Here is a 57,671-nt window from a genome sequence, read left to right as displayed (position 1 = left end):
TCGTTTTGAAGTGACGCTTTCAGCATACGAATTACAGAGAGTTTGTCCTTTTCCTTGTTCCTCATCGCTTGTTTCATATCATTATTTAAACGCTCGAGAAGACTCATATTTCCACCTACTCTTAGAATTTACGTTTTCTAGCAGCTTCAGACTTTTTCTTACGCTTTACGCTTGGCTTTTCATAAAATTCACGCTTCCTAGCTTCCTGAAGCGATCCTGCTTTAGATACAGTACGTTTGAAACGACGAAGAGCATCTTCAAGCGATTCGTTTTTACGAACGACGGTTTTAGACATCTCTTTCCCTCCCTCCGAAAACAACACACTAACTCTTAGTGCTACATGATTTCACATGTACTTAGCCATTATAATATATGCACTATTTAAGGTCAACTATCTATCGAAATTTGTCCCGCAACCATATTAAAATATTTATGGTTATGGATTTTTACACAAGAAGCATGTATCTCATACTCTGCCCATAGAATGGAACAGAGGTGAAGCATATGTACGAGCTTTTATTATTCTCATTATTCATTGCTGTATTTATGGGCGGAATGTCCTTTCTGCGGATAGGGCTATTTAATTTATCCGGCAAAAAGCTAAAAGATGTGCTTGCAAAGGTAATCGGCTCCCCTTGGAAGGGTTTTATTGCCGGCATAGGCATAACGGGACTTCTGCAGAGCAGCTCCGCTGTCATGGTTATGACGATTGGGTTTGTTTCCGCAAGGGTCATTTCTTTTCCGCAATCAATAGGCGTCATTTTAGGCTCTAATATAGGAACAACATTTACAGCGGAATTTATGACTTTTTCAGTGGACAAGTATATTATTCCCGGCTTAATCGTCGGGGCGGTACTTTGCAGTATTCCAAAAGTAGTATCCAGGAGCATCGGTACATCCCTAATAGGCTTGTGCGCCATATTTGCGGCCATGGCGGGTTTCAAATCGCTTGCTGTACCTCTCGCGGGATATCCGTTCGTTCAGGGTGTTCTAGGGAATATGGACAGCAATACGATCCTTGCCCTGCTCACTGGCATTATAATTACTGCCATCATTCACTCAAGCAGTGCAATGGTTGGGATTGCGATGAGCTTTCTTGCAAGTGGTGAACTTTCTATTTCAGCTGCTATTGCGGTTATGCTGGGGGCAAATATTGGGACATGCATTACAGGCTATCTGGCAAGTATCGGATCTGGAGCTGAAGCCCGCTTTACCGCATACGCCCATATTTGGCTCAACATTGCCGGCGTTGCACTGTTTTACCCTTTTATCGATGATCTTGCCCAAGTTGCCGGAATGCTTACCGGGGAGCCTGACGTACAGCTTGCACATGCCAGCGTTCTGTTTAATGTAATCACCTCGCTTGCAGTTTTGCCATTTGCAGGCGCATTTGCCCGATTTATTATGCATGTCCACAGGCGAAAGAATTAGCAGAAACATTAAATGAAAAACCCTGCTCAAAAATTCGTCAGGGTTTTCACTGTTATTTAGTAATCTGAATCTGAAGTCAGCCCCTTGATAATCGCCACGCCGGCACTTGCGCCAATACGTGTTGCTCCAGCATTGATAATCTTTACGGCATCCTCCGTATTCCGGACTCCTCCTGAAGCTTTAACGCCAATATTCGGGCCAACAGTCCTTCTCATTAACTGAACATCCTCAACTGTGGCGCCTCCTGTTGAAAAACCAGTGGATGTTTTGACAAAGTCAGTACCAGCCTTCACTGAAAGCTGAGAAGCCCTCTCTTTTTCCTCATCCGTCAATAAAGAAGTTTCAATAATGACCTTTGTCAGCGCCTTTCCCTTGGCAGCTTCCACTACTGCGCGAATGTCTTTTTCCACAAGTTCATTATTCTTTTCTTTTAAGGCACCAATATTGATAACCATATCAACTTCCTGTGCTCCATTTTCAATCGCATTTCTTGTCTCAAATGCTTTTGTTTCAGGTGTATTCGCCCCTAAAGGGAATCCAATGACGGTACACACCTTTACATCAGAGCCTTGCAATAGTTCAGCCGCCAATTTCACCCAAGTAGGATTTACGCAAACCGATGCGAAATGATGCTCCTTCGCTTCCACACAAAGCGTTCTGATCTGAGCGCTGGTCGCATCAGCCTTTAATAATGTATGATCGATGATTCCTGCTACATTTTGTACCATCGTTACATCTCCTTCAATACAATTTAAAGTTGTCCGTACCTCTGTATCTTAGCATTTTCAGTACTGATTTACGAGCAACTTATCAATTAAACGTAAAACTCGATTGCAATTATAGAGATTAGTATCTCTTTTTGCATAAGATTTATTATTTAGCTGATGCGGGTCAACAAAATTCCTTGTGAATAAACATAAATTTCATTTGATAGGACCTTTACTGCCTGCATGAAATTAATTCGTCAATTTAACTTTTTTCTGTAAAAAATCAATTAATTAAAAATCCTGCATGTCAAACAAGGCTTCCTTGTCGTATAACAGACATGGGAGTCAACCTCATTTCTATTCCTGTCTTTGTTTGTTTGGTCACTTACATTATACAAGAATTTGGGGAGGTACTACTTTTTTCATGTCTTGAACCACATGGGCGACAAGGGATTGAAATTATGAAATTCATTCAATTAATTACGCGAAAAGTAATTGAATCCGTGAAATGAATTAAATTCCGTAATAAGTGGATTACTTCCGTAAAATTAAGTTTTTTCCTGTGAAAGTGGAAATAATCCCCTGACAGCCTTCCGTCTTTATGTGATCCGACTTTCACTTTACCCAAAACAAAAAAAGCAATCTGCTGAAAAAACGCAGATTGCTTGTTATTAAATAGCTTGTGCCTCAAGAGGAGAATCTTCGACAACGCGAACGAATTGCCCTTCGTTATACGGATAGCCTGCTTTCGTAATTTTAACTTTTACAATCTTTCCAATCATATCTTCTGATAAAGGGAAAACAACTTTTAAATAGTTGTCCGTATATCCGACATATAAATTGCTTTCTTCATCCTCATTGAAGCGTTCTTCTGGAATCACTTCCAGAATCTCATTTTCAAATCGTGATGCGTATTCCTTTGCAAGCTGGTCAGATAGGCTGATCAGGCGATGAACTCGGTTATTCTTGACTTCCTCATCAATCTGGTCTTCCATTCTGGCAGCAGGCGTGCCTGTACGCTTAGAATATGGGAAAACATGAAGCTCAGAAAATTGGTGCTCTTTAATGAAATTGTAGGTTTCCATGAATTCTTCTTCCGTTTCGCCTGGAAACCCTACGATCACGTCAGATGTTACAGCCAATCCTGGCAAAGCCAGCTTTAACTTTTGCAGGCGCTCAGCAAAGAATTCCATTGTATATTTCCGTCTCATACGTTTAAGAACTGAATTGGAGCCAGATTGAAGCGGAATGTGAAGATGCCTTACAATCTTATCGGAATCGTTCAGAACCTGAATTACTTCATCAGTAATCTGGCTCGCTTCAATAGAAGAAATTCGGATTCTTTTCAGTCCGACAACCTTTTCATCAAGCTCACGAAGAAGCATGGCAAGGTTGTAATCCTTCATATCCTCCCCGTATCCTCCAGTGTGAATACCTGTTAGGACGATCTCCTTATACCCGGCATCAACAAGCTGCTGAGCCTGGCGGATAACCTCCTGAGGGTCTCGTGAACGCATAAGCCCGCGTGCCCACGGAATAATACAGAAAGTACAGAAATTATTGCAGCCTTCCTGAATTTTAAGAGAAGCTCGGGTACGGTCAGTGAAAGCTGGCACATCAAGCTCTTCATACACACGAGTTTTCATTATATTTCCAACGCCATTGATTGGCTGGCGTTCTTCTTTAAATTGTTCAATAAACCCTAGCATCTTTGTACGATCCTGTGTGCCAACAACTATGTCAACTCCAGGGATGGCCATAATTTCAGCCGGGGAAGTTTGGGCGTAGCAGCCAGTAACCGCAATAACTGCATCCGGGTTTTTGCGAACGGCACGGCGGATTACCTGGCGGCTTTTCTTATCACCTGTATTTGTAACTGTACAAGTATTAATTACATAAACATCTGCAGCCGCTTCGAAATCAGTACGTTCATAGCCATCCGCTTTAAAAAGCTGCCAAATGGCTTCTGTTTCGTAATGATTTACTTTACAGCCTAACGTATGGAACGCTACAGTTGCCATTATCATCACCTCGATAGTTCTAATTGGTAGGAAACAGCCGCAAGTGCATAAAGCGGAGCAGTTTCCGTCCTTAATATTCTAGGTCCTAACCCGCAAGGAGTAAATTCCGCTTGAATAAGCAGGTCCAATTCCTCTGGAGCAAGCCCGCCTTCAGGTCCGAAAACAAATAAGATTGACTGCCCTGGTTCGGCATTTTTAAGGACTGCAGCAAGAACGGCAGATTCCCCCTGTTTTGCCGATTCTTCAAAAGCAGCAAGTTTATGATCATAAGCAGCCGAGGCAGCGATTAATTCTTTCAGTGGCATCGGTTCTTTAACGGATGGGAGCATTGTACGGTGTGATTGTTCAGCCGCCTCCTTGGCAATTTTCTGGAGGCGCTCCGTCTTTTTCGAAGACTTTTTGCTATCCCATTTCACTACTGAACGAGCCGCAATAAAAGGGATAAACTCATGGGCACCAAGCTCTGTGCCTTTTTGAATGATATACTCTAATTTATCCCCTTTAGGCAGCCCGCTCGCGATTGTCACTTTAACAGGCAATTCTTTTTCTTCAAGATACCATTCTATAACGGTTCCCGTTACCATTTCATTGGAAACTTCTGTGATTTCGGCAAGTGCCGATCTTCCATCCCTGGTAACACAGATTATACGGTCCCCTTCACCCATTCGCATAACTCGGACAATATGATGAAAGTCTTCACCTGATACCTTGACCTCTGTGCCATTTATACCATCATCTGATAAAAAGTAACGCTGCACATTGACACCTGCTTACTAGTTTTTTAGGAAAAATGGCGCCGGCCACTTTGCTTTATTAACTTGATTTGTGACTTATCGGCGCCTGATTTTTTTAAAGGTTTCTTTTCGCAATGATTGCTGCCCAGTCTTCCATTAACAACGTTTCCTCAATGGTGAAACCGGATACCTCAATGGCTTCTTTAACATCCTGCTTTTTCTGCTGGATAATTCCGGAGGCAATGAAATAACCTCCTGGCTTTACAGCTTTGGCAACATCATCGGTAAATCTTATGATTACTTCTGCAAGTATATTGGCAACCGCTACGTCTACCGTTTCACTAACCCCATCAAGAAGGTTATTTTGTGTAACCGAGACCACATTCTGTACTTTATTCAGCTTCACGTTTAACTTTGCTGATGCCACTGCAACTTCATCCAGATCAAGCGCATGTACTTTTTCCGCCTGCAAAAGGGCAGCAGCGATACTCAGAACACCCGAACCAGTTCCGATATCAACAACTGAATCGCCTTGCTTCACAGTTCTTTCCAAAGCCTGGATACACATAACTGTAGTTGGATGAGTACCGGTTCCGAATGCCATGCCTGGATCAAGCTCAATAATCAGTTCATCACTGCTGACCGGTTCGTAATTTTCCCATGTGGGAACGATTGTAAATCTTTCAGAAATCTTAACAGGATTATAGTATTTTTTCCAGGCAGTAGCCCATTCTTCCTCATGCACTTCACTTATAGACACTGCATTTCGCCCAAGGTCGATATCATAGATAAGCAGTGTGTTGATAGCTTCCTTAATGCCTTCAACCGTTTCGCCCAGGAAGCTATTCACTGGTAAATATGCCTTAATAATAACGCCTTCGTCAGGATAATCAGCAGGATTAAGATTATAAATCTCACCAAAAACATTTTCCCGTTCTTTAATTAAATCGTTTGGATCCTCGATGACAACACCGCTGGCCCCTGCCTCATGGAGGATGTTAGATACCGGTTCAACTGCCTCGTTTGTCGTATGGATGGCAATTTCAGACCATTTCATTGCTGACAGCTCCTTTTAGTCACCTTTAAAAGCACGTTTTACTTTAGAGAAAAAGCTTTCTTCCTGCTCATTTGGCACAACCTGACCGCTTATGTCGGCAAATTCCCTTAGAAGCTGCTTTTGTTTTTCTGAGATATTCGTTGGCGTTACGACCAGAATCACAATATGCTGATCTCCCTGGCCATAGCCGCGGACGTTCGGAACTCCTTTTCCTTTCAGGCGGAAGCGGGTCCCTGTTTGAGTGCCTGCCGGAACCTTCAGCTTTACTTTGCCATGAAGAGTTGGAACCTCAATTTCATCACCAAGCGCCGCCTGGGCGAATGTAACCGGCATCTCGCAATAGATATCGTCACCTTCGCGCTCGAAAAATTCGTGCTCGCGTACTCGGAATACGACATATAAATCACCAGATGGGCCTCCGTTTATACCTGGTTCTCCCTGTCCTGATACTCGAAGCTGCTGCCCGTCATCGATACCGGCTGGTATTTTAACGGAGATCTTGCGCCGCTTCTTAACCTTGCCTGATCCTCCACAAGTTGAACATTTGTTAGGAATGTATTTTCCTGTTCCATTACAATGATTACAAACTCGTCGGTTAACGATTCTTCCAAACGGTGTGTTTTGTTCGACATTCAGCTGGCCTGAACCATGACAGTGTGAGCAAGTTTCAGTTTTTGTTCCTGGCTTGGCTCCTGATCCATCGCAGTTATCACAATTTTCTTCACGAGGTATTTCAATTTCAGTTTCTTTCCCGAAAACCGCTTCCTCAAATTTCAAAGTCATCGTATATTGAAGATCTGCTCCCTGGCGCGGTGCGTTTGGATCTCTCCTCCTTCCGCCACCTCCCCCTCCGAAGAAGGTACTGAATATATCTTCAAAGCCGCCAAAGCCGCCAAAATCTCCTGCACCGCCAAAGCCCTGGTTCGGATCCGTATGACCAAACTGGTCGTAGTGCGCTTTCTTCTGATCATCACTTAACACTTCATAAGCTTCTTTAATTTCCTTAAATTTATCTGCTGCATCTGGCGCTTTGTTGATATCAGGGTGGTACTGCTTCGAGAGCTTTCTATATGCCTTCTTAATCTCATCTTTTGAGGCAGTTTTCGCTACTCCAAGCACTTCATAATAATCGCGTTTACTCATAGTTTCTTCACTCCCGATCCGTTTCACATAAAGACAATTTTAACACTTTTACAAGTCGCAGCGCAATACGAAAAACGCAAGCACCTGACAATGAACGTCGACTAAGGTCTGGCACGTCCTGTGCGTCGGGGCTGAGCGCTGGAGCTAGACATCAACACTTGTTAACAGGGAAATGCTTTCTTATCTAAGATTAAAAGCATTCACAGCCGGCATCCGCACTTGCCATTCCTAATTTATCTGCAGATCTGCCAGACTATGATACAGAATGCTTTAAAAGCTTGTTACCGGAAAGAGCAGATAGCTATTAATAAATATTTTTCCTATTGCTTAAAAAAAGCCAAAGCCAAGAAACCCTGGCTTTGACTCCTTTTTAGATAAACGGAAAGCATTAGTGATTCCGGGTTATCTGCATGCTTTATATTTTATTTATCGTCATCATTTACTTCAGTAAACTCTGCATCAACAACATTATCATCTTTCTTTTCAGCAGAACCTTCTGCACCGCCCTGTGCTGCCTGCTGTGCTTTTTGAGCTTCTTCGTAAAGTTTCATTGTCAGGTTAGTAACGATTTCCTGAAGCGCATCTTTCTTTACGCGGATTTCATCAAGCTCGTTTTTCTCAATGGCATCCTTTAAAGCATCTTTCGCTTCATTTGCTTTTGTCACTTCTGCTTCATCTACTTTACCTTCAAGGTCTTTAAGCGTTTTTTCAGTAGAGAACACAAGCTGATCAGCTTCGTTGCGAAGTTCTACTTCTTCTTTGCGCTTCTTGTCAGCTTCAGCATTTTCTTCTGCTTCGCGAACCATGCGTTCTACTTCTTCATCAGATAGACCTGAAGAAGATTTAATAGTAATTGCCTGTTCTTTGTTTGTGCCAAGATCTTTGGCACGTACGCTTACGATACCATTTTTATCGATATCGAAGGAAACTTCAATTTGCGGAATTCCGCGTGGTGCTGGCGGGATATCTGTAAGCTGGAAGCGTCCAAGTGTTTTGTTGTCTGCTGCCATTGGGCGTTCCCCTTGAAGAACATGGATATCCACCGCTGTTTGACTGTCAGCAGCCGTTGAGAATACTTGAGATTTGCTTGTTGGAATTGTTGTATTGCGGTCGATCAGCTTTGTGAACACACCGCCCATTGTTTCAATACCTAATGATAATGGAGTAACGTCCAGAAGAACCACATCTTTAACGTCTCCAGTTAAAACTCCGCCCTGGATAGCTGCACCCATTGCAACTACTTCATCAGGGTTAACACCTTTATGAGGCTCCTGGCCAATCTCCCTGCGGATTGCTTCCTGAACAGCAGGAATACGAGTAGATCCGCCGACTAAGATTATTTTATCAATCTCAGAAGGAGAAAGACCTGCATCTTTTAACGCCTGGCGAGTAGGACCCATTGTACGCTCTACTAGGCCAGCAGAAATCTCATCAAATTTCGCCCGTGTTAGCGTTACATCAAGGTGAAGCGGACCAGCTTCGCCAGCTGTGATAAACGGTAAAGAAATCTGTGTAGAAGTTACACCTGAAAGGTCTTTTTTCGCCTTCTCAGCCGCATCCTTCAAACGCTGAAGTGCCATTTTATCTTTTGAAAGGTCGATGCTGTTTTCTTTTTTGAATTCAGATACTAGATAGTCAATGATAACTTGGTCAAAATCGTCTCCGCCGAGTCTATTGTCACCGGCAGTGGCTTTTACTTCAAAAACACCGTCTCCAAGTTCCATGATCGATACGTCAAATGTACCGCCGCCAAGATCAAATACAAGGATCGTTTGGTCTTCGTCTGTTTTATCAAGACCATATGCAAGAGCTGCAGCTGTCGGTTCGTTGATGATACGTTCAACTTCTAAACCGGCAATTTGTCCAGCGTCCTTTGTAGCCTGGCGTTCAGCATCATTAAAGTACGCTGGTACTGTAATTACCGCTTTCGTAACTTTTTCGCCAAGATACTCTTCAGCATATGATTTTAAGTGCTGAAGGATAATTGCTGAAACTTCTTGAGGGGAATATTCTTTGCCTTCCACCTCTACCTTATGGCTCGTACCCATGTGGCGTTTGATTGAAATAATAGTGTTAGGATTTGTGATGGCCTGACGCTTTGCCACTTCCCCAACCTGGCGTTCACCATTTTTAAATGCTACAACAGAAGGAGTCGTACGGTTGCCTTCCGGATTTGGAATTACCTTAGGCTCTCCGCCTTCAAGAATAGATACACAAGAGTTTGTTGTTCCCAAGTCGATACCAATAAGCTTGCTCATAGTATGATTTCCCTCCTAATTATATGTAGGTGCTCACTGATTCACTTTTACCATCGCCGGGCGAAGGACTCTGTCTTTCAGCATATAACCTTTTTGGAATTCTTCCACTACCGAATTGGAAGCGAAGTTCTCATCCTCAACCTGCATAACTGCCTGATGCAAATGCGGGTCGAATTCTTTCCCAACCGCTTCAATCGGTTCCACGCCTTCCTTTTTCAGCGCTTCTAAAATACTTTTATAAACCATGTCCATGCCTTGCAGCAAGGTTTTCGTTTGCTCATTGTCAGCCTCTATCTTTGTAGCTCTTTCAAAGTTGTCGAGTGCCTGCAGCAAATCGCCGGCAAGGCCTTGGGCTCTATATTTTTGCGCCGCTTCCAAATCTAATCGAGCACGGCGTCTGGAATTTTCAAAGTCAGCATGTAAACGAAGGTAGCGATTTTCCATCTCAGCTAATTTAGCTTCCAATTCTGCGATCTTTTCGACAGTATCTTCAGCTGCATCCTGAAATTGTTCCACAGATTCGCCTTCCCCGCTGACTGGAGTTTCTTCAGCAAAAGTTGCTTCCACATTCGCTTCTGTTTCCTCAGCCTGCATGCTTTCATTTCTTTCGTTATTTTGTTCTTCTGTCACCATTTTCACCTCCCTATAAGAAATGCGTAAGCGCCCTCGTAAGCCATAAAGCCAGACTTACATGATAAAAAATTTGAATTGAACTATACCAATGAATGGCCAATCAGGGATAAACAAAGATACAGCCCAAAAATATAAAACTAATTATAAACACCGGAATTGCCATGAAAAGAGGATGGAAAGCAGCGCTTCCATCACCCTACCAATATTGCCAGTGCTAATTATTTTGATACAGCCTCGTGAGAAGTGCTGTTAAATCATGTGAGAACATATCAAGCAGCGAAATGACTCTTGAATATTCCATTCTTGTTGGTCCAAGAACCGCGATAGTTCCAACCTGATCTTTGCCAATGGAATATGTGGCAGTAATGAAGCTGCAATTTTCCAGTGCGGAATTATTATTCTCCCTGCCAATTTTAACAGTGATCCCAGCAGGGTTCTGCCTCATCATTTTGTACATATCCGGTTCATGTTCGATAACCGAGAGCAGTGACCGAACCTTGTCAACATCATGGAATTCAGGCTGGCTTAGCATGTTTGTCTTACCGCCGTAAAACAGCTTTTCATTTTTTGATACATTGTTTAATGATTCTGCCAGCAACGCAGATATTACATCATAATTGCGGATATGCTGCCCTAAAAGTGTAACAACTTCTTTATATATTTTGTCTTTTAGATCTGTCAAAGGAACACCAACAAGCCGGTCATTCAATATATTAGCCATTTTTTCCAGCTCGTTTATGTCAAAAGAAGGCGGAAGCTGAATCATCTTATTTTGAACGTAGCCAGTATCGGTAACAATGATTGCAATTGCCGTCTCGTTGTTTAAAGGAACTATCTGGATCTTGCGCAATTTATTGTCCTTTACCTTAGGACCCAGCGCAATGGCGGTATAATTTGTCAGTTCTGAAAGAATCTTCGCTGACTTTTGCACAAGTTTTTCCAGTTCATAAATCCTTTCAGCAAAAATGGATTTTACAAGCTGTAAATCGTCCTTTTTCAGCGTCTGAGGAGACAGCAAATGGTCGACATAGTACCTGTATCCTTTTTCAGAGGGAACCCTTCCCGAAGATGTATGAGTTTTTTCAATAAAGCCCAGTTCTTCCAGGTCCGCCATTTCATTGCGTATCGTAGCAGAGCTGAAGGTGATTTCATCTTTTTTCGACAGGCTTCTCGAACCAACCGGCTGTGCAAATCTAATAAAGTCATCAATAATGACCTGCAATATTAGTAATTGACGCTCAGTTAACATGTAGTATCACCCCTGTTAGCACTCTTAGTTATTGAGTGCTAATACTAATAATAAATTAACAAATGCGGCCAATGATGTCAAAGGTTTAATTCCAAAAGGCAGAGTGTTTTAAACAGCAATAAATGATTGGAAGACTTCATTCCCGAGCAGTTTGCCGCTATAGGTAAGCCGATATGTTCCTGCCGACTCTTCAAGCAGTCCCTTTTCCTTAAGTTCCGTTAGCTGTTGTCCAAAAATGTCGGAAATCGGAGTTCCGAATTTTTCTTCAAAGCTTTGTGCATTCACGCCTTCCATTTTTCTTAAGCCTAAGAACATTTCCTCTTCCATTTTTTCTTGCTTTGATACTTCATGTGTTTCTATTAATGGCAAGCGACCCTCCTGAAGAGGAGTGATGTATTTTTTCAGCGGACCGTAATTGGCTGTTCGCTTTCCTTCTACATATCCATGAGCACCCGCCCCAAATCCGAAGTATTCTTCGTTGTTCCAATACGTCAAATTATGCTTACTTTCATAGCCTTGCTTTGCATAATTGCTGATTTCATATTGAATATAGCCATGCTTTGCCATCTCTTCCATCACACACTCATACATCCGTGCTTCGATCTCCTGAGGTGGCAGCGAAAGCCGTCCTTTTTGCATCAGGTTATAAAAAACCGTTTTTGGCTCAACGATTAAAGAATAACTGGAATAATGCTCCATTTTCAATTCCAGCGCTTTCTTCAGAGTATCCTCAAAATCCTCCATTGTCTGGCCCGGCAGCCCGTAAATTAAGTCAATGCTGATGTTATCGAACCCTACCTTGTTTGCCTTTTCAATAGAATCATAAACATCTGCTATCTTGTGTGTCCGGCCAATTTTCCTCAATAATTCCTCATTAAAGCTCTGAACGCCAAAGCTAAGCCGATTTACCCCAGCTTCATGGAGAATGGCCAATTTCCCCTCTGAAAGGTCTCCCGGGTTTGCTTCAAAAGTAAACTCTACAGAATTACGGTCATATGGCAATTCTTCCCGGATGGAACTAACCAAAAAAGAAAGCTGCTTTTCATTCAGCGAAGTGGGTGTCCCGCCACCGACAAAAATAGTAGTAAGGCTTTCAACGGGATATTCCATTACAGACATTTGAAATTCCTTTTTTAACATGGACAGATACTCATCCACTGGCTGCCCTTGAAGGTATACCTTATTAAAATCACAATAGTGGCAAATATGTTCACAAAAGGGAATATGAATATAGGCGCTTTTAATCATACAATCACGTCCTTTAACGTATAGAAAAAGAGGCTAGATTGGGATTTGAATCCTTCTAACCTCTTTGAAAAGTTATTTTTTAGGAGTAGTGTCATCCATTTTTAGTACAGCCATGAATGCTTCCTGTGGAACTTCAACGGAGCCGACCTGCTTCATGCGCTTTTTGCCTTCTTTTTGTTTCTCAAGAAGCTTTCGTTTACGGGAGATGTCGCCGCCGTAACATTTTGCAAGAACGTTTTTACGCATAGCACTGATCGTGGAACGGGCAATGATTTTCTGGCCGATTGCTGCCTGGATTGGCACCTCAAACTGCTGGCGCGGGATTAATTTCTTCAGTTTTTCTACGATTACCTTTCCACGTTCATAAGCGAAATCACGGTGGACGATGAAACTTAGAGCATCAACCGTTTCAGCGTTAAGGAGGATATCCATCTTAACAAGCTTGGATTCCTTATAGCCAATCAGCTCGTAATCGAAAGAGGCATAGCCCTTTGTATTGGATTTTAATTGGTCAAAGAAATCATATACGATTTCGGACAGCGGAATTTCATAAACAATACTTACCCGCGTTTCGTCCATATACTGCATATCAATAAAGATACCTCGTTTATCCTGGCAAAGCTCCATAATCGCCCCAACGAACTCGTTTGGAGCCATCATTGTAGCTTTTACATATGGCTCTTCAATTCTGTCAATCTTTTGCGGGTCAGGCATGTTTGACGGGTTGTCCACCTTTATGGAAGAGCCATCTGTTAAGATCACATCGTAAATAACACTTGGAGCCGTAGTGATGAGGTCGATTTTAAATTCACGTTCAATCCGTTCCTGAATAATTTCCATATGTAGCAAGCCAAGGAATCCGCAGCGGAATCCAAATCCAAGGGCCTGGGAAGTTTCAGGTTCGAACTGAAGCGCAGAATCATTTAGCTCCAGCTTTTCAAGTGCATCCCGAAGATCGTTAAACTTAGATGCATCGATTGGGTATAAACCGCAATAAACCATCGGGTTAAGCTTACGGTAACCCGGGAGTGCTTCTGCCGCTCCACTTTTTGCGTTTGTTATTGTATCACCAACACGTGTATCGCCTACATTTTTTATTGCGGCTGTAAGGAAACCTACATCTCCGACGGTCAATTCATCGCACAGTACCGTTTTAGGGTTAAAAACACCGACTTCGATTACTTCGAATTCCTTACCGGTGGCCATCATCCTTATCTTATCTCCAGGCTTGACTGAACCTTCAACTACACGGATATATGCAACCACACCACGGTATGCATCATAAAGCGAGTCAAAAATAAGCGCCTTTAGTGGAGCATCAGGGTCGCCCTCAGGTGGAGGGACCAATTCGACCACCTGTTCAAGGATCTCTTCGATTCCGATTCCCGCTTTCGCAGATGCCAGTACAGCTTCCGATGCATCAAGTCCGATCACTTCTTCAATTTCGTTTCTGACTCTCTCCGGATCCGCGCTTGGCAAATCAATCTTGTTGATTACCGGAATGATTTCAAGGTTATTATCAAGCGCAAGATAGACGTTTGCTAACGTTTGGGCCTCAATCCCCTGTGCCGCATCGACTACTAGGACTGCACCTTCACATGCAGCAAGGCTTCGGGAGACTTCATACGTGAAATCGACATGTCCCGGTGTATCAATCAGATGGAAAATATACTCTTCTCCATCTTTTGCGTTATATTTCAATTGAACAGCATTTAACTTAATCGTAATACCCCGTTCACGCTCCAAATCCATGGAATCCAGCAGCTGGCTCTTCATTTCACGTTGGGCCAGGGCGTTCGTTTTTTCAAGGATACGATCCGCCAGCGTAGATTTTCCATGGTCTATATGAGCGATAATGGAAAAGTTACGAATTCTTGACTGCCTATTCAGTTTCTCTTCTCTATTCATAACGTTCACTCCTACTAGTCCACAAATACACTATTTTTGATTATATCAGTACAGAATGCAAGATTCAATTAAAATCCCGGTTTCAACCCCTGCCAAAACAAAAACCTTTGCTCCCATAAGAGGCAAAGGCTGGCATAACAAATATTTTTATCTTTCAGGCCTCTATCATATCCAGCATTTTTTTAATTCCACCGGAAATGGTGCCTGATAGTTTTTTTCCTAAATGAGATAAAAAATTGTAAGCTTTCATTTCTTCAAGTGTTTTCTTCTTTTCTTCAATATCGTGTGAAGTCACCTTCTGGCCGAGAATAGAGGCCTCCACCCCACCTTTGCCGTATTCCTCCACAGTGAAGGCGCCGTATAAAGAAGGATCATCATACCCTTTCATTTTTTTCATCCCCTGATTTGCATGCTGCATTCCGAAAATTACAACGAAAAACAGCACACCCAATAATAAAAAGCACTTTAAATAGAAACGAATCATGATTGGGTACTCTCCTTCCTTACTTAGCCTCTTTTCCCGCTGCCGGGGCTGACACTGCCTCAGCATCCCAATAATATTCACTGAACACTTCAGCAAAGGCATCCAAAGTTACATTCATTTCTTCAAACGTATTATCTACGCCGCCAACTTCTACGAGCATTGCTTTTTCGGATAAATCCTGGTTATACACGCTATTATTTGTTGCACTATTATGTTTAATGATACCTCTCGAAAGTCCGGGATATTTCTTTTCAATAGCAGTATGAAGCTTCTTTGCAAGGGCAAAATTCTTCTGAAACTGCGCATTTTTGCCGCCAATGACAAAGGCTATTTTCGCATAGGTTTTCCCATTTATTTTCATGGTTGTTTTATCCTTGCGGTGGGAATCACGATGGATGTCGATAAAGTATTCGAGGTCCTTATTGGAAGCCATTGCTGCCTGCACAAGTCCCCGCGATTCTTGATAGGATTTTGGGTACTTTAATCCCTTTTTGATTAAGTTCCCCTGAATGTCTGTTTTGTCAACAGAAGCACCGATACCCCTTTCGTGAAGAGCCGCTGCGAGCTTATCACCAAGCCGGGTAATATTAACTTTTGAATGGGATGCACGGTTCGGATCATTTACTCCCTTCAAATAAGGCAAAAAGGACTCTCTATTGTGCGTATGGTAAATATGGACAACCTTTCTTCCATTCGTTGAATTGGCTGGTGCAGGCGCCGGCTGTTCGGGCTTTTGAGGCTCTTCAATTTGTTCAAGATTTTGCAGGGCCGCCTCCCTCTCAGCTTTCAGCACATCTACAGGAGGTGCAGACTCGTACGGCATATTTGTATAGTTTGTCCCTTCCCCAGCGACAAGAATTTGACTATCAAAAATGGAAAACCCAGGAAGCTCCCTGCCAAGCAGACTCCGCGGATCATCAAGCGAAATATTTGCTGAAAGCTTCAGCATTTGCCCAGAAATATCAGGTGTATTTTTCCCCTCCGGCAGCGCCTGGAAAAAATGGTGATTTTCATTCGCCAGCAATGAAAATAAAACCTTGCCTGAAAACTGGTTTGCCACCGTATTAACTGACTGGGAAGCAATCCTGTATTCCGGCTTCAAAGAGGTCATAATGCCACTCACAGAAAAGATAAAGAGAAGGAGTACAAATATTGACAGCATTCCTTTTATGATAGTAGAGCCACGGACCACAGCAACGATTCCAGCATTTCGGTTTCTCTTCAAGTTTTCCACCCTTTCCTAAGCTCGTCTATTAATTCCTATGACTTTGCTAGAAAAAGTAGAACGTGAAGTTCAAATCTATCTGGTATAGTAGCCGGTATTATCCTGATTAATTGCTTCGTGTAACGCAGCATTCAATCCATTGGCAATCAAGTTGGCCATATCTTCGATAAATACATCGACTTCCTTTGGAGTCACCATTAGGTTGTGGCCTAGCGGAGAAAGTACCTCATGGATCAGCTGCCGTTTATCATCTTCAGGCAGCGTGCCGACAATCCCGAGAAAGGTCTGGCGGTGCTCCTGCTCCGGCAAATCCTCTTCTGTCAGCTTTTTCTTTTTGCCAAAATTAAAACCGGCCGGAGCAAGCGCGCGGGACGGCCTGTTTCCTTCTCTCATTTCTTTTCCGAAATGCTTCAGGATAAAGTCGATTGTATCGCTCGTAATAGACACAGCGTCTACAACTGTAGGAACTCCAATTGCAATTACAGGAATACCTAGTGTCGCTTCACTCAGTTCTTTTCTTTTATTGCCTACTCCGGAACCTGGATGGATACCGGTATCTGAAATCTGTATCGTAGAGTTGACTCGTTCTATCGATCTAGCTGCAAGAGCATCAATTGCGATAACAAAATCCGGTTTTGTTTGATTAATTATCCCCATAATGGTATCGCTAGTCTCAATTCCGGTTATGCCCATTACACCTGGAGCGATGGCACTAACAGGACGATATCCTTCATCGACGCTCTCAGGCTGAAGTTCGAATAAATGACGGGTGACAACCAGATTTTCTACCACACCCGGCCCTAATGCATCTGGAGTTACATTCCAGTTGCCCAGCCCAACTACAAGGCAGCTTGCTGATTTTGATATTTTTAGCTTCTGAAAATAATAGGACAATTCATTTGCAAATATTTTTTCTGTTTTCCTTTGTGTTTCTGTATCTTGCTGTCTGATTCCCTGGACCTCAATGGTTAGGTAACTGCCCGGTTTTTTTCCGATAGCCTCGGAACCTTTCCCGGTCACCTCTACCAGTGAGACCTTAACATCATCTACTTCTTTTTCCTTTATAATTACTCCCTCGATTTGGGAAATGTTTTTTCCTGAAGAGACACTTTTTTCCGCCAATGCCATTTCGCTTGCTTCAATGGCAAGATCTGTTCGGATTGAATAGCTGCTTAAATCCAGTTTTTTGTTCATAGTATCCTCCAGTTGATTCTATATTTTTGCGATAGAAAAATAAAAATGTCTGTTGTAATTCCACATTGCAGAAAACAGACTAGATGCAACAAAACATGAGAACACACCTGTTTTGTTCCTCCTCGGGCTGCACTCACTACCGCCAGCCTTGCCTCTATCGGACTCGCCAATTAACTAGGCAAGAAATCCTTAATTATCATTCTGGTGATTTTTCTTTTTTCTTATTCATGAATTTGATACAATATCATGTAATGGCATATAAAAATTGATAGTTTACTGATTCTCATTTCAAGTATTGCTTTCTTTGATACAGTCTGATAAAATATCCTATGTTGCCATTTGGAATTGAAAATCGAGTTATATAATCTCGATTTCTTGGTAGGAGGTGAACGGCATGCCAAACATTAAATCTGCTATTAAACGCGTTAAAACAAGCGACGAGCACCGCGCTCACAACGCAACTGTTAAGTCTTCAATGCGTACTGCTGTGAAAAACGTTGAAGCTACACTAGCTAGCAACGACGCAACTGCTGCAAAAGAAGCTCTTTTAACAGCTGCTAAAAAGTTAGACAAAGCTGCATCTAAAGGATTAATCCACAAAAATGCGGCAGCCCGTAAAAAATCACGTTTAACGAAACAGCTTAACTCTTTAAACGCTTAATGACTCAACGATCCTTTTAGGGTCGTTTTTTCGTTTTTAAAGGCGTTTCTAACTTGACAGTTCTCGGAATCTTGCGGACGGCATGGTGGATGTGCAGAAAACCTTCAATTTAGCGGAACACAGGTCAATCATGTTTTAAGCGATTATACAGGCAATCAAGCGATGATTTCTTAAAACACGAAACTTCTTATTAGAATACAATAAGTAACCCCCTGCCGGGATTTGGCAGGGGGTTTTCAATTATTGAGCACGATTAAACTTTAACAGCAGCAGTTCCAGGGTTAGCACTTTGTCAGCCTGCCCGGTTTTCATGCGATAATCAGCTTCAGCAAACTGATGGATTAATTCCAGTAATTCCTGTTCATTAAATTTGCCCGCTTTTTCATTAGCCAGTTTTACACGGTATGGGTGAATTTTTAAGGCCGCCGCAATTTTTTGCTGTCCATAGCCCAGTCTCGTAAATTCCTTTACCTGATATAATGTCCGAACCTGGCTTGCCATCAGTCCTAGAATTTTTATTGGCTCCTCATTTTGCCTTAGCAGCTCATGATAGATCCTGATCGCCTCTGCAACATTTCTTTGCAGTACCTTGTCAACCAGTGTAAATACATTTTGTTCAAACGATTTGGCCACCAGCTTTTCGATGATTTCTGCCGTTATCCTCTTACTGTCTTCTGCATACAGCGCAATTTTATCGATCTCATTTGTTAGAAGCATTAAGTTAGTCCCAGCCATGCCAATCATCAAATCAATAGCATCCTCATCGATTTGCACCAGCGAGGAAGCAGCACGTTCTCTGACCCATACCTTTAGTTCCTGATCCGTCAGTTTTTTGGCTTCCACTACAACAGCTTTCCGTTTTAATTCCTTTGTGATTTTTTTTCGCTCATCCAGTTTTTCATATGGAGCAGTTATGACAATTATTGAATACGGTGCGGGATTCGCCAAATAATCCTCGAGTTTTTTAACATTGTGGTCAATCTTTTGTTTAGGTTTTTCCGCGGTAAGAAAAGAAGCATTTTGCAAAAAAACCAATCGTTTTTCTCCCATAAAGGGGAGGGTTTCTACTTCTTCTAAAGCGATATCTATAGGCGTTTCTTCCAGGTCAATGGCAGAAAGGTTAAAATCAAGTTCCTCCTCATTAAGCACATGCTCGAGCAGGAGCTGCTTTGTTTCATTTATTAAAAAAGCTTCCGTTCCGTATAATAAGTATACCGGTGCAAATTGCTTTTTGCGTATACTTTTCCAGACATCCAATACCACTCTATTCGCCTCAATCTTATGTATTTCATTCTTTAATGGTATAGTTGCCTGGACTATTTGACAAGTTATAAAAGGGAACTGGCAAGTATTTTGCCAATTCCCGATCTATATGAACGCTGTCAAAGCAAGGCCCGGGTTACTTACTTCGCAGCGGGGAGTGCGGTTGTGGGTACCGCCTCTTTGTACATATATTTTGCTCTGGCAAATCCAAAGTATTTGTGACAACTCTTGTCAGTATAGGAAAACGAAAATAGGAAGCGTAAAGTCCTAAGTGACCATGTTTTATGTCAACGCCTTTTGTTTCGTGCATTTTGGCTGTCGAAGAGTTCCTCATCCTTTTCTTTGGACATAACGCTTTAGGCTGCTGAACAGCTGTAAATGTTCAAAAAACTTTACCTTTCCATTCTCTTGGATGGACGCGAACTATAGATTTTTTTAATGTAATCGCTTATACTATTAAAGAAATAGGAGGGGTAGAAGTGAACGATTTTGAAAAATCCGTACAATACAAAGGTAATGACGCTATTGACTCAGCAGTAGGATTTATTGTTTCTTTTGGCTTCTTTGCAACGATGTTTATCATTGCTACCGTCATCCAATTCGTTGGGTCCTGATCAAGAGCCATACATAGGCTTACAAGCGCAGTATTCGCAAGACTAGATCGGCACACTGGCTGCCAACCAAAAAGACTGCCCTCTGGGGCGGTTTTTTTTGCCCTAATTTAATATCCTATCATGTACCGTAAGTTGAGAGATAAAGAAAGAAAGCGATTACTCGTCAATTCTGCAGCATGCAGCATCAATGGTATAATTTACAAAAGACCTTCCTCATCCCCTGTTATGCTAACATACTATGGCAGAACGGTTGAAAAGGTTCCCATTCCTTTTTCCGTAAACCTGTACTTTATTGCCCCTTTCTTATCGGTCCTCATGATCACGGTACCTTCTAAATGAAGTCTATCTAATACCTCCTTGTGCGGGTGGCCATATCGGTTATCCTTTCCAGAAGAGATAATCGCTGCTTTCGGGTTAACTGTCTTAATAAACTCTTCCGAGGATGATGTTTTACTGCCATGATGCCCTGCTTTGATAACATCCGCTTTCAAGCCCGGAAAAACCTCAATAAGTTCTTTTTCCGCTTCCTCCCCGGCATCCCCCATAAAAAGCCATTTAAGCGAACCTGCTTTTGTCAGTATTACAATGGAAGAATCATTTGTATTACTTAACTGTCTATCAGGGTTAAGAACATAAAATGCCAATTTGTCCGCTTTCCAGCTATCTCCCCTTTTAACAGAAAAGACAGGAATACTTTTTTTCACGGCCTCATCCAGGAACCCTTTTTCCATAAAATCTTTTTCACTTCCTTCTCCTATCAGAATCTGTTTAACCTTAAGCCCTTTAATGATGCCTGCTGCACCTGCTGCATGGTCTGCATCAGGATGGGTTATGATCAGCTTATCCAATTGACGGATTCCTTTACTTTTTAATAACGGCACAACAATATCATTTCCAGTATCAAAAATCTTCCGCCGCTTCTTCCAGTCTTCCTGCTGAAACGAAATTTGCCCTCCTGTATCTATGAGGTAATCGCCTCTTCCATAAGGCAGGCTGATAAGGATCGAATCCCCCTGTCCTACATCGATAAAAGTGATTTCTCCATATGGTGAGAAGGAATTCATGTGATATTGAATAACTAATAGTATCCCTGCAGCAAGCAACGGTTTTATACTCTTCCGAAACGAGAAACCATCCCATATTATAAAGGAGTAAAACAGCGCCAAAGACAGGAATAATAATAAAACAAAGGATGGTTTTCCAAACGTCAAATAAGCAAAAGGAATATTTTCCGCTGTCTGTGCAAATGCATTGCAAATCAGAAATATTTTGTCCAGGATCGATAGTAAAATATCAGCGAGCTTAGGAAATTGAAAAGAGATGAAAAAGGAGATTATCGAAAGTGGAAGCAGGAGGTAGGAATATAGAGGAACAAATATTATGTTCAGAAGAATGCCGAGAATTGATAATTCATAAAAATGGAAAAGTAATATCGGAGTCGCACCTAGTTGGCACACAAGACTTATCAATATCATTTCCCGTAGCCTATTTCTACTGCGCAGAAGCAGTTCCTTCGACATGGCCAGGCAGAAGACAATGGAAAAAGACAGCTGAAAGCCAATATCAAATAGGTTCTGAGGATTTAAAAGAAGCAGGAGAAGAAAAACCGCACAAATAGAGTTTAATGCTGACAGCTTAACTCTAAATAAAGACAATCCAAAATACCCCATAGCCATATATACTGACCTCAAAACAGACGGGCTCCCGCCGGCCAGAATCCCATAAACAGGCAAGATAATTATCAAAGCAATTTTCATATTCTCTTTCGTAACACCGCATCTGATTCCCAGATAGTAAACAAATCCGGTTAGGGCAGCGATATGCAATCCTGATATTGCAAGCAAATGGACAAGGCCCAGCCTCTGATAGGCAAGTAAGTCTTCCTCACTTATGCCGTTGCGTTCCCCAAAAATGAGAGCAGAAATGAATCCTTTTGAATACTCGGGAAAATGGCTATCTATGTATTCTATTCCCTCCATACGATAACGTTTGAGTGAAGTTGATAAACTATCCCCCCTCTCCATACAGCTGGATGTATCAATGTTGTCAGGTGTTAAAATCCAATAGATGTGTTGTGAAGCTAAAAAAGCACGATAATCAAATTCATTTTCATTTCGGTTACGTTCAGGGATGGAAAGCGTACCAGATATATGGCAGGATATTCCGGGTTTTATATTCGACTTTAATTTAAACAATTCAGGCTCAGAAGAAATTTTATAACGCAGCTGGAATTTTTCACCGCTTAAAATATCTACTTTGGAACTTAGCATATTGCCATTGAAATCTGGTATCTCAGTGAAACTGACGAGAAATTGATTTTCATTACCGGAAAGTGAGGTTTTATGAATAGAATGCGATAAAGCGGCCGCGAGGAAAAAAAGCAGAATTGTAAACAATTGAATAAGGAGATGACAAGGTTTACACCGGTAGCGCATATACAAAATATAGAGGGTAATGCAGCAGAGTATTTTCCAGTTTAGTAAAGAAAAAGCCGTCACGCCAAGGATTGCCGAAACGGCTACGAGCAAGAGCTGAATCTTCATTCTTTAAGACTCAAGCTAAAAAGCTTTTCAGCCTTTTCCTGAAGATCCTGAATTTTTTCTTTATCTCCATCATTACTCTTCAATTGATCAATCAGGTTTCTGACAAACTGAAGCTTTTCGATTCCATTTACTTCAACCATAATTGGTTCAGAAACAACTTTCTCTGTTTCAACACCTGCTTTTTTAAATAAATCAATAGCATAGGGGTGGTTTTTATAGTCACTAGCATAAAATACCTTCTTAATCCCTGCCTGAATCAGAGATTTACAGCATTGAAGGCATGGAAAATGGGTAACATAGATTTCTGCCCCTTCAGTCGGAACCCCAAATTTCGCGCACTGTAACATAGCATTCATTTCTGCGTGTATAGTACGGATGCAATGATTATCGATTACATAACAACCAGTATCGATACAATGCTCATCACCAGCAATCGAACCATTATAGCCCCCCGCAATAATCCGTTTATCCCTTACAATCGTGGCACCAACTGCCAGCCTTGTACATGTGCTTCGCAGTGCAAGGATATGGCTTTGTGCCATAAAATATTGATTCCAGCTTATTCTTTCCATATGTGGCTCCTGTCCATTATTCGACTTGGTATGACTGTATTTTACAAGCAATTGCTTCTTTTGTGTAGAGTAACTTATGGAAAGCTATTGAACCATTATGAAATCTTTCAGTTTTTCAAAGGTTTTATCCCCTATACCCGAGATATTCCGGAGGTCTTCTATTGTTTTAAACCCGGTTTGGTTCCGATACGCTATAATTTCAGCTGCCTTTGCAGGTCCGATGCCAGGCAAGGTTTCTAGGTCAGCCTGTTCTGCGGTATTCAAATTCACCTTCGACTTTCCGGTACCGGAATCGCCAGTGATCTCAGCAGTTGAACCCGCAGCAGCAGTGAGCTGTGGTAAATCATCGCCTGCTTCAGGAACGTATATAACCATCTGGTCGGCAACTGCCTGAGCGAGGTTTACCTTGTCTTTATCCGCCTTGTCTGAGAAACTCCCTGCTTCCATAATCAGATCGATAACCCTGTCCCCTGGGTCGGCCGCATAAACACCCGGTTTATGAACAGCTCCTTTCACATCTACTTTTATAACTGCAGGCGGTTCCTCTTTTTTGTATTCAACGGTTTTTTCCTTTTCAGCTTGCGGGGCAGCCATGGGGAAAACCATATCATCCATTCCTGTTTCAGGCTCATTCTCCTTCCCTTGATATAAAAAATAGCCTACAAACAAGAACACTAGGGCAGCGCCCCCTATAAGGGCCTTTTTATATTTCAAAACAATATTCATAAAGGTACACACTCCTTAGAATTGAAAGTCATAAATAAGGGATGAGAATCATAGGTTTTTAACTAGGTAAGATGTATTACTTGCAGAAATTATGTTTTTTTGAATCGATTAAGCCTTGGAAGGGGTGGAAAAGTTGAAAATCGGTGTGATTGGAACAGGAAATATGGGGACGATTCTAATAGAAGCGCTTCTTTCTTCTGAAGCAGTTTCACCTGATTGCCTGACGGTTACTAACCGGACCCTCTCAAAGGCAAACAGGCTTCAAGAGATATATCCCGGAATTACCGTAGCGGACACTGCCGCCGAAACGGCAAAACAATCGGATTTACTCTTTATTTGCGTTAAACCTGGGGACATTTTTAATGTGCTTATAGATATAAAGCCTTTCGTCAATACAAGCAAATGTATTGTTTCCATTACCAGTCCGATTTCTGTAGAGCAGCTAGAGTCGGTAATGCCTTGTTCCTGTGCCCGGTTTATTCCAAGCATTACAAATCGGGTACTGTCAGGGGTAACACTGCTCACTTTTGGGAACAACTGCGTGCAAGGCTGGCACGAAGAGCTGCAGAAGATCGCTGCCAAGATATCAACGCCTGTCTCGATAGAAAACAATATTACCCGGGTAGCGTCAGACATCGTAAGCTGCGGCCCCGCGTTTTTCAGTTTTCTTGCACAGTCGTTTATTAGTGCAGCTTGCAAAGTGACACCAATTGACAAGAAAACTGCAACACTGCTAACAGAATCAATGCTTATAGGGCTGGGTGATTTGCTGAAGAAAGGTGTTTATACGCTTCCAACCCTGCAGGAAAAGGTTTGTGTCAAGGGTGGCATCACAGGCGAGGGAATCAATGTGATGGAATCAGCAGAAACAGAAGCAATATTCGAGATGCTATTTCAGGCAACGCAAAAGAAGTTTGCAGAAGAAATTGAGAAGGTGGAGAAGCAATTCGGTGCCTTAAAATAATTCGATATGTTTCTTTTATTTTCCTGCCAACTTTTTAAAAAAATCCGCCCGCAATATGAATAATTGCAGGCGGATTTTTCAAAATAAAGGGCGTTTTTCAGTTGAGGATATGTCATTGCTTAAATTTTGCGGGCTACGAATAAAACTCTTTCTGTGGTTCTGTGCACTGGTACTTCTTCAAGATCAGACATTACCTCCATCACTTCAAAACCAGCCTCGTTTAGCCATTTTTCATAGACTTCTACATGATAGGTGCGCTGATAATGCACTTCATCAAAACGGTCATATTGTCCCGAAACATCATCTTGTACGAAAAAAGTCAGCTCATGCTCAACACTAAAAGGCTCTGTTCCGCCATAGGAATTCCAAATATAAGCAATATTTTCTTCATTCAATGTAAAGGTATTATCTTTAAAAATCTGTTCGATCTTGTAAACTGTATGGACATCAAACATGAACAGTCCATTTTCTTTAAGGTGTGCATGAACCTGGCGGAAGGTTGACAATACATCGCTTTCCTGCTGAAGATAATTGAGGGAGTCGCAAAAAATAGTTACACAATCATTTTTCCCAAGCCCCTCAAGTTCAGCCATATTCTGCTGAAAAAAGGGAATATTATATCCGTGCCGCACCGCCTTTTCCTGCGCAACTGAAAGCATATCCGCCGATAAATCCACCCCTTTCACGGCAAGACCGTGACGGGCAAGTTCTATAGTGAATTCACCGGTTCCGCAAGCGAGATCCAGCACCTCATTTCCCTGAATATGATAGGCAGACATCCTGGAAAGCAATAAAGAAAGCCACTTGTCATAAGGGGCTTCCTTCATCAATTCATCGTAAACATAAGCGAATCTATCGTATGCCATTACTGGATTTCGCTTTCAACATTTTCAATGGGAGCATCGCCCCATAAGCGTTCAAGGTTGTAATAGCTTCTTTCATCCCGATGAAATACATGTGCGACTACATTTCCCATGTCCACAAGCACCCATTTAGCTTCGTCAAAGCCTTCCATTCTATTTACATCGTACCCATGTTCTTCTGCCTTATTCTTCATTTCTCTTGCAATGGCCTGTACCTGTTTATCAGAATTGCCATGGCAAATCAGGAAATAATCAGCCACTAGGGAGATTCCTTTCATGTTTAAGACAATCATATCTTCTGCTCTTTTATCATCCGCAGCTTTTGCGGCTGTGATTAGAAGTTCGCGTTCATTCATTGCATCTGCTCCTTAGTTTTCATAATAAGATCATTGTATGCGTAAAAAGTTTCTGGATATACTGCCTGGTTCTTCTTCATCAGAAAAATAATTGTATTGCGAAGTGCCATAATAACAGCTCCATCAAGGCTATTCTTTGCCGTTTCCCTTACTTCGGCCACCCCAGGGAAATTTCTTCCCGGTTCGATATAGTCGGCAAGAAAAACAATCTTATCCAGAAGAGGCATATCAACCCTCCCGGATGTATGGAAGGCGATGGCATCAAGAATTTCCTGATCGTTAATTCCCGCTTCTGTCCTGACCAGAAATGCCCCCACCGGCGCATGCCATAATTCGGGATTATGGTCTAATAAATCAAGGCTCATCCCTTCCGTTCGGATGATTTCCTTCATCTCATCTTTAGGCCGGAATTTCGCATAATCATGAAAGATGGCTGCCAATTCTGCTTTGGCCCGATCAGCACCATACCTGTTTGCAAGGCTCAGTGCGGTTTCCATAACCCCAAGTGTGTGCTGATACCGATGCTCAGTCATTTGAGCTTTAGTTAGTTTTAAAGCCTCATCACGATCCATACAACTTTTTCTCCTCAATATAATTTCTTACTTTTTCTGTGACCAAATAACGTATCGTCACTCCGTCCTTAATTCTCTCTCGTATCAGCGAAGAAGATAACAAAAGCTGCGGGCTATCCACCATGATGATTGGATAATCTGTGTGTTCCATGTATTGAGGACGTTTCACCCCGACAAATTGAATTAATTCCATAAGTTCATCAATCCGGTGCCACTTGGGAAGATATTCAATCATGTCGGCCCCGATAATAAAATAAAATTCCGTATCAGGTTCGATTTTGCGAAGCATCTTTATCGAATCATACGTATAAGACGGCCCCTCCCGCTCAAGCTCCACCTTTTCTATTGTAAAGCAGCTGTTTCCTTCAATCGATAGTTCAAGCATCCTTACCCGATCGTCATCAGATACATCCAAAGGCTGTGCTTTGTGAGGCGGTATATGATTCGGCATAAACCTCACTTCATCAAGCTGTAACGAATGAAGGACTTCATTCCCAATCAATAGATGGCCAATATGGGGAGGATTGAAGGTACCTCCAAGTATCGCAGCTTTTTTCATGCTATTACCCCTTATGGAAGCTGGATTTGTTTGTTTTCCCGTGATTCTTTATACAATACAATTGTGTTTCCGATAATTTGGACAACTTCCGCCCTTACTCCCTTCGAAAGCTCATCGGCAACTGTGTCACGATCGTCTTCACAATTTTGCAGTACACTGATTTTCATTAATTCCCTCGCTTCAAGAGCCTCAGCAACCTGCTTTATCATATTCTCATTGACCCCGCCCTTTCCAACCTGAAAAATCGGGTTAAGATGATGCGCCTTGGATCGTAAAAATCTTTTTTGTTTACCAGTTAACATTAGCTTCCTCCTAGTTTGTCCAATACAATGTCTCTCATTTTGCTGATGTCAGGAAAAATGCCTGTCCAAATCTGGAAGGCAAGTGCTGCCTGGCAGACAAACATGTCTACGCCATTTTGGACCGCAGCACCCTTCTCCCTTGCTGTTTTCATTATTTTGGTTTCCAGCGGATTATAGATGATATCACTCACAAATGCATCTTCGCTTAGCAGATCGAGCTTCAAAGGCGATGAATCCACATTAGGACTCATGCCGATTGATGTGGTCTGGATTATTAAATCATATTTCCCAAGCCTTAGTTCTGCCTCCTTAATGGATAAGGCTTCGGAAACATTATGGTACGGGCAATCGGCTATTAAGTGTTCAGCATTCTCGATAGTTCGGTTACAAATATCAATTTTGGCTAGCCCCTCCCGGGAGAGTGCGTAGTAAATGCCCCGGGCCGCTCCGCCAGCACCAATCATAATGGTTTTCAGAGATGTTAACTCTCTGCCAATCTTGTCATGTAATGCTGTTACGAATCCAGCCCCATCTGTATTATACCCTATATATCGCCCATTAACTTTTTTCACAGTGTTTACTGCCCCCATGGCCAGTGCCATCTCGTCTACTTCATCCAGCAAAGGCAATATTGCCGTCTTATGCGGCACCGTGACATTAAACCCCTCCACACCAATTGCCTTCATTCCCTTTACAGCTTCCTCAAGCTGGTTGGCCTTTACATGGAAATGGAGATAACAGGCGTCTATCCCATTCCTTGCAAAAGCGTCATTGTGAATATCAGGGCTCATGGAATGCCTGATTGGGTCACCAATAACTCCGTATATCTTTTTCATTTTCCTCACCCAAATTAAATTAAAGATTTTCTCAATAACACATTAACACCTTTAGGCACATGAGCTACTACTTTTACTCCGGGCTCGTTTATGGTAACCCAGCCCAGCCCGGAAAAGACAACATCCATTTTTCCTTCTCTTATCGTAAATTCATGAGGCTGTAAAGCAGGGAATTCCTCGAGCTGCTCTGGCCTTGGCGGAGCAAGCATGCCTCCTGCATGATTCTTGTATAAATCATCAGCGTTTTCCAGCTTGGTACGGTGGATTTCCAGTTCATTCGAAATATAGCATGTAAACGATTTTCGCCCGCCTGAAACATAATCAAACCGTGCCAATCCTCCAAAAAATAGTGTTTGGCCTTCGTTCAGCTGATAGATCTTAGGCTTAATTTCCTTTTTAGGGGTAATAACCTTTAAATCCCGCTTATCCACAAAATGGGCCATTTGATGATGGTTAATAATCCCCGGAGTGTCTATTAATGCTTTATCGTCATCAAGAGGGATTTCAATCATATCAAGTGTCGTTCCTGGAAAATGCGAAGTGGTGATAATATCTCCTTCTCCGCTGACTTCTTTTATCAGCCTGTTAATAAAAGTGGACTTTCCGACATTCGTGCAGCCAACAACATACACATCTTTGCCATTGCGGTATTCATCAATTAATTGTGCAGCCTCCCGGACATATGTTCCTTTTGAAGCACTCACCAATAATACATCTATTGGCTTTAGCCCCAGCTCCCTCGAAGAATCTTTCATCCAGTTTACAAGCCTGTTATGTTTAACTGATTTCGGCAATAGATCCACTTTATTTCCTATTAATAATACATCATTTCCGCCCACGAAACGGTGGAGCCCGGGCAGCCAGCTGCCATTAAAGTCAAAAATATCTACAATCTTTACGATCAGCGCATCCTGCCTGCCGACTTCATTTAATATCTTTAAAAAATCATCATCTGTTAAAGAAACATCCTGTACTTCATTGTAATGCTTCAGCCTGAAGCATCGTTGGCAAATAACTTGATCTTTCTCAAGCGAAGATTTAGGGGCATACCCGAGCTCGTTTGGCCGTTCACTCTGAACTGACACTCCACAGCCAATACAAATAATTTCTGGTTGTTCGTTCACTTTTTGTCCTCCCAATCTAACATTCCTTTACGTTTGAACCAGTTGAGAATCCGCCTTTCAATTTTACGGTTAAATTTTGTTATGAAGCCATCCGTTTGGGCAACGGGAACCACAAGAATCGTATGGAACCCGTTCAGGTTTCCCCCGATCACATCAGTCAGCAGCTGATCCCCGATGACCACAACCTCGCTTTTTTTTAGTCCCATATCCCTGAGGGCTTTTCTGAACGCCCTTCCCATCGGCTTTCTCGCCTGATAAATAAATGGAATCTGTAAAGGATCTGCAAAGGATTTTACTCTTCTTTCAATATTATTTGATACGATCGTAACTAAAATGCCATGTTCCCGCATTTTGTCAAACCACTTAATGAGCTCGGGTGTTGCACTGGGCCGGTCCCATTCAACGAGGGTATTATCCAAGTCGGTAATTATGCCCTTGATTCCCTGCTTTTTTAAATCTTCCGGTTTTATATCAAAAATGTTTTTCACATGTTGACTTGGCAAAAAATTTTTTAACACAGTGGCTGCACCTCTATATTTTTCATAAAATTTACCGTTTCAATCATAACGAATTTTTCTTAACCTTTCAAAAGAAAGTTGAACAATTAGCTTAAAATTAGCTCAACTTTAAATAATTTTCGACAAAATCTGATTGTATCCCCTGTTGTGGATAACATTATACACACTATACCCATTGATGGGCATAAAAAGTGTAAAGTTATAAACAAATTAACCACAACTTATCCACCAACAATTGTGGATAACAGAACGGTTGTTCTGTGAGTTTATTTCTGTTAAAGTAGGGGTACATCAAGGTAACATATCATTTTATGCAGTAAACCGGATTTTCATTCCTACAGGCATAAATTAAATGGAGGTGAATCGCCTTAAGGGCTGCTCCTATGAATAAACTCTCAGACGAACTATTAATTGAATCTTATTACAAAGCGCAAAAGTTGAAATTGAGCAAAGAATTCATCCGTCTTATTGAAACAGAAATCCACAGAAGATCATTGACACATATAATAAAAGTATCATCATAATTGATATAGCCCTGGAAATCCAGGGCTTTTTGTTTATATAAAATCAACGGAGCACGGGAGCCAGATTATTCATACCTCTCCCCATCACTCTGTCCATTTTTCCCATTAAGTTCCTGTTCACGCTTTAAATACCCCAGTACTTCCCCTACCCTCACTTCTGAAGGCATTCGGCGTTCGCTTACTGCTGTGAAGGTATTCTTTTCGTAAAGCAGCACAACAGTTGAACCAAAACTAAAATAGGCGATTTCCTTCCCTTTTTCTAATCCATCCGATTCATCTGTCAAAATGATTGTATTGACAAACATAGCGCCAACCTTGACCACAGCGATATGGCCATTGCCATGATTTATTTCTGTCAGTACTCGATAGTTTTTTGACAATGGAGCCCGTCCGTACTTCATTCCAAGCTTGTTTACTGGATAAGATTTTTGGCCAAGTACCCAACGCTTCGTGACTATGCCCGTAACTGGAGCATGAATACGGTGGTAATGACTCGGGCTTAAGTATAACACCATATATGTTCCGCCAAGATACTTCTGTAAAATTTCATGATCACCGAGCATTTCCTCAATTGAATATTCTTTACCCTTTACAACAATATGTTTTTCTTCAGTAATTTCTCCAATATCCTCTAAAACCCCGTCAACCGGGCTGGTCACTGTATGAGATTCATCATTGACAATTCGCATGCCTGCTTTAAGACGTCTGGTAAACAAATCATGAAGTGTTGCGAACTGCAGAAGATCTCCTTCTATTTCCCCGATATTTATATTGTAGAACCGGCTGAAAGGAGAAATGAACGGCCGGCTCCACCTTGATTGTGCAAATCTCTTTAGCGCTTCCGATGTGACTCTTCCATTGGTCAGTTCAATCAAGATTCGGTAAATTGTTTGAAGCAAAGAACTTCCTCCTTAAAATACATATACGCTTATACCATCATCTTTGCAAGAGTTGCTGCATGCGCTGGGAGTAATCTTAAGTAATAGGCTTTACCTTATCACCAATGCAAAAAAATATTCCGTTTCTCCCCTTGCATAAAATGAATAGGATAAAATATTATTATATAATAAATGTTAATAAATTTCATATCCAGTCCTTAAAGGGGGGGAAAGATTGTTTTTATCTGACGTACTGGATTATACCCTTAAGAAACTTAAAGCCCAGACAGCAAATGTAATAACCCTTTTTAATTTATCCCTCGGAGGATTTGCTATAATCACCGGTATAAACGGCCAGTTGAATTTAAGCCTGCTCCTTATCTTTCTAGCTGCTCTTGCAGACCGTTTTGACGGGATGATTGCCAGAAAGTTCAATTGTGAATCGGATCTTGGAAAACAGCTTGATTCGATGAGTGATATTATTTCATTTGGCGTTGCGCCAGCCTTGCTGATCTATCAAGGCATTCTGTTTGAATTCGGTGCACCTGGAACCTTTTTTACCGTGTTTTATATTGGCTGCGGAGCATTTCGCCTGGCTAAATTCAATATCACCGAAAGCAACGGATACTTTACGGGACTTCCAATTACGGCCGCTGGCTGCCTTGCAACGTTAAGCTTTCTGGCGATTCCTCATATATCGTCCGTATTTTTTCTTTTCATGATGATTGTGCTTTCACTTTTAATGATTAGTCCTTTTAAATTGAAAAAAGTTTAAACCTCGGCCCAAAAACGAAAAGCTAGAAGCCGGGCTTCTAGCTTTTCGTTTTTTAGTTTCAAACTTACATTCAATTGCTTAAATATTTAACTCTTTTATGCTTTTCTAGAATGTGACTCAGTTAGTTGTAAAAACTCTTCAATGTCGTTTATACATGCTCCAATAGCTTTCTCCCAGAATCCTCTCGCTGATAAATCCACATTTAAATGCTTCCTGGCAAGATCTTCAACGGTCATTGAACCGGTATCCTGAAGCAGGGCCATGTATTGTTTTTCAAAGCCTTCGCCTTCTTCCAGCGCCCGGGCATAGATGCCAAGTGAAAATAAAAAGCCAAAGGTATACGGAAAATTATAAAACGGTACACCAGTAATATAAAAATGAAGTTTAGACGCCCAGAAATGCGGATGGTATTCAGCTAGTGCGTCCCCATAGGCCTCCTGCTGCGCCTTAACCATAAGCTCATTTAAACGGGCAGCGCTGACCATTCCGTGTTTCCGTTCTTCGTAAAAACGTGTTTCGAAAAGGAAACGCGCATGAATGTTCATTAACAATGCAACGGTCCTCTGAATTTTATCCTCAAGCAGAGCAAGTTTTCCCTTCTCAGTTCCTGCTTCTTTGACTGCCGCATCAGCAACGATCATTTCCGCAAAGGTTGATGCTGTTTCTGCCACATTCATCGCATAACCCCTGTTAAGCTGATGAGTGTCCTTTAAAACGAACGAATGAAAGGCATGGCCAAGTTCATGTGCAAGAGTGGAAACATTAGAAGGTGTTCCGGAGTATGTCATAAATATTCGGGACTGGCCACTTTCCGGAAACGATGTACAGAATCCCCCCGGCCGCTTATTTGGCCGATCTTCCGCTTCTATCCATTTATCCTCAAACGCCTTTTCAGCAAATTGTGATAATTCGGCTCCGAACCTGGAAAACTGCTTGACAATAAATTCTGCACCCTGCTGGTAAGGCATCTTGTTGGAAGAGCCCGATTCAACAATAGGAGCATCCAGGTCATACCAGCTTAATTGGTCCACTCCTAGCAGCTCTGCCTTTCGATTAAGAAACCTGACAAGCGGCTCCTTTGTTTCCGCAATCACTCCCCACATACTATCGAGTGTTTGTTTTTTCATGCGGTTGATCTCAAGGGGCTCTTTAAGCACATCGCTCCAGCCTCTTTTACTATATACACTTAAACGGAATCCTGCCAAATGGTTTAACGTATTAGCCAGCAATTCGCTCTTTTCTCCCCATGCCTTTTCCCATTCCTCAAAAACGGTCTTCCTGGTCTCCCGATCCGGATCTGCAAATTTGTTAGCGGCCTGGCCTACCGACAGGCGGCTGCCCTCAAACGGTATATGTATACTGCTTACGATCGTATCATACAATTGGCTCCAGCCATGGTATCCGTCGATCGCCAGCTGGTTAATCAATGATTCCTCTTCAACGGAGAGCCTTTCCGCTGCTCTGTCACGTCTCTCGTTCAAAATGAATTTCAGTTCGCGGATAGGGTCAACTTTTATGGCATCCTGAAAAAACTCTTCCTCCATCATAACCAGCTTTTGGTCCAGCTTAGTAAGCGCTGTCTGGAACGCAGCACTGAGTTTTGTCACTTGGGAACGCAGTTCATGGGCTTTCGAATCCTTTGTATTTTGAGCTTCCAGACAGCTTACGAAAGCCCCTGCCTGGCGCATTTTTCTCCCTGTTTGGGCAAAGAGCTCTATAATATTGCCTAGCAGGTGTCTGTCCTTCTCATCAGATTTAACCTTCCAATCTGACACATACTTATCGAAGTGGTAAATATCCTGTTCAAGTTTTTTAATATATTCAAGGAATGTTACAGATGAGCCTCCGCCCTCAAAGAAAACATCCAAGTCCCATGTTAATGAATATGCCATTTGGTTTCCCCCTTACCGAATCTCCTTTTATTATATTTGTTTTTCCCACACTTTTCTATTTTCATGAAAAAACGGACTCTTCAGTTCACTTTGAATTTTCCAGTAAGCTCCTGCATGTGTAAGGACATTTTTGTTAACGCTTCTGCTGAAGCAGTGATTTGCTCCATTGAAGCGAGCTGTTCCTCAGCTGAAGCGGCGACATCCCGGGAATGATTGGATGTGTCTTTTGAAGGCCAGGTGATTCTCTAAAAAAACGTAAAAGAGGCGATTCTTTTGTAAGAACCGCCTTCTTGCCGCTATAAATTCAACTCAAGTTCTGAAACCGAAAAACTATCCGCGTTTCTTTTCCTTTTCCGCTCGATAAAACTCATGAAACATTTTCATCAGTGCTCTTTTTTCTATCCGGGATACATAGCTCCGTGATATTCCTAGCTCCTTGGCTATTTCACGCTGGGTCTTTTCCTTTTTTAAATCCAATCCAAACCTGCCGACAATGACTTCCTTTTCCCTATCATCGAGTACATCGATATACTGCTTAACTTTTTCTATTTCCATGTTCAGCTGAATCGTATCAATAACATCTTCAGATTCTGATTTAAGCACATCAATTAAGCTTATTTCATTCCCCTCTTTATCCTGGCCAATCGGATCATGGAGAGATACGTCCTTCTTTGTTTTTTTAGTCGCACGCAAATGCATGAGAACTTCATTTTCAATGCAGCGTGCCGCATAAGTTGCAAGCTTTGTTCCTTTTCCCTCTGAATAGCTTTCGATTGCTTTAATGAGTCCAATTGTCCCGATTGAAATCAGATCTTCTGTGTCTTCTCCGGTATTTTCAAATTTTTTGACGATGTGACCATGAAGCAATGTGATCGAGCAGCCCTTTTACACTGATTCCAACCTGCTCACATTTAGCATCGATGGTGATCTCCTCAACCAAAAGCTCAATCAATTCGCGTTTAATATCAAAGGACATTTCATCGCCAACCAACATCTTCTCAATATTTGCTATGAGTAAATCTACAGTCTCATCCGACAGGTTCCTGCTGTCCCGATTCATTTTCTTTTTATGTAATAAGTTGATTTCGTCATTAATTGTTGTAATCTGTTCGTTGATGAGTTTCATATCGTTAAGCATCTCTTGTTCAGTGATAACTTGGGCAACTACATACATTCGTTTTACACGCTCACGTTCATCTTCTTTACGTTTACACTGTTTTTCCAGTTCTTCAATCTGAGCATCAAAAGTCTCATCTTGAATGTTTAAATGGTTAAGAATCACCCGTCCGAATATCTTTCTATCAGTCATTGTATCCTTTATCAACTTCATGATATACTCATCTAATAATTCAACACGAATGCTTAAAGAGTTGCATTTTTCAATTCCATCCCCGTATCTTTTAGGATTAACGTTGGGACATCTGTAAACGGCATACTGTTTCTTTATGCCAGTTGTCTTATCCAGTCTTCCGTTGAATGTTGTACATTCCCAGATTCGACCACAATGATTGCAGCGAATTAAGCCCTTAAACAAATAATTCACTTTCACATTTCCCCGTTTTTTTCTATTCTTTTCTTTCTGAATTTGGGCAAGATTGTATGTTTCCTCATCAATAATTGAAGGTACTATCACTGTCAGCCATTCTGATTCATCACGAATGTGATAGGTCTTTTTCTGTTTACCTGATTCCGTTTTCTCGCCCCAAACCTTTTTAGTCGCTCGTTTGTTATATACATATCTTCCTATATATATCTCCGAAGTAAGGATCCTTCGAATTGAAGTTGCACCAAAATTTTTGCTTTCAGCCCGTTTTGGAACTGCACCTTCTTTAAACAGTCTTTCTCCAATTTCCCGAAGTGATGAACCTGATAAATACCAATTGTAGATTTTTTTTACAAACTGAGCTTCATGCTCATTTATCATAAGGGAACCTTTCTCGTAATCGTATCCGTATGGTGGAACACGCATCGGCATAATCTTGTTATCTTTTTCAACCGCGCGAAGCCTTCCTCTAATTGTACGTTTTCTGATTTGAGAAAGTTCATATTGAGCAAATACCGAACGCATATTAAAAAACATCTGGCCCTCAGGAGTGTTTTGATATTCTGTATCGATGAAAATAATTTCTGCCCCATAGCGGTCCCATTCCTTACAAACGATTAGTTTATCTGTTAAGTCCCTAGTTAAGCGGTCTGGATCCGTAATAATCACCTTAGTGATTAAGCCGTTTGAAATATCTTCCCGCAGTTCATTCATTTTGGGGCGGTCAATATCTTCCCCACTTCTTCCTTCTTCCCTGTAAACCTTAATATCTGAAATTGTATAACCAAGCTGAATTGCACGTTTTTTACATAGTTCTTCTTGCGTCTCTAAACTGTAACCTTCTTCAGCCTGTGTTTGTGTACTTACACGGCAGTATATCCCAATCATGTGATGTACCCCTTTTTTCTTATTAGGTTCGTATAATAAGAGTATGAGGAAATTGACAGATGCATGAGGGTTATAAATTCACCTGCTATTAAAACTATTGCATTGAAGCCTTTAGGTTTTATGAATCGAGGTAAAAGGATTCGGTAAGTTGAATTTCCCAATAACAATTTCTACTTTCTTTATATCAAAAGAAAGAAAACCCCCCTAGATGTGTGGCTTTATCATTTAACGAGTGATACTTCTGTCTGTAGAAGTTCCTCCAAGGGTAATGTACGTGACGGACATATTAATAATAGTACGTGCAGTGCACATAAAAAGGCGATACTTCATTAAACTGAAGTATCGCCTTTTTGTCATCTAGGCCGTTTTTAAAGTAACCTTCGTCCCATCTGCCCTAAGGCATAATGAACTCCGTGCTGCAGAGTTTGAAAACATTCAAATTTAGACAAATTTAATTCTGATTGAGAAATCACTATACTTAATTCAGCAGAAATTCCCACAAGAATGGTTTTAGTTCCAATAAGAGAAGCTGCAGAACCAATTTTTTCAATAAGATGTACAACAAGCTCATTAATGTCTTTATCTAGTCCTGTTAGGTCAAGAATTAGATAGTTCGCTTTATACGAAGGTAAGTTATTCAATGTTTTTACAACTAATTCTTCTGATCGTTCTTCATCATACTCTCCAATTAATGGAACTACAACCACTCCTTCAAGCACAGGGATGATTGGTGAAGACAATTTTTTAACAAGTTCCTTTAATTCTCTAGTTTTTCCTTCTACAAGAGCTTCTAGTTGAAGAATTTGTTCTGATTCTTTTTTTCTAGCTAATTGATGAATGTTATTTGAAACGGTAACTTCTGAGGGGAAATACTGAATTACACTGCACTCATGCCCCTCTAGTTGATACTGGACTACTTTGTACCACATATTTGTACCAAAAAGCCCTGAAAATATGCCTGCATAGTGTGCAGGCAGGAAATTCCCCCCTTTTGATTTTCCTTGTGCAACGTTAATTTTATGCTCCCAACTGTCCTTAAGTTCAGCCGTGAGTGTCTTTGTTTCAAAGTTCAAATCACGAATAACGGTCCGGCCCCAGCCAGCAGAAGCATAAGTGTTAGTAATTAATTCTGCCGCTTCAGTGACACTTACATCCTTCATTTTCTCAAAATATTCCCCTACCACTAATCCCTGTCTAAATCCTGTAGCCTCAAAAACCAAGTTTGAGGATTCTTCTCCTGATACTTCCTCAATCGTATCGAAGAAAGTTTTCATTGCACTAGAAATCCAGAAGAGAACCGCATCTTGTCCTTCAAATGTAAATTGTCCATTTTTCAAGTCCCATCTGAAATCTAGTCCACCTATATTAATGTTTGAATTTGTATCCATCAAAAGGTCTCCTTCTAGCAGAAAAATTGTTGTTACATACAGTATTTCGAATAATTCTTAGTTCATCAAGTAATAAACACTTACGTTATTGACTTTTGATAAAAGGGGGAAGGAACGAGTCCAGAGTCTGTCAATAAATAATCATGATTAATCATGATTTTAGATCTGAGAATACCTGTACTCTGACAGCATCATAAGCGCAAACCGCAAGCATTCCCTTTCTGCTTATTATATCTTTCATCTCACTCTCGAACTTTTCTAATGTTTGCAAAATGTCTTCTTGTTTTCCCCACTCACATGACCCCATATTCGGAAAGAAATATTCTTTTGATCATAGGGCTAAACAGCTTTCCAGAAATAATCCATGCTGGTGGGTGGATGAAATATACCTCCGCTGCAATAGTAATCAAAGTTATTGATATAATTAACCTTCACCAATTGTTCGGTGTTTATAACTGTTGAAGGTTCTTAATGTTACAGACGAATAATTTTAACATTATCAATGAAAATAATCTGTTCTCCTTTTTCTATACCTGAGGTAATAAAGAAAATAGCGTTCCGTATGTACTGTTCTAGCTCATCAAAACAATATAGAATATGAGCTCCTTTTAATGATTTGCTTATCAGACCTAGTAATTTACATTAGTGATCTCCTTCATTTATATATTGAACGGACCACTTATCTGTTTACCCACCCTTCTGGAATTTAAACTGCCTAAACTGCGATGTAGTTTTTGTGTAATTTGTGAAAGGAAGATAAACGCAATATCAATCGTTAAGATTTCTTGATACATAGAGCTAACGAATGTTATTCAAAAGTTCATTGGTCTTCAATTATGGATGTCACTTCATCATTATTCATGTTTAAACAAAGCAAAGACTTATGAACAACAGAAAAATCAAAAATACATAAAAAAGAAACATTGCCCAGTTAATTTTGGGCGCTGTTTCTACGAAGAAAACAATAGCTGCTTTTCCAGTTCAAACAATTTTCAGTTAAAGCATTTTCTTTGCTCTTACACAGTCTTTTTTTCGTTTGTAACAGACTCTTTAAGGATGTTTTCAATTTCACTGCTTGGTACAGGTTTACTGAAATAATAACCTTGAGCTTGATCACATTGTTGCTGATGCAGGAAATTAACGTGTTTCTCCGTTTCTACTCCTTCAGCAACAACAGTGAGATTAAGACTTTTTGCAATGGAAATGATTGCTTTTACAATAGAAGCGTCTTGTGAATCTATTATCATATCCCGAATAAAAGATTGGTCAATTTTCAACTCATTGATTGGAAACTTCTTTAAGTAACTGAGTGATGAAAAGCCTGTTCCAAAATCATCTAACGATAAACCAATGCCCAAGGACTTAAATTGTTCTAATTTCTCAATCGAATGCTCTAAATTATTCATAGCCATTGTTTCTGTTAATTCAAGTATAAGATGTGAAGGATGCAATTCGCTTTCTTGTAAAATGATTTCAACTTTTTGAACTAAATCGGTTTGAAGAAATTGGCGAGCAGAGAGGTTTACACTAATAGAAATAGGGGAGAAGCCCTTATCCTGCCATTTTTTGTTTTGTTTAATGGCGGTACTCAGAACCCATTCACCTATTTCCACAATTATCCCCGTTTCTTCAGCCAAAGGAATAAAAACCGCAGGAGATACCATACCAAAATCAGGACTGTTCCATCGTAACAATGCTTCGACGCCAACTATCCGGTTTAAAGAAAGATTGATCTTCGGCTGATAGACTAAATATAGCTCCTCGTTACCCACTGCTTTACGAAGACTGCTTGCCATTTCTAATCGGTTTTTATTTATATCATCCAATTCCGTTTGAAAAAAACAGTAATTGTTCTTCCCTATTTCTTTTGAGCGATACATAGCTGTGTCTGCATTCTTTTTTAATGTTTCAGCATTTATACCGTCTTGAGGAAACCTGCTAATACCAATACTTGTTGTAATTACGATTTCTTTACCTCCAAGTATAAATGGATAATTAATTGTTTTTAGAATTGTTTTGGCAACTGTCTCGGTGTCTTTAAGCTTAGCTTCATTGAGGAAAATAATAAATTCATCTCCTCCTTGACGGGCTACCATATCTTTATCCCCAAGACGCACACAGCTGCTCAACCGATTAGCTGCTTGTTTCAATAAATAATCTCCCATTTTGTGCCCAAGGGTATCATTAACCATTTTAAAGCCGTCCAAATCTAAAGACATCACGAAACACTCCTGGTTATTATGATTCGCCAGGTTTATTTTTTGAACAAGATTCTTGTTGAATAAGTCCCTGTTTGGCAATCCTGTTAAAGAATCATGGTAAGCCATATGTTTAATGGTTAATTCAGCCTGCTTGCGATCTGTAATATCGTTTACGACCATAACTGCTCCCGTTACTTTACCTGTCTTGTCAATCAGGGGTCTTCCGTTTGCTAATAGGTATGCGGGGGATGAATCTTTATCTTTAGCCAAGTATTCTATGTTCGCAACCTCTTTCCCTGCCAGAACTTGGGCTAACGGAGTTTCATGACATTGCATAAATGTACCATCAATATGAAATAATTCATAATTGCTAGCCCAGGTTTTTAGAGAAATAGGATATTTAAAATTATTAATTCTCCACTGGTTAGCAAAAAGATCATTTACAAACATTATATTCCCTTCTGAATCCGTTACTACGACACCTGCCTTCATATTTTCAAGTATGATCTGTAAAAACGATTCTGTATCAGATAATTCTTCTGAATAAGAATAAACATATTTAAATAATACAAAGATGACTGTAAATATTGAGATTATAAATAATACGTCAAAAATATATAGCCAGTTTTGCCAGCCAAAAATGAAATTTAAGGTTTCTTGTATTGCTTTTAAACTTAAAATTAATATTACAGAAAGTAGTAAGTATTTACTCTTTTTGATTGACAACCCGTTTAACCTCCAAATTATTCTTATTAAAAAATAAACTTTTTTTAACAAGAAAAAGTCACCGATTTACTTCCTTCTTTTGCTAAGTCCTTCTATTAATTTACCATTGTACTACAAAAGTGTCATAATTTGTCGGAATTTGTAGGGACAAATTGAAAAGTAACGTAAAAAGGACTGCCGCAGCAGCCTAGTAGAAGTAAGTAATTTTCTTTTTAATGATTTTGGTGATCATTTCTTGTTTATGTCAACAGCTCTTTACCTGTAATGACATTTAGCATCTGACATTTTATGTGCCAATAACGATAAATCGTTAAAGATTTAAAACACGATTAACCCAAATTCCATTAGCTAACATTTAGCTGGCTTTTAAGTTCTGAACAGTATAAATAAGCATTCGGAAAGAAACTGTTTTAAAAGCTGCTTTTTTGTGATGAAAATACCGTACGACATGTAAAAAGCCGCAAATATTACTTTGCGGCTTTTTGTAGTGCTTTTTTAACCAAAAATTCAGCAATCAACTGTTTTGCTTCCCTTGCTTTATCTTCATCAAGTTTATTTTCTGCTTTTGGGTGATAGACAAAATCGAGTTTCTTTGCCATGACGGGTCACCTCAAACTAACGTATGCGGAAAACAGATTGTCCTATGTTAGGTTAGTTTAAATTTAATTTGAGGACACTTCTTTGACATAAGAGCCTGTAGATACGAGTCCGATTCGATCGTGGATTAATAGAGTGTTAAGATACAACATTAACAAAAATATTCTAAATGTCAGATAAATTAGGAAAGTTAAATACAAGCATTATCACATCTAACCAAAGTTATTTATTTCAAATATTGGAAACTATTGAAGCTGACAGGAATGACATGTTATATTTTAGTGGGCTATTAGATCCCAAAAATAGCACTTAATGTTTAGGTGAAGAAAGATGATGAAAAAAAAGAAATATAGTATTCATTTACTTATATTGACTTTATTGGTTTTTGCTATGGTCGGAACATTCATTGGAACTGCTATTTCAGGCATTTTGGTCAGTAAGCAAAATCTTGAAAAAAATTATTTAATAGAGAATCAATATTACGCTCAAAAATTAGCCGCTACAACGGATTCTCTTTTTAGAAATATGATGAAAAGATTAATAATGGAGTCTGAAGAAAGTGAATATTTAACGGCTGATCCGAAGGAAATACATGATGAATTAGAACAAACGTTAGAGTCCACTACGTTTTTTAATTCACTTCTTTTTGTGGAAAAATCAGGACGTGTTGTTGCATCAGCACCTCATATGGAACTAGTAGATAAAAAACTTAATAGTATCGGTTCAAAGGAAGCTTTAGAAAAGAAATTACCCACTGTATCTAAGCCATATGTTGGAGTCACAGGGAACCTAATATTACTTATTTCTGTACCTGTTTTTGACGAAAATAGGGCGTATAAGGGGTTTATTGGCGGAACTATCCATTTACATGAAATAAACAGCCTTACCAGAGTTCTTGGTCAACATCCAAAACATGAAAATAATTCATATGTATATGTTGTCGATTCACAAGGTAATGTTATTTATCACCCAGATAAAAATAGAATTAACGATAACGTTAAAGAAAACGAAATTGTGAAGCAAGTATTGAAAGGGAAAAATGGAAGCCAAGAAGTTATTAATACAAAGGGGATTGCTATGCTGGCAGGTTTCGCCTCTGCTGGATCAACAACTAATTGGGGGATTGTGTCCCAGACACCTAAAAGTTCAGTTATAGAACCAACTGCTCAAATGGCAAAGCAAGTTAGCTTAATAGCAATCCCCTTTATGATTTTTGTATTTATAATTTCCCTTCTTATATTAAAAAAAATTGTGACTCCAATACGAAACTTAGCAATCTATGCAAAACAAATCACACTAGACCCATCTGTACAAAAGCCTCTAATTCCAGAGTGGTATTTTGAATTAAAGGAACTAAAACGGGCTATTTTGGTAGCCGTTGACTTTTACCAGAAAAAAATTACGTTCGTTGAGAGTGAATCTAATCAAGATCCACTGACAGGTTTCTATAACCGCCGCTTTCTAGAAAGAAAGATTAAAGATTTAGGAGATTATTCTATCATATTGTTTGATATAGATCGGTTTAAAAATGTTAACGACCAGTACGGTCATCAAGTTGGTGACGAAGTGCTCAAATATCTATCAGAATTAATTAAAAGAGAAACAAGGGAAAGTGATTTGTGTTTCCGTTTAGGAGGAGAGGAGTTCTTGATTGTTCTTCAAGAAACTGATTTACCTCTCGCTCAATCCTTTGGAGAACGTATAAGGAAAACTACTGAAGAAACAATTAGTCCAACTGGTAAGCCGATTACAATCTCCATTGGAATTGGAAATTTACCATCTACAGCCCATCGGTTTTCAGAATTATTAAATTTGACCGACCAAGCTTTATACAAAGCCAAACAACAAGGAAGAAATAGAGTGGTAGTTGCAGAGGGTACAAAAACCTAGGCTGATTTAAGAAAACCTTCGAAAGAATCGAAAAGCGAGCCTTCATATGGGCTCACTTTTTTCTGCTGCCATAAGTGTAGTCTGCATGATTTGGTGGCATTAAGTTTGCAATAACAAGAGTTCATCGGTTAAACAATCATCAAGCTTGGCTTGTCTACCTCCATTTAAACAGCTTCTCTGCGTTTTGATGTAATTTATCGATTCGATTATACTTGATTGTTCGGTTATCCTGACGCTGGTTTATGTTCACATCGTTTTGACGATGTGAGCTACAAGACGAAGGTTGTGCTCAATTAGCATATTACGAGCATTTGGATCTCCTTCTGCCATGAGCTGCAGGTATTTCCGTTCTTCTTTCGCGGATAATGGTTGAGGAAAGGCATTGTTCTTTACGTATGAAACTAACAAGTAAAGCTCTTTAACCAAATATCCTATTGCGGTTAAGATGTCCGGCATTTTTCCACCCCCGCTTTTTCTGGACGTTTGCCTATACTTATACTTATGCAGCCGAAACATCGTTTGTGTCTGTACACCTTAATTTTAACGGCTTCCCTTTATAAGGCTAGCTTTTTGATATACACGGGCTGTTAGATGGCTATCGCAGTATTTGACCAAGTCATAGGGCGCGGCCTCACAGTCACCACAAATTAAAAATACTAAAAAAGCTATCCTGATAGAGTTTAAGTAAAATAATGAGTTCTAGGATATAGGGGATCTTTTTATTTCATAATGAAAAACCTTGTCGCTCAGTTAAGACAAGGTTTTTTTCTATCTATCTATCTATTTTATTTATAGTAACGCTGTACATTGCATTGCAGATCGCTAACATTCGGCTGAATATGCATTTGCATTTTTTTATGAGGCTGGCATGACGAAGAATAACTATTCCTCTACGCCAACTTCAGATCCAATAACAATCCCAATGGTTGCAGTAAAAACTAAAGCGATAACGATTGTAAACATGGAACGACACTCCTTTTCGCATCCTCTTACTTAAAAGGATATCATGTCTGCAGCCATTAAATATCATGAGGTTATGAACATTTTTCATATAAAGAATGTCAATAATGTGAACCCGCTACAGCTTAATTTCTTACTGCTTATGATGGAAAGAAACTCGCTTACTGTGGCTGGCGCAGCAAACTTTATCCATTGCAAGTCGAAAAGTTAGTTAGCCGGTATCCTTCAAATCCCAAATTCCGCACTTACCATTATTCATCAACTTTATCATATTAACCTCCACCTTTCTTTTGCCGGCAATTTAAATTAGTTACATATAACTCCTGTACTGTATGGCACGGTCGATATACTCGTCACGCAGCTTCTTGATTTGCTGCTGATGCAAATAATCCTCAGCTGTCATCTTTTTGAATTTAATAGTGATAGTGAAAAATAGCATATTCAGTGTCATAAATTATCACCTCCTTGTGCTGCTGGCTAAGCGTTTTCCCAGAAACCATTATTCTGTCCCTTTATCATTCTGACGATCTCACCTTCCTAATAATTTTAATTTTACAAAAGTTCCTGTGCTGATGAACGTAATCTATATTCCTCACGAATCCTCTCGATTTGTTCTTGATGGTTAAATTCCTCAACTGTCATTTGCTTTCGTTTAAAAGTAATGGAAAAAAAGAGTATATTCAAAGTCATACTATCACCTCCTTTAAGTGTGGCAGACGGCTGCTGAACACAAAAAGGCCGCGGGTGTCACGTATCCCCACGGCCAGAGCATAAAAAGGCCGCAGGGAAAACACGATTCATCCTGCGGCCGTTTATGTATTAGTCTGCAATTCATTTACAAAATCTGGGTTAAAAAGAATCTGCACCATACAGGTCGAATTTGTGTTCTTTCTCAATATTAAGTTGTAAAGGCTTTTTACATGTCGATGCTTTAGTATTGCTCATTTTCTTCGACCTCCCTTGCAGAATTTCTCTTACATGGTAAGTATATCCAGATGATCTCACTTTGTAAACCATTGTTTTGCCTATTTTTTTCTACAAATTTTGCAAAACAGCAAAAACCCTGACATAACTCATGCCAAGGTTTTTAAAATCCGCTATCGTCTAAAGATTTGACCGGAAAACTATGATTTAAATTGAGTCATCTTCCTTAATTTCGGATCGGAGTTTTTTATATTTAATTGACAGGGAAAAGAATATGGCTGATACAACAAGCATCAAGCATGTGGTACCCATCATTGCATACGTATCAAGCATTGTTTTTCCTTCCTTTGGGATTACCGATCCCAGGTAAAAGAACACTCCTACAAAAAGGAGAGAAAAACCAAACCGTTTATAATCTATTTCTTTTGCGACTATTTTCGATACGGCCATTCTTCCGTTTTTCATGCTGTCCACCTGCTTTCAATGAAACTATTACAATAGTAATGGTAACATACAAGCAAATGCAGAATCTCAGGAAACCGTTGGGAACAATCATTGTGGAAGCCTGAGGTTGTCTTATGGAAAAGTTTCCATTTTATTTTTTTTGCTGCAGAACAGCCTGGTTTACTTCAGGCGGTCAATCATTTTTATAACGAGTTCAGTGGAATTAATTGCCGCCGTTTCTAAAAACTTCTCGAATGAGATATCAGATTCTTTTCCGGCAATATCTGAGAGGGCCCGGATAATAACGAATGGAACATTAAATTGATGCGCCACTTGGGCAACAGCTGCTGCCTCCATTTCTACTGCATAAAGGTCAGTGAATTTATCACGGATCGCTTCTACTCTTTTAGGATCATTCATAAAGGAATCCCCAGTCGCTATCAGACCCTTCACTACCTGAATGCCCTGCATTTCTTCAATAGCCTTTTCTGCAGCATCTACAAGCTTTTGATCAGCAACAAAAGCTGGCGGAAGCTGTGGTACCTGCCCGTATTCGTATCCAAATGCAGTAACATCCACATCATGATGGCGTACTTCCGTAGATATAACCACATCACCTACATTAAGCGACGGTGAAAATCCACCTGCTGAACCTGTATTGATCACCATATCCGGCTGAAATCTTTCAAGCAGCACAGCTGTTGACATGGCGGCATTAACCTTTCCAATTCCAGATCTTAGCAGAACCACTTCTACGCCATTTAACGTTCCCGAGTTAAACTCACAGCCTGCTATTATTACTTTCTCAACATTCTCCATCTTATTGCGCAAGATAGTAACTTCTTCTTCCATTGCTCCGATAATCGCTAGTTTCATCAGTCTAACCTCTTTCATTTCTGCTATAGTTTTTTTGGCTTCCATACTTCATATAAATTCATTTGCAGCTTTTTATGGAACCCCATTATTATAAAAAATAAAATTCTTACTGCAAAATCCCTTGATAGTGAAGCCTGTCTGAAATACCAATGTTCATTACCTGACACATTTTTATATTCGTAAAGTTATACCAGCAGAAACTATTTTACCATCATTTTTCATTTACTTTCCATATTGAATTTCAGCATCTTCTTTTACATTGTCTGTCAAAAGCAGAAAAGCATACATACCATTGATGAAAGAGCCTTTTTTTTGATAACATAATAGTACAATAACCTATATTTCGGGGGAGCAAAAATGAATTTCCAACTTGATATCATCCAGGACAAAGTTGAATTTTTTGAAGCGGAAAGCCTGGAAAAGCTTGAACAGAAAATCCAGAGCCAGATTGAGGTAAATAAAGCCATCCTGCTTGAGGTGCATTCCGTTTCACATCAAATGTATGTTTCAGAGGATGGAAGAAGATTTTACTCGGCAGTGGTTCACTTTAAGGCAAAGAATTAAGAAAAGCAAAAGCGCACTTGTTAGCCCCAAAAGCATAAGACAAGTACTGACAGAAGGCGCTTTTTGCCTTCCGAAGTGCTTGGCTAATGACGGCACTTGGTTGCGAGGGATTTTGATCGCAACTTGGTCACAACACCCGAGAGCTTTTTTCCCTAAGAAAAAAGTTGCTGGGCGCTGTAGCTAGACATCCGTACTGGTTCAAAACACTGTAAACAAAAAAGCTTGAGAAAATCCCAAGCTTTTTTTCATTTGGCAATCATGCCAGTTTATCACTGCCTGTCATTACTCTTTAGCTCTTGAACTTTGACCGGCTTCCATCCTTGTCCGTCTACCCATTGAATGTGAACACGGTAAGTTCCACTGTTATCCTTTGGAGACACAGTTCCAACGGCAGTATTAGGAGAGCCTCCGTTACCTAGAAACCAAACTGTCATATTCCCCGGATCAAGGCCTGCACCATATGCCACTGCACGCTCCATTTCCTGCCAGTCGGCCGATCCTTTTTCAAAAGTTGCGGCAGGGTGTTTTCCCTTCTGGGTGGTGCCAACTGGCTCCCATGCGTCATTTGAGTAGCTTTTTGTGATATTCGGATCATCAGTTTCTTCATGTTCAACGATTTCTCCAGCTGCTTCACCTGTTTGAGTGCCGTCTGTGTCTTCTCCTTCAGCAGTATCACCATCAGTTTCTTCGCTTTCATTTTCGTCCGATGGAACGGATGCTTGTTCATCCTCTGTTTGACCCTTTTCTTCGAGGGAAACCTCTTCTGCATTTTCGTCTTGATTCCCAGCCTGATTTTTATCCACATTTACCGATGCCGTTTTATTTTCACTGTTCTCAGCCGCAGAATCTTCCTTGCCCATAAAGATTGATGTCCCGACAATTATGATTAATAAAATAACAGCAGTAATTAAAATGTTATAGAGCCTATTTACTTTTCTCTGCTTCCCTTTATGATCAATTCGCGATCTAGAACTAGCCATTTTCTATATTCCCCTCCAGACGGTTGCACCTAAAGCCGCAGGCAACCTTGATAATCCCCCTTATTTTAACATGTTCCTTTTTTAGTTTGAAGCAAAAACCGCCTTCTCTTCCGTACTTAAGGCTAATCGGGGACTGGAGAACTAGTTTCAATCCTGTAGATTTCCTCTACCATTTCTTTAAAAAGCGATGTAACTCCTGCTTCTTGATCATTAGAATCCAGCTTGACCGTTACAAGGGCGTACTTAGGATTTTTATATGGAAAATAACCTGCAAACCATTTATTCAATTCGCGCTTATCAATGCCTGTCTGCGCTGTCCCTGACTTTCCGGCGATTTCATATGGCAGCTGGCTAAGTGAGGCACCTGTTCCTTTTGGTTCAGTTACCACACTGCGGAGCAGAGACTGCAGTTTCATTGCAGTATAAGGAGATATTCTTTCTCCTTCCATTTCTTTAGCCGGAAAGTCGATGGCGGTCGTTCCATTGTTAAAACTAACCTTTCTTACCGCGGTTACCATTCTTTTTTCACCGCCTCTTGCTATTGTTGCCATCATATTAGCAACTGCCAAAGGAGTAACCTGGACATCCTGCTGTCCGATAGCAGCATGGGCGGCTAGTTTTTTATCTTTTTTAACAGCTTTATCATTCCAGACTCTTCCGGATTCTTCTTTATCAAGCTGTTTAAAATTTGAATGATATTTTTCACCCTGCCAGCCTGTTTGGCCAATCAATCCGAGTTTGCTGCCATAGCTTAGCAGGAAATCAGGGTCAATGTCCGTCATTTCTTTGGCTAAGTCTCCAAAAGTCCTATTGCAGCTCTGGGAAAAGCTCTTTTCAAAATCAAGCGTACCAAGCTTTTTCTTTGGTTCTTTTTTGCCATCAATGGTTTCATCACAATTAAATGTCCTTCCGGGCGGCACTAAGTCATGTTCAATTGCAGCTGCCGCGGTAACCGTCTTGAACACGGAACCGGGGGTATCCTGCATTAGCATTCTGTTTTTTGAACCTGAATTTTCATTAGGATTGCGCTGATTAATTTTGGGGCGGGAAACAATAGCTGCTATTTCACTTTTTTCAATATCTATTAAAACTAGCCCCCCCTTCCTTATGCCGTGACGATCTACTAATTTCTCCGCAGCTGCCTGTATATCGCTATCCAGCGTTGTTATTACCTTGACAGGATACATCGGATTAGCTGGTTCCACATACTTTACATCCACACCAAATAAAGGTCCTCCGCTTCCATCAACATGAAAAACGAGCTTAGATTCTCCTTCTGACAGCAGAAATTCATCGAATGTATGCTGCAGACCAGTAATGCCAATATATGTATCGGGAGAGAGTCCCCGATTCGGATAACTTTTTGCTTTCAGTTCATCAGACTTGGTGAGTGTACCGATTAAATGCTCGGCCATAGTCCCATCGTGCTCTAATTTCTGTTTAACAGCGAAAACCCCAGGTATTTTCAAATCGTTAATAGCCTGGCTTTGTTCTTCGGTTAATTTTAACGGTGTCTTTCCGCCGAATGCAAATGGCTCTTTGGCTGCTTTCAGCTCATACCGAAGCAGATATTCAGGTTCGTTGATAATATTTGCGACCTTTTCTGCCGGCCAATCCATTTTATTGAGAAAAGGAAATAGCACCAGTACAGGAATCACTTCATGGCTGAGGGGCCTCCCATTTTTATCATAAAAATCTCCTCTGCCATCATCTATTTTCATTACCTGCGTCCGCTGCTTTACACTGGATTCTATTAAGTTCACGTTATGGTCTGAAAAGGACTCCGTACTGACCAATTGGATTTGCACAAGCCTGCCTGTCAAAGAAAGAAGTAATAAAACAAGTAAAATTGCCAGCGATTTCATTCTTTTTTGGATCATAAAAAAACACCTCGTTAACAGTGTCGACGAGGTGCAGGATTTTAAAACCCTTACTATAGATATGATAAAAATAAAACCATCCGGCGTTGGCTAAAGCAAATTCTTCGATCAAAAATTAACTGATGGATGTAATGCGAACTTTCATTTCTCCGCCAGGTGTCACTACTGTTACTTCTTCTCCAACACTCTTTCCGATCAAGCTGCGGGCGATAGGTGAATCATTTGATATTTTACCTTCGAAAGGATCAGCCTCCGCGCTTCCCACGATTGAATATGTTTCTTCATCACCGTTCGGAAGCTCAATAAACGTTACCTTTTTACCAAGTGAAACCACATCGGAATTCATATCATCTTCTGAAATGATTTTTGCATTACGGATCATATTTTCAAGAGTTGTAATACGCCCTTCCACAAATGCCTGTTCTTCCTTTGCAGAATCATACTCAGAGTTCTCAGATAAATCTCCAAAGCTTCGTGCAATTTTAATCCGCTCTACCACTTCTTTACGTTTAACGCTTTTTAAATGCTCCAGTTCCTGTTCAAGCTTTTGTTTACCTTCTTGAGTCATCGGAAATACCTTTTCGATTGCCAAAACCCTTCACTCCTTCAATTCCTTCACTTCCGATCTTGCAGGAAAGTGATATATTATGTAGATTACATTTGTTTTCTCAGGTGAATAGATAAGTGCGCGTCCTTATGGAAAGGGCGCGCATTCTTTTCAAAATGAAAATTCATTCTATCCCCGGATATAACCGGACTGGTTTATGCCGGCCTTTTATAGTCTTTCAAATAGAGTATGTCCTTTTGCCGGATTTGTCCAGTGTTTCCTTAAAATATTAAGGGAAATTGTAAACAAAATGTAAATGCTTTCTTACTTATTATCTATGCAATAATATTATAAAAATGACTTTTGTTCAAGAATGGTTTGTATTTTTGTTACCATCAGGTCGATAGCTACATGATTGTGGCCGCCTTCCGGGATGATAATGTCTGCATAACGTTTTGTAGGCTCAATGAATTGGTTATGCATCGGCCGAACCACGCTGAGATATTGATTAATAACCGAATCAAGTGTCCGTTCCCGCTCTTTAATGTCGCGCTGCAGCCTTCGAATAATCCTAATATCGGCGTCCGTATCGACAAATAGCTTGATATCCATCAGGCTGCGGAGCTTTTCATCCTCTAATATGAGGATACCCTCAAGGATAATAACATCCTTCGGTTCTACATGTACAACTTTGTCTGAACGGGTATGAAGAGCATAATCATATACCGGCTTATCAATTGGCTGATAGCTCAGCAATTGATTGACATGTTCAAAGAGCAAATCATTGTCAAATGCAAGCGGATGGTCATAATTTGTCTTCAGCCTTTCCTCTAACGGCAGAGAACTCTGGTCTTTGTAGTAAAAGTCCTGTTCCAACATGAGGATCGAATGACCTTTGAACCTTTCATAAATAGCTCGCGTTACACTTGTCTTTCCTGAACCGGAGCCGCCTGCTACGCCGATAACGACGGGCTTATTCTTCATGTTAGTTCTCCTTTCGCATCATGTTGTTAGGGAATACAGGTTTATCTGCCTTAATGCGGACAATTTGTAGCGGGTGGCGTGCTGCATCCAGCTCATTTCCTTTTTCATCCCACACTTTATCAACTACCTGCGTGAAATTCTCAATTTCCGGGCCAAAAAATTCAATTTCATCACCAGGTTTAAAGAAATTACGCTGCTGCAGAGTAACCATTCTTGTTTCCTCATCATAATGAAGAACTAACCCTGCGAAGTCAAATGTAGTCTTTGTGCTATGGTTCCCAAACATTTGCTGCTTATACCCTGGCAAGCCTTCAAAGAAAGCTGAAGCTGCTTCCCTGTTGGCGCATTTTTCAAGTTCGTCCAGCCATTCCTTCTTGATTGTAAAATTATCTGGATCAGCGCAATAAGCATCAATTACTTTTCTGTATACACTGACTACTGTTGCAACATAGTGAATGGACTTCATCCGGCCTTCAATTTTTAGGCTGTCAATTCCAAGTTCAATCATTCTAGGAATTGATTCAATCAGCTTCAAATCCTTAGGACTCATTGCGAAAGGTGCATCATTTTCATTAAACAGCGGATTTTCTCCACCTTCACCAAGCTCATATAAGTCATAATCCCAGCGGCATGATTGGCAGCAGCCGCCTCGGTTGGAATCTCGGGCAGTCATATGGTTTGATAATGTACAGCGTCCTGAATAGGCGATACACATTGCTCCATGAATAAAGGTTTCAATTTCGATATCAACCTTTTCCTTCATTTCGCGGATTTCCTCGGCTCCGGTTTCACGGGCAAGAACAACGCGGTCCAAGCCTTCTTCCTTCCAATATTGAACTGCTTTCCAGTTCGAAAGGGACTGCTGCGTACTTAAGTGTACTTCAACATTTGGAGCCACTCGGCGGCATGTTTCAATGATTAGAGGGTCAGCAACAATAATCCCTGTTACGCCAGCATCCTGAAGTCCCATTAAATATTCTTCAAGCCCACCCATATTTTCATTGTGAGCGTATATATTTGTAGTAACGTAGATTTTAGCTTTATAGTTGTTGGCGAATTCTACGCCTTCCTTCATTTCTTCAAGCGTAAAGTTTCCGGCATTTGAGCGCAAACCGAACTCCTGGCCGCCGATATAAACAGCGTCAGCGCCATAGTGGACTGCTATTTTCAATTTTTCAAGATTCCCTGCTGGAGCTAATAGTTCTGGTTTCTTTATAATTACACGTTTGCCATCAACGATTTGGGAAATTTTATTAGCAATAGCTTCCAAGGCTATTCCTCCTTATATGGCGTTTTAGTATACAGTTTCTTTAAAGAAAAATCCTGTATCCAAAGAACGGTTTTCCGGCTGGATTTCTTCTATTTTTTCTAGAAGCTCATGCTTAATTTTGTCGTATTGGTCAGGGTCACAGGCACAAAGGTCAATTGCCTTCCTGTATAATTTTGTAACTTCAATGATGTATTCAGGAGTTTTTAATACCCCATCAATTTTAAAGGAATCCATACCGGCTTCAATCAATTCCTGAAGCTCGTCAATGATGCAGATATCATTAGGGCTCATAATGTGAGTTCCGTTTTCATCCTCAAAAATCGGATACTTATTGTTCCTTTCCTTATCGTGAAGGAACATGTTAGTCTGCTGCTTGCGATTTTCTATTTCCATTGCTTTCCCCTGGTATTCAAAGTAGTGACCGAGCAATGGACGCTTTGATTGGAACATACAAGTCATGCCTTGAACCTGAATCTCAATTTCAACCTCTGCATTTTCCTTCATTTCAATTACTTCATCCATGCTTAATTCGCGTGCAGCAACTGCGCGGACTGCACCGCGTCTGCCCCAGTAATTGCAAGTATACCAATTAGTAACTGTTGTTTCCGTGTTCCAATGGAGCGGCATATCAGGTGCAGCTGCACGAACTGCCATTAAAACAGCCGGGTCACCAAAAATGATCGCGTCTGCTTTTGCTTTGCTAAGAAAAGCCACATACTCTTCAAGCTCATCCAATTTATCATTATGAAAAATGGCATTCATCGCCACAAATACTTTTTTGCCATGCTGATGCGCCACTTCTAATGTTTTTTTAATATTATCCCTGTTGAATTCTCCGGCAAGGCGAAGGCCATAGCGCTGTTCACCTACCACAAAAGCGTCTGCACCCGCCTCTATTAACGGCAGGATATCATTCACACTTGTTGGTGTAACAAGCAATTCAGGTTTTTTCATTATTGTTCACCTCTTCGTTTACTGATGGCAACACCGTCGCCCAATGGCAATATGGTGGTGTCATACTTGGGATTGCTGACCAGCCACGTATTGAATTCATTTATTTTTCGGACAAGGCTGCGAATGCGTCTCGGTTCAATTTTCTCTATATCCTGGGCAACAAGCCCTTTAAAAAGGACGTTATCCACAATGATTACGCCGGCTGGCTGCAAATAAGGCTCATATAGCTCAAAGAAGCGTTTATACTGGCCCTTGGCAGCATCAATGAAAATGGCATCAAACGGTCCAAATGCACCTGCGGCTTTTGCTGTTTCAAGGGCATCACCTTCTAAAAGTGTGATACGGTCACTGGATTCCGCACTTGCAAAATATTGCTTTGCAAGTGCAATCCGATCTTCGTCCCTTTCTATTGTAACGATTCTTGCATCAGGAAGGGCATCTGCCATTCGTAACGCGGAGTAGCCGATTGCAGCGCCCACCTCCAGAATAGATTTAGGCTGATGAAGCCTTAACAGCTGTAATAATACTTCCATTCCAATCGGTTCCATAATCGGGACACCGTTATCCTTCGCATACTCTTCCATTTCGGAAAAAAACGAGTTGCGTGAATAGAGCAATTTCTGTAAATATCCATTCATTTCATTATTCATATAGACTTCCTCCAGAAGAGATATTGCTTTGAAAAACGGAAGCATAAGAAAAGCGGAAGCGCCCTGAGAGCGGAACTTCCAGTGTACGTCCGTCAAAGGGTTTGTGACGGCCTTTGGTCGCATCATTCGAGGGGCTGGGCGCTGGAGCTAAACATCAAAGAAATGCGCAAGGACCTGATAAGAGGAAGAACGGCTAAGTCCTCACAAAGCTGTCACTTTGTTTCGTGCGATGTATCGCTGCCGTAGCTTGTCCTTAACTCGGGGCCTTATTTTCCTAAGAAAAAGTTGCTGGGCGATAAAGCTAGACGTCTCTAGCTGTTAGAAACGTAATACTTTATTACCTTACAAGAAAAAACTCGGCAATCGCCGAGTTGTAACTACATACTAAGATTAAATACAGCATTTCACTATGTCATATTTTACACTTTGACTATTTTACCATAAAAACAGGGAGAAAGTGAACTCTTCTTCCAAGGAAATGCATGTTAATTTTGACTTGTGATATACCGTGCTTTCTCACGATTATGCTGATCAAGAGTTTTTGTAAAAATCACATCTCCTGTTGATGTTGCCAGGAAGTAGTAAAAATCTGTTTCTGCAGGGTTCAGCGCAGCTTCTATGGACATGACTCCCGCATTGGCAATTGGCCCCGGCGGCAGCCCAACATTAGTATAAGTGTTGTAAGGAGACTCAGTTTTTAAATCCTTATAATATACTTTTGCTTTATGTTCACCCTTTGCATATAATACCGTTGGATCTGTTTGAAGCGGCATTCCTATCTTCATGCGATTATAAAAGACAGAAGCAATTTTATCCCTGTCCACTTTCTCGGTCGCCTCTTCCTCGACCAAAGAAGCAAATGTAAGAAGTTTATGCGGTGTAAGATTTTTAGCAGTCAAATCTTCATGGTATTGGCTTAGTACCTTATTTGTTTGTGACAGCATTTCAGTTACTATTTTTTCAATTCCTGGCTTTTCCTCGTAAAATGAAAAAGTCGCAGGGAATAAATAGCCTTCAAGCGGATACCTGATATTTTCATTGTAAATTTCGTCAGTGATCAGCTCAGGATATAAGTCTTGCAGCTTCCTGATAAAAGCCTTGTCATTTAACGTTTTAAATACTTGATCTGGATTTTCATCCGTTTTTTCTGCAATTATGCCTGCGATTTGCTGAAGTGTCTTGCCCTCCGGAAGCGTAATTTTCAGCGCAACCTCCTGCATGATCTTTCCCGTTTTAATGCTGCTGACTATTTCCCCGAGGTTCATTGAAGGAGACAACTCATATGTACCCGCCTGGAATCCAGCCTCATTACGGAATTTAATATAATACTTAAATACCCTCTCGTCCTTGATGATTTTATTATCTTTAAGAATTGCAGCTATTCCGCTTACGGAGGATCCAATCGGAATCTCCACTTTCCTGACTTTTTTATCTTCCGGATTATATGGCTGCAGTGCTGACTTTACATAAAGATAACCGCCCAGTGCCAATCCGCCCGCAATCAGGATAAATATCAAAGTTGAAATCAACAGGATCTTCCTGATCACTTTAGCGTCCTTTTGGCGCTCAAGCAATTTTTCCCTCACGATAGCTTTTTTTGATACCTTCTCACTCATATGTCCTTTTCTACCCCCTTCATGCCCAGTGATATGGCATGAATTCACAACTCTTTATTGACCTGTCAAGAATGAATGTAACCATACTTCAAGTCATTATACTAAGAATATCAAAAATAACTACAAATATCGAACAATAATTACAATTTCCAACATATGAAAAGCGCAAGCGTCCTGGCAGAGGAAGAACGGCTAGTTCGCCACCTCCTCACAAAGCTGTCGCTTTGTTTCGTGCGATGTACCTCTGCCGAAGCATTCCTTGTCCTGTGGCGACGTCGGCACTAGCACGTCCAGTGCGTCGGAGCTGGGCGCTGGAACTCGACATATTTCTTATTTAATAAAGAAAACAGCCTCCCAAGGGAGACTGTTCTGCACGTGATTATTGATCGTCTTCTTCTTCGTTGTCAAGGTATGTGTTAAGCATTTCTTCAATCATATCCCATTCTTCTTCGGTTTCGATCGGTGAAAGCTCGCCGTCCTGGTTGTCTTCGCTTGGTACGAATGAGGATGCGTGAATCTCTATTTCTTCGTCGTCATCATCTGAAGAAATCGGATAGTAAAGCACATATGATTTATTGAATTTATCTGAGTCAAATGTGAAAAGGACCTCACATAACTGCTCGTTTCCATTTTCATCTACGATTGTAATATTGTTTTCTCCGTGTTCCATTTCAGTCACCTCTTAAGATTTAGTTTGGCTGTCCAAGTATCCCTGAAGGATCATGACAGCTGCCATTTTATCAATTACTTTTTTTCTTTTTCCCCGACTCATATCGGCTTCCAGCAGCACACGTTCTGCCGCCATCGTTGTCAGCCTTTCATCCCAGAGGATTACGGGGAGCTTGTACTTCTTTTCCAGCTTGCTGGCGAATGTCTGGCTTATCTCTGCCCGTGGGCCCAGAGTGCCATTCATATTCTTAGGCAGGCCCAAAACGATTTTGGAAACTTCATGCTCATTAATAATTTTCCCCAGACGGTTAAAGCCGAATTCATTTTTTGCTTCATCAATTTTTATCGTTTCTATTCCCTGGGCCGTCCAGCCCATCGCATCACTAACTGCGACGCCGATTGTTTTTGATCCTAAATCTAGTCCCATTACGCGCATTAACGTTCCTCACGACGGTGCTTTAAATACGATTTGACTAATTCCTCAATAATTTCATCCCGCTCCAGTTTGCGGATAATATTTCTCGCGTCCTGGTGTCTGGGAATATAAGCAGGATCTCCGGAAAGCAAATAACCCACTATTTGATTGATTGGATTATACCCTTTTTCCTGAAGAGCCTGGTAGACTTGAAACAAGACATCCTCTACATCTCTTTCAAAAGGCTCTTCAGAAAAGTTGAACTGCATTGTTTTATCAAAGGAACTCATTCGTCGTGCACCTCTTTTCTCTCATTCACTGATCTAGTGAACGGATTCCAATTATTACACTTATTGTACAACATTTCTTTTAGATTATGAAATGGATTTAACCCATTCCTCAACAAATCCTAGAGCGTTATCCAATTTCTCTGGATCTTTTCCTCCGGCTTGAGCCATGTCTGGACGTCCGCCTCCGCCTCCGCCGCAGCGTGACGCCACTTCTTTGATGAGCTTGCCAGCATGGTAGCCCTGCTCGATATAATCCTTAGTTACGGCTGCTATGAGGTTGACTTTTTCTCCCTGAACAGAACCTAACAGGATGATAGCAGAACCAAGTTTTTGTTTTAAATCATCCGCCATGCTGCGCAGGCTGTTCATATCTGCAGCCTGGACTTTTGCTGCAAGGACCTTTACACTGCCGATTTCGCGGGCATTATGGACAAGTCCTGATGCTTCAATATTGTTAAGCTTTGCAGATAGTGATTCGTTTTCGCGCTGCAATTCTTTCATATCAGCAAGGATCGTTTCTACTCTTTCAGGCAGATCTTTCGGATTTGCCTTCAGTTTAGCGGCAGCCTCCTTGAGAATTC

57 protein-coding genes and 2 pseudogenes (2 of these 59 running past the window's edge) are annotated in these 57,671 nt (G+C 40.7%); 8 read left to right on the top strand and 51 right to left on the bottom strand.

Annotation, left to right across the window (positions count from 1 at the left end; translation table 11 throughout):
* Positions 1-107, bottom strand: the start of a protein-coding gene (locus tag D0469_RS00810) for a GatB/YqeY domain-containing protein (protein WP_117324755.1). 340 nt of this gene lie to the left of the window's left edge; 107 of the gene's 447 nt are visible here — the first part of the coding sequence; it begins with the start codon at positions 105-107; its stop codon lies beyond the left edge, outside the window.
* Between the two features lie 14 nt (positions 108-121).
* Positions 122-295, bottom strand: coding sequence for a 30S ribosomal protein S21 (gene rpsU / locus D0469_RS00805; protein WP_028391853.1), 174 nt, complete (start codon positions 293-295; stop codon positions 122-124).
* A 209-nt stretch (positions 296-504) separates the two neighbouring features.
* On the opposite strand from rpsU, the gene D0469_RS00800 reads away from it, so the two are divergent.
* On the top strand, positions 505-1,431 hold the full coding sequence (locus tag D0469_RS00800; RefSeq protein WP_117324754.1) for a Na/Pi symporter: 927 nt from the start codon (positions 505-507) through the stop codon (positions 1,429-1,431).
* A 56-nt stretch (positions 1,432-1,487) separates the two neighbouring features.
* Here D0469_RS00800 and deoC read toward each other — a convergent pair whose 3' ends face one another.
* The 13 genes from deoC to gpr all read right to left on the bottom strand — a co-directional run bounded on the left by deoC (position 1,488) and on the right by gpr (position 17,292).
* Positions 1,488-2,159, bottom strand: coding sequence for a deoxyribose-phosphate aldolase (deoC, locus tag D0469_RS00795; RefSeq protein ID WP_117324753.1), 672 nt, complete (start codon positions 2,157-2,159; stop codon positions 1,488-1,490).
* 650 nt (positions 2,160-2,809) lie between these two features.
* Positions 2,810-4,159, bottom strand: a complete 1,350-nt coding sequence (mtaB, locus tag D0469_RS00790; protein WP_117324752.1) for a tRNA (N(6)-L-threonylcarbamoyladenosine(37)-C(2))-methylthiotransferase MtaB — start codon at positions 4,157-4,159, stop codon at positions 2,810-2,812.
* A gap of 5 nt (positions 4,160-4,164) precedes the next feature.
* Complete coding sequence (locus tag D0469_RS00785) at positions 4,165-4,917, bottom strand: 16S rRNA (uracil(1498)-N(3))-methyltransferase (protein ID WP_117324751.1); 753 nt, start codon at positions 4,915-4,917, stop codon at positions 4,165-4,167.
* A gap of 91 nt (positions 4,918-5,008) precedes the next feature.
* On the bottom strand, positions 5,009-5,950 hold the full coding sequence (prmA, locus tag D0469_RS00780) for a 50S ribosomal protein L11 methyltransferase (RefSeq protein ID WP_117324750.1): 942 nt from the start codon (positions 5,948-5,950) through the stop codon (positions 5,009-5,011).
* A 15-nt stretch (positions 5,951-5,965) separates the two neighbouring features.
* Complete coding sequence (dnaJ, locus tag D0469_RS00775) at positions 5,966-7,093, bottom strand: molecular chaperone DnaJ (protein WP_117324749.1); 1,128 nt, start codon at positions 7,091-7,093, stop codon at positions 5,966-5,968.
* A gap of 422 nt (positions 7,094-7,515) precedes the next feature.
* The gene (gene dnaK / locus D0469_RS00770; protein WP_117324748.1) at positions 7,516-9,351 is read right to left on the bottom strand and encodes a molecular chaperone DnaK; all 1,836 of its coding nucleotides are present in this window, start codon (positions 9,349-9,351) and stop codon (positions 7,516-7,518) included.
* A gap of 33 nt (positions 9,352-9,384) precedes the next feature.
* A complete protein-coding gene (grpE, locus tag D0469_RS00765; RefSeq protein ID WP_117324747.1) occupies positions 9,385-9,984 on the bottom strand; it encodes a nucleotide exchange factor GrpE in 600 nt (199 codons plus the stop codon).
* Between the two features lie 214 nt (positions 9,985-10,198).
* The gene (gene hrcA / locus D0469_RS00760; RefSeq protein ID WP_117324746.1) at positions 10,199-11,233 is read right to left on the bottom strand and encodes a heat-inducible transcriptional repressor HrcA; all 1,035 of its coding nucleotides are present in this window, start codon (positions 11,231-11,233) and stop codon (positions 10,199-10,201) included.
* Positions 11,234-11,341: 108 nt separating this feature from the next.
* The gene (hemW, locus tag D0469_RS00755; RefSeq protein WP_117324745.1) at positions 11,342-12,481 is read right to left on the bottom strand and encodes a radical SAM family heme chaperone HemW; all 1,140 of its coding nucleotides are present in this window, start codon (positions 12,479-12,481) and stop codon (positions 11,342-11,344) included.
* A gap of 72 nt (positions 12,482-12,553) precedes the next feature.
* Positions 12,554-14,389, bottom strand: coding sequence for a translation elongation factor 4 (lepA, locus tag D0469_RS00750; RefSeq protein WP_117324744.1), 1,836 nt, complete (start codon positions 14,387-14,389; stop codon positions 12,554-12,556).
* 154 nt (positions 14,390-14,543) lie between these two features.
* On the bottom strand, positions 14,544-14,873 hold the full coding sequence (locus D0469_RS00745) for a YqxA family protein (protein WP_117324743.1): 330 nt from the start codon (positions 14,871-14,873) through the stop codon (positions 14,544-14,546).
* 19 nt (positions 14,874-14,892) lie between these two features.
* Positions 14,893-16,098: a stage II sporulation protein P gene (gene spoIIP / locus D0469_RS00740; protein ID WP_117324742.1), complete on the bottom strand. Its 1,206-nt coding sequence runs from the start codon at positions 16,096-16,098 to the stop codon at positions 14,893-14,895.
* A 75-nt stretch (positions 16,099-16,173) separates the two neighbouring features.
* Positions 16,174-17,292 (bottom strand): GPR endopeptidase, encoded by a 1,119-nt coding sequence (gpr, locus tag D0469_RS00735; RefSeq protein WP_117324741.1) that lies wholly within the window; start codon positions 17,290-17,292, stop codon positions 16,174-16,176.
* A gap of 394 nt (positions 17,293-17,686) precedes the next feature.
* Between gpr and rpsT the strand changes: the two genes are divergently transcribed.
* Positions 17,687-17,953: a 30S ribosomal protein S20 gene (gene rpsT / locus D0469_RS00730; protein WP_117324740.1), complete on the top strand. Its 267-nt coding sequence runs from the start codon at positions 17,687-17,689 to the stop codon at positions 17,951-17,953.
* Between the two features lie 240 nt (positions 17,954-18,193).
* Here rpsT and holA read toward each other — a convergent pair whose 3' ends face one another.
* Positions 18,194-19,216: a DNA polymerase III subunit delta gene (holA, locus tag D0469_RS00725; protein WP_117324739.1), complete on the bottom strand. Its 1,023-nt coding sequence runs from the start codon at positions 19,214-19,216 to the stop codon at positions 18,194-18,196.
* 479 nt (positions 19,217-19,695) lie between these two features.
* On the opposite strand from holA, the gene D0469_RS00720 reads away from it, so the two are divergent.
* Positions 19,696-19,830, top strand: a complete 135-nt coding sequence (locus D0469_RS00720; RefSeq protein ID WP_117324738.1) for a YqzM family protein — start codon at positions 19,696-19,698, stop codon at positions 19,828-19,830.
* A gap of 236 nt (positions 19,831-20,066) precedes the next feature.
* On the opposite strand, the gene D0469_RS00715 is transcribed toward D0469_RS00720, so the two are convergent.
* From D0469_RS00715 to D0469_RS00705, 3 genes are all read right to left on the bottom strand, one after another.
* Positions 20,067-22,373, bottom strand: coding sequence for a DNA internalization-related competence protein ComEC/Rec2 (locus D0469_RS00715; RefSeq protein WP_117324737.1), 2,307 nt, complete (start codon positions 22,371-22,373; stop codon positions 20,067-20,069).
* Positions 22,370-22,945, bottom strand: coding sequence for a ComE operon protein 2 (locus D0469_RS00710; RefSeq protein WP_117324736.1), 576 nt, complete (start codon positions 22,943-22,945; stop codon positions 22,370-22,372). Before D0469_RS00710 ends, D0469_RS00715 begins: the two co-directional genes overlap by 4 nt.
* A gap of 84 nt (positions 22,946-23,029) precedes the next feature.
* Entirely contained in the window at positions 23,030-23,671 is a 642-nt protein-coding gene (locus tag D0469_RS00705) for a helix-hairpin-helix domain-containing protein (protein WP_117324735.1), read from the bottom strand.
* A gap of 133 nt (positions 23,672-23,804) precedes the next feature.
* Between D0469_RS00705 and comER the strand changes: the two genes are divergently transcribed.
* On the top strand, positions 23,805-24,635 hold the full coding sequence (gene comER, locus D0469_RS00700) for a late competence protein ComER (protein ID WP_117324734.1): 831 nt from the start codon (positions 23,805-23,807) through the stop codon (positions 24,633-24,635).
* Positions 24,636-24,754: 119 nt separating this feature from the next.
* On the opposite strand, the gene D0469_RS00695 is transcribed toward comER, so the two are convergent.
* From D0469_RS00695 to D0469_RS00660, 8 genes are read right to left on the bottom strand one after another with little or no spacing between them, the layout of a single operon-like run.
* A complete protein-coding gene (locus D0469_RS00695) occupies positions 24,755-25,501 on the bottom strand; it encodes a class I SAM-dependent DNA methyltransferase (RefSeq protein ID WP_117324733.1) in 747 nt (248 codons plus the stop codon).
* Positions 25,501-25,854, bottom strand: coding sequence for a ribosome silencing factor (rsfS, locus tag D0469_RS00690; RefSeq protein WP_117324732.1), 354 nt, complete (start codon positions 25,852-25,854; stop codon positions 25,501-25,503). The genes D0469_RS00695 and rsfS overlap by 1 nt, the downstream gene beginning before the upstream one ends.
* Positions 25,851-26,426 (bottom strand): bis(5'-nucleosyl)-tetraphosphatase (symmetrical) YqeK, encoded by a 576-nt coding sequence (gene yqeK / locus D0469_RS00685; protein WP_117324731.1) that lies wholly within the window; start codon positions 26,424-26,426, stop codon positions 25,851-25,853. The genes rsfS and yqeK overlap by 4 nt, the downstream gene beginning before the upstream one ends.
* On the bottom strand, positions 26,416-26,985 hold the full coding sequence (locus tag D0469_RS00680) for a nicotinate-nucleotide adenylyltransferase (RefSeq protein WP_117324730.1): 570 nt from the start codon (positions 26,983-26,985) through the stop codon (positions 26,416-26,418). Before D0469_RS00680 ends, yqeK begins: the two co-directional genes overlap by 11 nt.
* Before the next feature lie 11 nt (positions 26,986-26,996).
* Positions 26,997-27,287, bottom strand: a complete 291-nt coding sequence (yhbY, locus tag D0469_RS00675) for a ribosome assembly RNA-binding protein YhbY (protein WP_117324729.1) — start codon at positions 27,285-27,287, stop codon at positions 26,997-26,999.
* Positions 27,287-28,123, bottom strand: coding sequence for a shikimate dehydrogenase (aroE, locus tag D0469_RS00670; RefSeq protein WP_117324728.1), 837 nt, complete (start codon positions 28,121-28,123; stop codon positions 27,287-27,289). The genes yhbY and aroE overlap by 1 nt, the downstream gene beginning before the upstream one ends.
* Before the next feature lie 14 nt (positions 28,124-28,137).
* On the bottom strand, positions 28,138-29,247 hold the full coding sequence (yqeH, locus tag D0469_RS00665) for a ribosome biogenesis GTPase YqeH (RefSeq protein WP_117324727.1): 1,110 nt from the start codon (positions 29,245-29,247) through the stop codon (positions 28,138-28,140).
* A complete protein-coding gene (locus D0469_RS00660; protein WP_117324726.1) occupies positions 29,244-29,765 on the bottom strand; it encodes a YqeG family HAD IIIA-type phosphatase in 522 nt (173 codons plus the stop codon). Before D0469_RS00660 ends, yqeH begins: the two co-directional genes overlap by 4 nt.
* Positions 29,766-30,148: 383 nt before the next feature.
* On the opposite strand from D0469_RS00660, the gene D0469_RS00655 reads away from it, so the two are divergent.
* A complete protein-coding gene (locus D0469_RS00655; RefSeq protein ID WP_117324725.1) occupies positions 30,149-30,289 on the top strand; it encodes a sporulation histidine kinase inhibitor Sda in 141 nt (46 codons plus the stop codon).
* 65 nt (positions 30,290-30,354) lie between these two features.
* Here the strand turns inward: D0469_RS00655 and D0469_RS00650 are convergent, their stop codons facing one another.
* Entirely contained in the window at positions 30,355-31,188 is an 834-nt protein-coding gene (locus D0469_RS00650) for a phosphatidylserine decarboxylase (RefSeq protein WP_117324724.1), read from the bottom strand.
* Between the two features lie 214 nt (positions 31,189-31,402).
* Between D0469_RS00650 and pssA the strand changes: the two genes are divergently transcribed.
* The gene (gene pssA, locus D0469_RS00645; protein ID WP_117324723.1) at positions 31,403-31,942 is read left to right on the top strand and encodes a CDP-diacylglycerol--serine O-phosphatidyltransferase; all 540 of its coding nucleotides are present in this window, start codon (positions 31,403-31,405) and stop codon (positions 31,940-31,942) included.
* Positions 31,943-32,037: 95 nt separating this feature from the next.
* On the opposite strand, the gene D0469_RS00640 is transcribed toward pssA, so the two are convergent.
* The 6 genes and pseudogenes from D0469_RS00640 to D0469_RS21810 form a co-directional block, all read right to left on the bottom strand.
* A complete protein-coding gene (locus tag D0469_RS00640) occupies positions 32,038-33,834 on the bottom strand; it encodes a M3 family oligoendopeptidase (RefSeq protein WP_117324722.1) in 1,797 nt (598 codons plus the stop codon).
* A 330-nt stretch (positions 33,835-34,164) separates the two neighbouring features.
* A pseudogene (sigK, locus tag D0469_RS00635) lies at positions 34,165-34,698 on the bottom strand (RNA polymerase sporulation sigma factor SigK); the annotation flags it as partial.
* Positions 34,670-36,265, bottom strand: coding sequence for a recombinase family protein (locus tag D0469_RS00630; RefSeq protein ID WP_117324721.1), 1,596 nt, complete (start codon positions 36,263-36,265; stop codon positions 34,670-34,672). The pseudogene sigK and the gene D0469_RS00630, both read right to left, overlap by 29 nt.
* A gap of 368 nt (positions 36,266-36,633) precedes the next feature.
* Complete coding sequence (locus tag D0469_RS00625) at positions 36,634-37,653, bottom strand: STAS domain-containing protein (RefSeq protein ID WP_117324720.1); 1,020 nt, start codon at positions 37,651-37,653, stop codon at positions 36,634-36,636.
* A 1,016-nt stretch (positions 37,654-38,669) separates the two neighbouring features.
* Positions 38,670-40,580 carry a bifunctional diguanylate cyclase/phosphodiesterase gene (locus tag D0469_RS00620; protein ID WP_117324719.1) on the bottom strand — a complete coding sequence of 637 codons (1,911 nt, stop codon included), beginning with the start codon at positions 40,578-40,580 and terminating at the stop codon, positions 38,670-38,672.
* 467 nt (positions 40,581-41,047) lie between these two features.
* Positions 41,048-41,179, bottom strand: coding sequence for a hypothetical protein (locus D0469_RS21810; protein ID WP_267897275.1), 132 nt, complete (start codon positions 41,177-41,179; stop codon positions 41,048-41,050).
* A gap of 328 nt (positions 41,180-41,507) precedes the next feature.
* Between D0469_RS21810 and D0469_RS00615 the strand changes: the two genes are divergently transcribed.
* The gene (locus D0469_RS00615) at positions 41,508-43,067 is read left to right on the top strand and encodes a sensor domain-containing diguanylate cyclase (protein WP_117324718.1); all 1,560 of its coding nucleotides are present in this window, start codon (positions 41,508-41,510) and stop codon (positions 43,065-43,067) included.
* Between the two features lie 255 nt (positions 43,068-43,322).
* Here D0469_RS00615 and D0469_RS00610 read toward each other — a convergent pair.
* From D0469_RS00610 to mtnN, 5 genes and pseudogenes are all read right to left on the bottom strand, one after another.
* Positions 43,323-43,523 (bottom strand): annotated as a pseudogene (locus D0469_RS00610) (RNA polymerase subunit sigma-70); the annotation flags it as partial.
* Positions 43,524-44,337: 814 nt separating this feature from the next.
* A complete protein-coding gene (locus D0469_RS00605) occupies positions 44,338-44,478 on the bottom strand; it encodes a YrzI family small protein (protein ID WP_117324717.1) in 141 nt (46 codons plus the stop codon).
* Positions 44,479-44,579: 101 nt separating this feature from the next.
* Complete coding sequence (locus D0469_RS00600; RefSeq protein ID WP_117324716.1) at positions 44,580-44,717, bottom strand: YrzI family small protein; 138 nt, start codon at positions 44,715-44,717, stop codon at positions 44,580-44,582.
* A gap of 441 nt (positions 44,718-45,158) precedes the next feature.
* Positions 45,159-45,416 carry a YrhC family protein gene (locus D0469_RS00595; protein WP_117324715.1) on the bottom strand — a complete coding sequence of 86 codons (258 nt, stop codon included), beginning with the start codon at positions 45,414-45,416 and terminating at the stop codon, positions 45,159-45,161.
* A gap of 159 nt (positions 45,417-45,575) precedes the next feature.
* Positions 45,576-46,271 carry a 5'-methylthioadenosine/S-adenosylhomocysteine nucleosidase gene (gene mtnN / locus D0469_RS00590; RefSeq protein ID WP_117324794.1) on the bottom strand — a complete coding sequence of 232 codons (696 nt, stop codon included), beginning with the start codon at positions 46,269-46,271 and terminating at the stop codon, positions 45,576-45,578.
* A 357-nt stretch (positions 46,272-46,628) separates the two neighbouring features.
* Here mtnN and D0469_RS00585 point away from each other — a divergent pair, with 357 nt between their 5' ends.
* Positions 46,629-46,835 carry a YrzA family protein gene (locus D0469_RS00585; RefSeq protein WP_117324714.1) on the top strand — a complete coding sequence of 69 codons (207 nt, stop codon included), beginning with the start codon at positions 46,629-46,631 and terminating at the stop codon, positions 46,833-46,835.
* A 269-nt stretch (positions 46,836-47,104) separates the two neighbouring features.
* Here D0469_RS00585 and D0469_RS00580 read toward each other — a convergent pair whose 3' ends face one another.
* The 12 genes from D0469_RS00580 to alaS form a co-directional block, all read right to left on the bottom strand.
* Positions 47,105-47,815 (bottom strand): YrrS family protein, encoded by a 711-nt coding sequence (locus D0469_RS00580; protein ID WP_117324713.1) that lies wholly within the window; start codon positions 47,813-47,815, stop codon positions 47,105-47,107.
* Between the two features lie 122 nt (positions 47,816-47,937).
* Positions 47,938-49,695 carry a peptidoglycan D,D-transpeptidase FtsI family protein gene (locus tag D0469_RS00575; protein ID WP_117324712.1) on the bottom strand — a complete coding sequence of 586 codons (1,758 nt, stop codon included), beginning with the start codon at positions 49,693-49,695 and terminating at the stop codon, positions 47,938-47,940.
* A 115-nt stretch (positions 49,696-49,810) separates the two neighbouring features.
* Entirely contained in the window at positions 49,811-50,287 is a 477-nt protein-coding gene (gene greA / locus D0469_RS00570) for a transcription elongation factor GreA (RefSeq protein WP_117324711.1), read from the bottom strand.
* Between the two features lie 303 nt (positions 50,288-50,590).
* The gene (gene udk / locus D0469_RS00565; RefSeq protein WP_117324710.1) at positions 50,591-51,226 is read right to left on the bottom strand and encodes a uridine kinase; all 636 of its coding nucleotides are present in this window, start codon (positions 51,224-51,226) and stop codon (positions 50,591-50,593) included.
* A 1-nt stretch (position 51,227) separates the two neighbouring features.
* Positions 51,228-52,496, bottom strand: coding sequence for a peptidase U32 family protein (locus D0469_RS00560; RefSeq protein ID WP_117324709.1), 1,269 nt, complete (start codon positions 52,494-52,496; stop codon positions 51,228-51,230).
* 24 nt (positions 52,497-52,520) lie between these two features.
* Positions 52,521-53,450, bottom strand: a complete 930-nt coding sequence (locus D0469_RS00555) for a peptidase U32 family protein (protein ID WP_117324708.1) — start codon at positions 53,448-53,450, stop codon at positions 52,521-52,523.
* Positions 53,450-54,100 carry an O-methyltransferase gene (locus D0469_RS00550; RefSeq protein ID WP_117324707.1) on the bottom strand — a complete coding sequence of 217 codons (651 nt, stop codon included), beginning with the start codon at positions 54,098-54,100 and terminating at the stop codon, positions 53,450-53,452. Before D0469_RS00550 ends, D0469_RS00555 begins: the two co-directional genes overlap by 1 nt.
* A 485-nt stretch (positions 54,101-54,585) precedes the next feature.
* A complete protein-coding gene (gene mltG / locus D0469_RS00545) occupies positions 54,586-55,716 on the bottom strand; it encodes an endolytic transglycosylase MltG (RefSeq protein WP_117324706.1) in 1,131 nt (376 codons plus the stop codon).
* A gap of 379 nt (positions 55,717-56,095) precedes the next feature.
* Complete coding sequence (locus D0469_RS00540; RefSeq protein ID WP_117324705.1) at positions 56,096-56,386, bottom strand: DUF1292 domain-containing protein; 291 nt, start codon at positions 56,384-56,386, stop codon at positions 56,096-56,098.
* Between the two features lie 12 nt (positions 56,387-56,398).
* Positions 56,399-56,821 (bottom strand): Holliday junction resolvase RuvX, encoded by a 423-nt coding sequence (ruvX, locus tag D0469_RS00535; protein ID WP_199478291.1) that lies wholly within the window; start codon positions 56,819-56,821, stop codon positions 56,399-56,401.
* Positions 56,821-57,090, bottom strand: a complete 270-nt coding sequence (locus tag D0469_RS00530) for an IreB family regulatory phosphoprotein (RefSeq protein ID WP_117324704.1) — start codon at positions 57,088-57,090, stop codon at positions 56,821-56,823. Before D0469_RS00530 ends, ruvX begins: the two co-directional genes overlap by 1 nt.
* 84 nt (positions 57,091-57,174) lie before the next feature.
* On the bottom strand, positions 57,175-57,671 hold the 3' end of the coding sequence (gene alaS / locus D0469_RS00525; protein ID WP_117324703.1) for an alanine--tRNA ligase. 2,140 nt of this gene lie beyond the right edge of the window; 497 of the gene's 2,637 nt are visible here — the last part of the coding sequence; the start codon falls outside the window, past its right edge — the gene reads right to left on this strand; the stop codon is at positions 57,175-57,177.

Origin of the sequence: Peribacillus saganii (assembly GCF_003429095.1) — a bacterium.
Lineage (GTDB): Bacteria > Bacillota > Bacilli > Bacillales > DSM-1321 > Peribacillus > Peribacillus saganii.
This window is presented reverse-complemented; position numbering and strand designations above follow the sequence as displayed.

Coding starts and splice junctions, on each gene's coding strand:
- rpsU (WP_028391853.1), bottom strand. CDS start 295: ATGTCTAAAACCGTCGTTCGTAAAAACGAATCGCTTGAAGATGCTCTT.
- D0469_RS00630 (WP_117324721.1), bottom strand. CDS start 36,265: ATGATTGGGATATACTGCCGTGTAAGTACACAAACACAGGCTGAAGAA.
- udk (WP_117324710.1), bottom strand. CDS start 51,226: ATGAAGAATAAGCCCGTCGTTATCGGCGTAGCAGGCGGCTCCGGTTCA.
- D0469_RS00710 (WP_117324736.1), bottom strand. CDS start 22,945: ATGGAAAGAATAAGCTGGAATCAATATTTTATGGCACAAAGCCATATC.
- D0469_RS00555 (WP_117324708.1), bottom strand. CDS start 53,450: ATGAAAAAACCTGAATTGCTTGTTACACCAACAAGTGTGAATGATATC.
- D0469_RS00680 (WP_117324730.1), bottom strand. CDS start 26,985: ATGAAAAAAGCTGCGATACTTGGAGGTACCTTCAATCCTCCCCATATT.
- D0469_RS00715 (WP_117324737.1), bottom strand. CDS start 22,373: ATGAAGATTCAGCTCTTGCTCGTAGCCGTTTCGGCAATCCTTGGCGTG.
- D0469_RS00745 (WP_117324743.1), bottom strand. CDS start 14,873: ATGATTCGTTTCTATTTAAAGTGCTTTTTATTATTGGGTGTGCTGTTT.
- aroE (WP_117324728.1), bottom strand. CDS start 28,123: ATGAAAAAGATATACGGAGTTATTGGTGACCCAATCAGGCATTCCATG.
- rsfS (WP_117324732.1), bottom strand. CDS start 25,854: ATGAATGAACGCGAACTTCTAATCACAGCCGCAAAAGCTGCGGATGAT.
- hemW (WP_117324745.1), bottom strand. CDS start 12,481: ATGATTAAAAGCGCCTATATTCATATTCCCTTTTGTGAACATATTTGC.
- D0469_RS00540 (WP_117324705.1), bottom strand. CDS start 56,386: ATGGAACACGGAGAAAACAATATTACAATCGTAGATGAAAATGGAAAC.
- D0469_RS00580 (WP_117324713.1), bottom strand. CDS start 47,815: ATGGCTAGTTCTAGATCGCGAATTGATCATAAAGGGAAGCAGAGAAAA.
- mtnN (WP_117324794.1), bottom strand. CDS start 46,271: ATGAAACTAGCGATTATCGGAGCAATGGAAGAAGAAGTTACTATCTTG.
- D0469_RS00705 (WP_117324735.1), bottom strand. CDS start 23,671: ATGAATATTGTTTTGAAATATAAAAAGGCCCTTATAGGGGGCGCTGCC.
- D0469_RS00585 (WP_117324714.1), top strand. CDS start 46,629: ATGAATTTCCAACTTGATATCATCCAGGACAAAGTTGAATTTTTTGAA.
- D0469_RS00595 (WP_117324715.1), bottom strand. CDS start 45,416: ATGAAAAACGGAAGAATGGCCGTATCGAAAATAGTCGCAAAAGAAATA.
- D0469_RS00530 (WP_117324704.1), bottom strand. CDS start 57,090: ATGAGTTCCTTTGATAAAACAATGCAGTTCAACTTTTCTGAAGAGCCT.
- D0469_RS00605 (WP_117324717.1), bottom strand. CDS start 44,478: ATGACACTGAATATGCTATTTTTCACTATCACTATTAAATTCAAAAAG.
- D0469_RS00695 (WP_117324733.1), bottom strand. CDS start 25,501: ATGGCATACGATAGATTCGCTTATGTTTACGATGAATTGATGAAGGAA.
- deoC (WP_117324753.1), bottom strand. CDS start 2,159: ATGGTACAAAATGTAGCAGGAATCATCGATCATACATTATTAAAGGCT.
- dnaJ (WP_117324749.1), bottom strand. CDS start 7,093: ATGAGTAAACGCGATTATTATGAAGTGCTTGGAGTAGCGAAAACTGCC.
- mltG (WP_117324706.1), bottom strand. CDS start 55,716: ATGAGTGAGAAGGTATCAAAAAAAGCTATCGTGAGGGAAAAATTGCTT.
- lepA (WP_117324744.1), bottom strand. CDS start 14,389: ATGAATAGAGAAGAGAAACTGAATAGGCAGTCAAGAATTCGTAACTTT.
- D0469_RS00550 (WP_117324707.1), bottom strand. CDS start 54,100: ATGAATAATGAAATGAATGGATATTTACAGAAATTGCTCTATTCACGC.
- D0469_RS21810 (WP_267897275.1), bottom strand. CDS start 41,179: ATGGCAAAGAAACTCGATTTTGTCTATCACCCAAAAGCAGAAAATAAA.
- D0469_RS00655 (WP_117324725.1), top strand. CDS start 30,149: ATGAATAAACTCTCAGACGAACTATTAATTGAATCTTATTACAAAGCG.
- D0469_RS00615 (WP_117324718.1), top strand. CDS start 41,508: ATGATGAAAAAAAAGAAATATAGTATTCATTTACTTATATTGACTTTA.
- D0469_RS00600 (WP_117324716.1), bottom strand. CDS start 44,717: ATGACTTTGAATATACTCTTTTTTTCCATTACTTTTAAACGAAAGCAA.
- rpsT (WP_117324740.1), top strand. CDS start 17,687: ATGCCAAACATTAAATCTGCTATTAAACGCGTTAAAACAAGCGACGAG.
- mtaB (WP_117324752.1), bottom strand. CDS start 4,159: ATGGCAACTGTAGCGTTCCATACGTTAGGCTGTAAAGTAAATCATTAC.
- prmA (WP_117324750.1), bottom strand. CDS start 5,950: ATGAAATGGTCTGAAATTGCCATCCATACGACAAACGAGGCAGTTGAA.
- dnaK (WP_117324748.1), bottom strand. CDS start 9,351: ATGAGCAAGCTTATTGGTATCGACTTGGGAACAACAAACTCTTGTGTA.
- yqeK (WP_117324731.1), bottom strand. CDS start 26,426: ATGGATCGTGATGAGGCTTTAAAACTAACTAAAGCTCAAATGACTGAG.
- D0469_RS00575 (WP_117324712.1), bottom strand. CDS start 49,695: ATGATCCAAAAAAGAATGAAATCGCTGGCAATTTTACTTGTTTTATTA.
- yhbY (WP_117324729.1), bottom strand. CDS start 27,287: ATGTTAACTGGTAAACAAAAAAGATTTTTACGATCCAAGGCGCATCAT.
- gpr (WP_117324741.1), bottom strand. CDS start 17,292: ATGAACAAAAAACTGGATTTAAGCAGCTATTCAATCCGAACAGATCTT.
- D0469_RS00800 (WP_117324754.1), top strand. CDS start 505: ATGTACGAGCTTTTATTATTCTCATTATTCATTGCTGTATTTATGGGC.
- ruvX (WP_199478291.1), bottom strand. CDS start 56,821: ATGCGCGTAATGGGACTAGATTTAGGATCAAAAACAATCGGCGTCGCA.
- hrcA (WP_117324746.1), bottom strand. CDS start 11,233: ATGTTAACTGAGCGTCAATTACTAATATTGCAGGTCATTATTGATGAC.
- D0469_RS00625 (WP_117324720.1), bottom strand. CDS start 37,653: ATGGATACAAATTCAAACATTAATATAGGTGGACTAGATTTCAGATGG.
- D0469_RS00640 (WP_117324722.1), bottom strand. CDS start 33,834: ATGGCATATTCATTAACATGGGACTTGGATGTTTTCTTTGAGGGCGGA.
- grpE (WP_117324747.1), bottom strand. CDS start 9,984: ATGGTGACAGAAGAACAAAATAACGAAAGAAATGAAAGCATGCAGGCT.